Annotated in this window: 51 protein-coding genes and 1 pseudogene (1 of these 52 cut by a window edge); 31 read left to right on the top strand and 21 right to left on the bottom strand. The window is 73.3% G+C overall.

The features are described 5' to 3' along the window. The 4 genes and pseudogenes from IO33_RS43990 to IO33_RS0109470 form a co-directional block, all read left to right on the top strand. Window positions 1-265: alpha-glucosidase C-terminal domain-containing protein (locus tag IO33_RS43990; protein ID WP_037685168.1), on the top strand; the 265-nt coding region annotated here is incomplete at its 5' end. A gap of 28 nt (window positions 266-293) precedes the next feature. Further along, on the top strand, window positions 294-1664 hold the full coding sequence (locus IO33_RS0109460) for a maltokinase N-terminal cap-like domain-containing protein (RefSeq protein ID WP_031162469.1): 1371 nt from the start codon (window positions 294-296) through the stop codon (window positions 1662-1664). A gap of 4 nt (window positions 1665-1668) precedes the next feature. Next, a pseudogene (gene glgB, locus IO33_RS43995) lies at window positions 1669-3719 on the top strand (1,4-alpha-glucan branching enzyme). A 96-nt stretch (window positions 3720-3815) separates the two neighbouring features. Further along, complete coding sequence (locus IO33_RS0109470; protein WP_031162471.1) at window positions 3816-4904, top strand: glutamate--cysteine ligase 2; 1089 nt, start codon at window positions 3816-3818, stop codon at window positions 4902-4904. Window positions 4905-4919: 15 nt separating this feature from the next. Here IO33_RS0109470 and IO33_RS0109475 read toward each other — a convergent pair whose 3' ends face one another. Beyond that, the gene (locus tag IO33_RS0109475; protein WP_031162473.1) at window positions 4920-5153 is read right to left on the bottom strand and encodes a DUF6480 family protein; all 234 of its coding nucleotides are present in this window, start codon (window positions 5151-5153) and stop codon (window positions 4920-4922) included. Window positions 5154-5303: 150 nt separating this feature from the next. Here IO33_RS0109475 and IO33_RS0109480 point away from each other — a divergent pair, with 150 nt between their 5' ends. The 5 genes from IO33_RS0109480 (at window position 5304) to IO33_RS0109500 (ending at window position 12010) form a co-directional block, all read left to right on the top strand. Further along, the gene (locus tag IO33_RS0109480; protein ID WP_031162475.1) at window positions 5304-7202 is read left to right on the top strand and encodes an AMP-dependent synthetase/ligase; all 1899 of its coding nucleotides are present in this window, start codon (window positions 5304-5306) and stop codon (window positions 7200-7202) included. Window positions 7203-7372: 170 nt separating this feature from the next. Next, entirely contained in the window at window positions 7373-7807 is a 435-nt protein-coding gene (locus tag IO33_RS0109485) for an ATP-binding protein (RefSeq protein WP_031162477.1), read from the top strand. Between the two features lie 204 nt (window positions 7808-8011). Continuing rightward, a complete protein-coding gene (locus tag IO33_RS0109490; protein ID WP_031162480.1) occupies window positions 8012-9385 on the top strand; it encodes an NAD(P)/FAD-dependent oxidoreductase in 1374 nt (457 codons plus the stop codon). 96 nt (window positions 9386-9481) lie between these two features. Then, window positions 9482-9691, top strand: a complete 210-nt coding sequence (locus IO33_RS0109495) for a DUF4287 domain-containing protein (protein ID WP_031162482.1) — start codon at window positions 9482-9484, stop codon at window positions 9689-9691. A gap of 96 nt (window positions 9692-9787) precedes the next feature. Continuing rightward, window positions 9788-12010 carry an FUSC family protein gene (locus IO33_RS0109500; protein ID WP_031162485.1) on the top strand — a complete coding sequence of 741 codons (2223 nt, stop codon included), beginning with the start codon at window positions 9788-9790 and terminating at the stop codon, window positions 12008-12010. 19 nt (window positions 12011-12029) lie between these two features. Here the strand turns inward: IO33_RS0109500 and IO33_RS0109505 are convergent, their stop codons facing one another. Both IO33_RS0109505 and IO33_RS0109510 read right to left on the bottom strand, forming a co-directional pair. Beyond that, window positions 12030-12881: a SigB/SigF/SigG family RNA polymerase sigma factor gene (locus tag IO33_RS0109505; protein ID WP_031162487.1), complete on the bottom strand. Its 852-nt coding sequence runs from the start codon at window positions 12879-12881 to the stop codon at window positions 12030-12032. A 235-nt stretch (window positions 12882-13116) separates the two neighbouring features. Then, window positions 13117-13551 carry an ATP-binding protein gene (locus IO33_RS0109510; protein ID WP_031162489.1) on the bottom strand — a complete coding sequence of 145 codons (435 nt, stop codon included), beginning with the start codon at window positions 13549-13551 and terminating at the stop codon, window positions 13117-13119. A 120-nt stretch (window positions 13552-13671) separates the two neighbouring features. Here IO33_RS0109510 and IO33_RS0109515 point away from each other — a divergent pair, with 120 nt between their 5' ends. After that, window positions 13672-13914 (top strand): hypothetical protein, encoded by a 243-nt coding sequence (locus IO33_RS0109515; protein ID WP_031162491.1) that lies wholly within the window; start codon window positions 13672-13674, stop codon window positions 13912-13914. Between the two features lie 279 nt (window positions 13915-14193). Continuing rightward, entirely contained in the window at window positions 14194-14652 is a 459-nt protein-coding gene (locus IO33_RS0109520) for a cyclic nucleotide-binding domain-containing protein (protein ID WP_031162493.1), read from the top strand. Between the two features lies 1 nt (window position 14653). Here the strand turns inward: IO33_RS0109520 and IO33_RS0109525 are convergent, their stop codons facing one another. Beyond that, window positions 14654-15949, bottom strand: a complete 1296-nt coding sequence (locus IO33_RS0109525) for an MFS transporter (protein WP_031162495.1) — start codon at window positions 15947-15949, stop codon at window positions 14654-14656. Between the two features lie 102 nt (window positions 15950-16051). Beyond that, window positions 16052-16669 carry a LysE/ArgO family amino acid transporter gene (locus IO33_RS0109530; RefSeq protein WP_031162496.1) on the bottom strand — a complete coding sequence of 206 codons (618 nt, stop codon included), beginning with the start codon at window positions 16667-16669 and terminating at the stop codon, window positions 16052-16054. Window positions 16670-16735: 66 nt separating this feature from the next. Between IO33_RS0109530 and IO33_RS0109535 the strand changes: the two genes are divergently transcribed. Then, entirely contained in the window at window positions 16736-17623 is an 888-nt protein-coding gene (locus tag IO33_RS0109535) for a LysR family transcriptional regulator ArgP (protein WP_031162499.1), read from the top strand. Between the two features lie 351 nt (window positions 17624-17974). Beyond that, window positions 17975-18226, top strand: coding sequence for a WhiB family transcriptional regulator (locus tag IO33_RS0109540; protein WP_031162501.1), 252 nt, complete (start codon window positions 17975-17977; stop codon window positions 18224-18226). A 62-nt stretch (window positions 18227-18288) separates the two neighbouring features. On the opposite strand, the gene IO33_RS0109545 is transcribed toward IO33_RS0109540, so the two are convergent. The 5 genes from IO33_RS0109545 to IO33_RS0109565 all read right to left on the bottom strand — a co-directional run bounded on the left by IO33_RS0109545 (window position 18289) and on the right by IO33_RS0109565 (window position 23633). After that, window positions 18289-18738, bottom strand: a complete 450-nt coding sequence (locus IO33_RS0109545; RefSeq protein WP_031162503.1) for a DUF6098 family protein — start codon at window positions 18736-18738, stop codon at window positions 18289-18291. Between the two features lie 68 nt (window positions 18739-18806). Further along, window positions 18807-20642, bottom strand: coding sequence for a sensor histidine kinase (locus tag IO33_RS0109550; protein WP_031162506.1), 1836 nt, complete (start codon window positions 20640-20642; stop codon window positions 18807-18809). Between the two features lie 53 nt (window positions 20643-20695). Further along, entirely contained in the window at window positions 20696-21403 is a 708-nt protein-coding gene (locus tag IO33_RS0109555) for a response regulator transcription factor (protein WP_031162508.1), read from the bottom strand. 20 nt (window positions 21404-21423) lie between these two features. Beyond that, the gene (locus IO33_RS0109560) at window positions 21424-22164 is read right to left on the bottom strand and encodes a L,D-transpeptidase family protein (RefSeq protein WP_031162510.1); all 741 of its coding nucleotides are present in this window, start codon (window positions 22162-22164) and stop codon (window positions 21424-21426) included. A 41-nt stretch (window positions 22165-22205) separates the two neighbouring features. After that, window positions 22206-23633 carry a M1 family metallopeptidase gene (locus IO33_RS0109565; RefSeq protein ID WP_031162511.1) on the bottom strand — a complete coding sequence of 476 codons (1428 nt, stop codon included), beginning with the start codon at window positions 23631-23633 and terminating at the stop codon, window positions 22206-22208. Between the two features lie 170 nt (window positions 23634-23803). Here IO33_RS0109565 and IO33_RS0109570 point away from each other — a divergent pair, with 170 nt between their 5' ends. After that, a complete protein-coding gene (locus tag IO33_RS0109570; RefSeq protein ID WP_031162512.1) occupies window positions 23804-24151 on the top strand; it encodes a DUF488 domain-containing protein in 348 nt (115 codons plus the stop codon). A 3-nt stretch (window positions 24152-24154) separates the two neighbouring features. On the opposite strand, the gene IO33_RS0109575 is transcribed toward IO33_RS0109570, so the two are convergent. Both IO33_RS0109575 and IO33_RS0109580 read right to left on the bottom strand, forming a co-directional pair. Next, window positions 24155-25828, bottom strand: coding sequence for an FAD-binding dehydrogenase (locus IO33_RS0109575; protein WP_031162514.1), 1674 nt, complete (start codon window positions 25826-25828; stop codon window positions 24155-24157). Window positions 25829-25854: 26 nt separating this feature from the next. Next, the gene (locus IO33_RS0109580) at window positions 25855-26496 is read right to left on the bottom strand and encodes a TetR/AcrR family transcriptional regulator (protein WP_031162516.1); all 642 of its coding nucleotides are present in this window, start codon (window positions 26494-26496) and stop codon (window positions 25855-25857) included. 105 nt (window positions 26497-26601) lie between these two features. Here IO33_RS0109580 and IO33_RS0109585 point away from each other — a divergent pair, with 105 nt between their 5' ends. The 3 genes from IO33_RS0109585 to IO33_RS0109595 all read left to right on the top strand — a co-directional run bounded on the left by IO33_RS0109585 (window position 26602) and on the right by IO33_RS0109595 (window position 29350). Continuing rightward, window positions 26602-27231, top strand: a complete 630-nt coding sequence (locus tag IO33_RS0109585; RefSeq protein WP_031162518.1) for an alpha-ketoglutarate-dependent dioxygenase AlkB family protein — start codon at window positions 26602-26604, stop codon at window positions 27229-27231. Between the two features lie 85 nt (window positions 27232-27316). Next, window positions 27317-28063 carry an MBL fold metallo-hydrolase gene (locus tag IO33_RS0109590; RefSeq protein ID WP_031162520.1) on the top strand — a complete coding sequence of 249 codons (747 nt, stop codon included), beginning with the start codon at window positions 27317-27319 and terminating at the stop codon, window positions 28061-28063. 66 nt (window positions 28064-28129) lie between these two features. Continuing rightward, on the top strand, window positions 28130-29350 hold the full coding sequence (locus IO33_RS0109595; RefSeq protein ID WP_031162523.1) for a DUF4032 domain-containing protein: 1221 nt from the start codon (window positions 28130-28132) through the stop codon (window positions 29348-29350). Window position 29351: 1 nt separating this feature from the next. Here IO33_RS0109595 and IO33_RS0109600 read toward each other — a convergent pair whose 3' ends face one another. Then, a complete protein-coding gene (locus tag IO33_RS0109600) occupies window positions 29352-30218 on the bottom strand; it encodes a universal stress protein (RefSeq protein ID WP_031162525.1) in 867 nt (288 codons plus the stop codon). 302 nt (window positions 30219-30520) lie between these two features. Here IO33_RS0109600 and IO33_RS0109605 point away from each other — a divergent pair, with 302 nt between their 5' ends. From IO33_RS0109605 to IO33_RS0109620, 4 genes are read left to right on the top strand one after another with little or no spacing between them, the layout of a single operon-like run. After that, complete coding sequence (locus tag IO33_RS0109605) at window positions 30521-32197, top strand: NAD(P)/FAD-dependent oxidoreductase (protein WP_031162527.1); 1677 nt, start codon at window positions 30521-30523, stop codon at window positions 32195-32197. Window positions 32198-32210: 13 nt separating this feature from the next. Then, on the top strand, window positions 32211-33671 hold the full coding sequence (locus tag IO33_RS0109610) for an ATP-binding protein (RefSeq protein ID WP_031162529.1): 1461 nt from the start codon (window positions 32211-32213) through the stop codon (window positions 33669-33671). Beyond that, a complete protein-coding gene (locus tag IO33_RS0109615; protein WP_031162532.1) occupies window positions 33668-34021 on the top strand; it encodes a UBP-type zinc finger domain-containing protein in 354 nt (117 codons plus the stop codon). Before IO33_RS0109610 ends, IO33_RS0109615 begins: the two co-directional genes overlap by 4 nt. Before the next feature lie 46 nt (window positions 34022-34067). Continuing rightward, on the top strand, window positions 34068-37025 hold the full coding sequence (locus IO33_RS0109620) for a helix-turn-helix transcriptional regulator (RefSeq protein ID WP_031162534.1): 2958 nt from the start codon (window positions 34068-34070) through the stop codon (window positions 37023-37025). Window positions 37026-37041: 16 nt separating this feature from the next. Here IO33_RS0109620 and IO33_RS0109625 read toward each other — a convergent pair whose 3' ends face one another. Both IO33_RS0109625 and IO33_RS0109630 read right to left on the bottom strand, forming a co-directional pair. Continuing rightward, window positions 37042-38259, bottom strand: coding sequence for an SGNH/GDSL hydrolase family protein (locus IO33_RS0109625; RefSeq protein ID WP_031162536.1), 1218 nt, complete (start codon window positions 38257-38259; stop codon window positions 37042-37044). 537 nt (window positions 38260-38796) lie between these two features. Beyond that, on the bottom strand, window positions 38797-40581 hold the full coding sequence (locus IO33_RS0109630; RefSeq protein ID WP_031162538.1) for a M4 family metallopeptidase: 1785 nt from the start codon (window positions 40579-40581) through the stop codon (window positions 38797-38799). 319 nt (window positions 40582-40900) lie between these two features. Here IO33_RS0109630 and IO33_RS0109635 point away from each other — a divergent pair, with 319 nt between their 5' ends. The 10 genes from IO33_RS0109635 to IO33_RS0109680 all read left to right on the top strand — a co-directional run bounded on the left by IO33_RS0109635 (window position 40901) and on the right by IO33_RS0109680 (window position 51953). Next, window positions 40901-42067, top strand: a complete 1167-nt coding sequence (locus tag IO33_RS0109635; protein ID WP_031162540.1) for a serine hydrolase domain-containing protein — start codon at window positions 40901-40903, stop codon at window positions 42065-42067. Between the two features lie 105 nt (window positions 42068-42172). Further along, a complete protein-coding gene (locus tag IO33_RS0109640) occupies window positions 42173-43462 on the top strand; it encodes a CAP domain-containing protein (protein WP_051926605.1) in 1290 nt (429 codons plus the stop codon). A 56-nt stretch (window positions 43463-43518) separates the two neighbouring features. Further along, a complete protein-coding gene (locus tag IO33_RS0109645; protein ID WP_031162545.1) occupies window positions 43519-44196 on the top strand; it encodes an AIM24 family protein in 678 nt (225 codons plus the stop codon). A gap of 178 nt (window positions 44197-44374) precedes the next feature. Then, a complete protein-coding gene (locus tag IO33_RS0109650) occupies window positions 44375-45415 on the top strand; it encodes a tetratricopeptide repeat protein (RefSeq protein WP_031162548.1) in 1041 nt (346 codons plus the stop codon). After that, window positions 45412-46434: a polyprenyl synthetase family protein gene (locus IO33_RS0109655; RefSeq protein ID WP_031162550.1), complete on the top strand. Its 1023-nt coding sequence runs from the start codon at window positions 45412-45414 to the stop codon at window positions 46432-46434. Before IO33_RS0109650 ends, IO33_RS0109655 begins: the two co-directional genes overlap by 4 nt. A 103-nt stretch (window positions 46435-46537) precedes the next feature. After that, a complete protein-coding gene (locus tag IO33_RS0109660; protein WP_031162552.1) occupies window positions 46538-47506 on the top strand; it encodes a threonine/serine dehydratase family protein in 969 nt (322 codons plus the stop codon). A 197-nt stretch (window positions 47507-47703) separates the two neighbouring features. Continuing rightward, entirely contained in the window at window positions 47704-49272 is a 1569-nt protein-coding gene (locus IO33_RS0109665; protein ID WP_031162555.1) for a serine/threonine protein kinase, read from the top strand. 50 nt (window positions 49273-49322) lie between these two features. After that, window positions 49323-50294, top strand: coding sequence for an LLM class F420-dependent oxidoreductase (locus IO33_RS0109670; protein WP_031162557.1), 972 nt, complete (start codon window positions 49323-49325; stop codon window positions 50292-50294). A 121-nt stretch (window positions 50295-50415) separates the two neighbouring features. Beyond that, a complete protein-coding gene (locus IO33_RS0109675; protein ID WP_031162559.1) occupies window positions 50416-51465 on the top strand; it encodes a hypothetical protein in 1050 nt (349 codons plus the stop codon). A 62-nt stretch (window positions 51466-51527) separates the two neighbouring features. Next, the gene (locus IO33_RS0109680) at window positions 51528-51953 is read left to right on the top strand and encodes an SsgA family sporulation/cell division regulator (protein WP_031162561.1); all 426 of its coding nucleotides are present in this window, start codon (window positions 51528-51530) and stop codon (window positions 51951-51953) included. Between the two features lie 42 nt (window positions 51954-51995). Here IO33_RS0109680 and IO33_RS0109685 read toward each other — a convergent pair whose 3' ends face one another. The 6 genes from IO33_RS0109685 to IO33_RS0109710 form a co-directional block, all read right to left on the bottom strand. Then, window positions 51996-52541, bottom strand: a complete 546-nt coding sequence (locus IO33_RS0109685) for a DUF6328 family protein (RefSeq protein ID WP_051926606.1) — start codon at window positions 52539-52541, stop codon at window positions 51996-51998. A 52-nt stretch (window positions 52542-52593) separates the two neighbouring features. After that, complete coding sequence (locus IO33_RS0109690; RefSeq protein ID WP_031162565.1) at window positions 52594-53577, bottom strand: aldo/keto reductase; 984 nt, start codon at window positions 53575-53577, stop codon at window positions 52594-52596. A gap of 124 nt (window positions 53578-53701) precedes the next feature. Beyond that, entirely contained in the window at window positions 53702-54712 is a 1011-nt protein-coding gene (locus IO33_RS0109695; RefSeq protein WP_031162567.1) for an NADPH:quinone oxidoreductase family protein, read from the bottom strand. A gap of 46 nt (window positions 54713-54758) precedes the next feature. After that, window positions 54759-55124 (bottom strand): MerR family transcriptional regulator, encoded by a 366-nt coding sequence (locus IO33_RS0109700; RefSeq protein WP_031162569.1) that lies wholly within the window; start codon window positions 55122-55124, stop codon window positions 54759-54761. Between the two features lie 64 nt (window positions 55125-55188). Beyond that, window positions 55189-55779, bottom strand: a complete 591-nt coding sequence (locus tag IO33_RS0109705; protein ID WP_031162571.1) for a TetR/AcrR family transcriptional regulator — start codon at window positions 55777-55779, stop codon at window positions 55189-55191. A gap of 4 nt (window positions 55780-55783) precedes the next feature. Continuing rightward, window positions 55784-56698 carry the 3' portion of an MFS transporter gene (locus IO33_RS0109710; RefSeq protein ID WP_031162575.1) on the bottom strand. Its footprint extends 570 nt past the window's final position, so 915 of the gene's 1485 nt are visible here — the last part of the coding sequence; its start codon lies beyond the right edge, outside the window; it ends in the stop codon at window positions 55784-55786.

The following is a 56698-nucleotide window of genomic DNA, read 5'->3' on the forward strand; positions in this document are numbered from 1 at the left end:
ACTGCAGTCCTCCAACCCGGCGGTGCTCGCCTTCCTGCGCGAGTTCGAGGACGACCTGGTGCTGTGCGTCCACAACTTCTCCCGCTTCGCGCAGCCCACCGAACTCGACCTCAGGGCGTACGACGGGCGGCACCCGGTCGAGCTGATCGGCGGGGTCCGCTTCCCCGCCATCGGCGAACTCCCCTACCTGCTGACCCTGCAAGGCCACGGCTTCTACTGGTTCCGGCTCACCCGAGTCGCATCCCGCATCGGCCGCCGTCGCTGACCGCCCGGCGCCGAGGAAAGGACGCGTCATGCCGAAGACCATCACCGCACGGCCGAGAACCGCGGCCGGCCTCGAAGGGCAAGGGCCCCTGGTCTCGCTGGGCGGGCTGCTGCGCCACTGGCTGCCGCGGCAACGCTGGTTCGCCGGCAAGGACCGGCCCGTCACCGATCTGACGGTGTTGTCCCTGACCGAGCTGTTCCCCGGGTGTCTGCACCTGCTGGTGCACGCCTCGCACGCGCCCGTGCCCACGCCGGGCGGCACTCCCCCTCCGGGCGACTGCTACCAGTTGCTCCTCGGCCTGCGCGAACACCTCGCGCCCCGGCTGGAGCGGGCGTACATCGGGCGGGCCGAACAGGGTCCGTTCGCCGGGCTCGCGGTGTACGACGCGCTGCACGATCCGCGCTCGGCCCATCTGCTGCTGGAGCGGCTGCGGCAGCCCGGCGCGGCCGGTCCGCTGCGGTTCGACGCGGCCCCGGGCGCCGATCTGCCCGGGGGGCTGCCGCCGCGGCTGCTGGACGTCGAGCAGTCCAACTCCTCGATCGTGTACGGCGACGCGTACATCCTGAAGGTCTTCCGCCGGATCCAGCCGGGCGTCAACCCGGACCTGGAGGTGACGGCCGCGCTGGCCGCGCAGGGGTGCAGCCGGGTGCCCGCGCCGGTGGCCTGGTTCGGTACGACCGCGCCGCGGCCGGCGACGCTGGGCGTGCTGCAGCCGTTCCTGCCGGACGCGTCCGACGGCTGGACGCTGGCGCTGGGCGCGCTCGCCGCGGGCGACGACTTCACCGCCGAGGCCCATGAACTGGGCCGGGCCATGGCCGAGGTGCACCTGGCGCTGGCCGAGGCTTTCGGTCCGGCCGACCCGCGGGAGAACGGCCGTACGGCACAGGCGATGTGCGCACGGCTGGACGCGGCCGCACACGCCGTACCGGGGCTGCGGCCCTTCGTGCCGGGGCTGCGGGCCGCGTTCGGGGCCCTCGCCACCTGCGACACCGGGCCGCCCGCCCAGCGTATCCACGGCGACATGCACCTCGGTCAGGTGCTGCGGGCCGGCCGCGACTGGTTCGTCATCGACTTCGAGGGCGAGCCGTCCCGGCCGCTCGCCGAGCGGCGCGCCCCGCACTCCCCGGTACGGGACGTGGCGGGGATGCTGCGTTCCTTCGACTACGCGGCCCGGCAGCGCCGCCCCTGGCGACCCGAATGGGCGCGCCGCTGCCGCGAGGCGTTCTGCGCGGGCTACGCGGCCCGCGCCGGCTGGGATCCACGCAAGAAGCACGCGCTGCTGCGCGCGCACGAGACGGACAGGGCGGTGTACGAGGTGCTGTACGAGGCGAGACATCGGCCGGACTGGCTGCCGGTTCCGATGGCGGCGATCAAGCGGCTCGCCGTGTGGGGAGGCTGACGTCATGGCCCTGCGCGACCCCGCGCTTCCCGAGCCGGCCGGCGCCAGGCCGGCCACGGCCGTTCCCGCCCCGGGCGACCCCCCTCTCGCGGCGCTCGACCCCACCGAGCGCGCCCGGCTGCTCGGCGGCGCCCACCACGATCCGCACGCCCTGCTGGGCGCGCACCCGGTCCCGGGCGGCGTCCTGTTCCGGGCGCTGCGCCCGAACGCGCGCTCGGTGAGCGTCAGGGCCGACGGGGTGCGCCACGCCCTCCGGCCGGAAGGCGACGGTCTCTTCGCGGCCGTCCTGCCGTACCCGGAGATCCCGTCGTACACGCTGCTGGTGGCCTACGACGACGCCGAGCAGGAGGTGCACGACCCGTACCACTTCCTGCCCGCCCTCGGTGAGCTGGACCTGCATCTGATCCGGGAGGGCCGGCACGAGCAGCTGTGGCAGGCGCTCGGCGCCGAGCCGATGACCCACCAGGGCGTGCCGGGCACCCGCTTCACCGTGTGGGCGCCCAACGCCCAAGGGGTGCGGGTGGCCGGGGACTTCACCTACTGGGACGGCACGCAGTACCCGATGCGGTCGCTGGGCGCGTCCGGGGTGTGGGAGCTGTTCCTGCCCGGGATCGGCGAGGGCGACCGGTACAAGTTCGAGATCACCTCGCGGTACGGCCACCGGTTCCTGAAGGCCGACCCGATGGCGCGGCGCACGGAGGTGCCGCCCGACACGGCGTCGGTCGTCGCGGTGTCGCGGTACGAGTGGGGCGACGCGGAGTGGATGGCCCACCGGGGCGACACACCCGTGCACCAGGCGCCGTTCTCCGTGTACGAGGTGCATCTGCCGTCCTGGCGGCCGGGACTGACGTACCGCCGACTAGCGGAGGAACTGCCCGCCTACGTCAAGGAGATGGGCTTCACGCACGTGGAGCTGATGCCGGTCGCCGGGCATCCGTTCAGCGGCTCCTGGGGGTACCAGGTCACCTCCTACTACGCGCCGACGCCCCGCCTCGGCTCTCCGGACGACTTCAAGTACCTGGTGGACGCGCTGCACCGGGCCGGCCTCGGTGTGATCATGGACTGGGTGCCGGCGCACTTCCCCAAGGACGACTGGGCGCTGGCCCGGTTCGACGGGGACCCGCTCTACGAGCCCGGGAACGCCGCGCGCGCCGAGCACCCGGACTGGGGGACGTACGAGTTCGACTACGGCCGGACCGAGGTGCGCAACTTCCTGGTGGCCAACGCCGTGTACTGGTGCGAGGAGTTCCACATCGACGGGCTGCGTGTGGACGCCGTCGCCTCGATGCTCTACCTGGACTACTCGCGTGACAGCGGCCAGTGGGAGCCGAACGTCTTCGGCGGCCGGGAGGACCTGGACGCGGTCGCCTTCCTGCAGGAGATGAACGCCACCGTCTACCGGCGCTGCCCGGGCGTGGTCACCATCGCCGAGGAGTCCACCGCGTGGGACGGGGTGACCCGGCCGACGGACAGCGGGGGGCTCGGGTTCGGGCTGAAGTGGAACATGGGCTGGATGCACGACTCGCTGCAGTACATCCAGAAGGAGCCGGTGCACCGCAGGTACCACCACCACGAGATGACCTTCTCGATGAGTTCGCCCAGGGAGCGGAGTGGTCCGAGGCGCACGGCCCCGAGTGGTGGCTGCTCGACGACGACTACCACTCGGCCGGTGATCACCGGGGTGTGCGGGATCTCGTGCGGGAGCTGAACACCGTGTACCGGGCGACGCCGGCGTTGTGGCAGCGGGACACCGATCCGGGCGGCTTCCGGTGGGTGCTGTGCGACGCGGCGGACGACAACGTCTTCGCGTTCCTGCGCTTCGCCGCCGACGGCTCGCCGCTGCTGGCGCTGTCGCACTTCTCCCCGGTCGTCCGGCGGGACTACCGGCTGTGGGTCCCGGACGGGGTTCCCGCCTGGCAGGAGGTGCTGAACACCGACGACGTCCGCTTCGGCGGCAGCGGGGTGGGCACCGCGGAACCGCTGAAGCCCGAGGACGGTTCCCTGAGGCTCACCCTCCCTCCGCTCGCCACGGTCTGGCTGGCACCGCAGCGCTGAAAGCCGGAGGTGTCGGCGGCCTTCCCAGGGGCAGTCGGGGTCGTACAGACCCACGACTGCCCCTCGTGGCATGGACACGGAAGGGTGGCACCAACGTTGCGCACCGTCGGAGTGGAGGAGGAACTCCTTCTGGTCGACCCGGACACCGGCGACCCGAAGGCCCTGGCGGCGGCCGTCCTCGCCCGCGTCGCCCAGGACGATCCCGGCCAGGACGTGTTCGAGAAGGAGCTGTTCCGGCAGATGCTGGAGTTCGCCACCCATCCTCAGTCGGACATGGCGGCCCTCGCCGAGGAGATCGTGCGCTGGCGCAAGGAGGCGGCCCGGCACGCCGGCGGGATCGGCAGCGCGGTGGCCGCGCTGGCCACCTCTCCCCTGCCGGCCAGCCCCTCCCTCAGCGTGAACGAGCGCTACCAGTGGCTCGCCGAGCGGTACGGCATACCGACGTGGGAGCAGCTGGTATGCGGCTGTCATGTGCATGTTGCGGTGGAGTCCGACGAGGAGGGCATCGCGGTCCTCGACCGGATCCGCCCCTGGCTGCCGATCCTTCGCGCGATCAGCGCCAACTCGCCCTTCTGGCAGGGGCGGGACACCAGCTACGCGAGCTATCGCAGCCGGGTGTGGAACCGCTGGCCGTCGGCCGGGCCGACCGAGCTGTTCGGGTCGGCCGAGCGCTACCACCGGCGGGTGGCGGACATGGTGGCCACCGGCGCCCTGCTGGACGAGGGGATGGTCTACTTCGACGCACGGCTGTCCGCCCGCTATCCGACCGTGGAGATCCGGGTGGCCGACGTGTGCCTGAGCGCGGACACCGCCGCGCTGATCGCGACGCTCAGCCGCGCGCTCGTGGAGACGGCCGCACGGGAGTGGCGGGCCGGGCTGCCGGCACCCGGCCACAGCGTCAGCCTGCTGCGCCTCGCCGACTGGCAGGCCGCCCGGTTCGGCCTGGAGGAGGATCTGCTCCACCCGGCGACCATGCGGCCCGGGCCCGCCGCGCAGGTGCTGCGGTCGCTGCTGGAGCACACCGGGGACGCCCTCACCGGCTGCGGCGACGCGGAGCGCGCGGAGCAGGGCGTCGCGGATCTGCTGCGGCGCGGCAACGGGGCGCGCGAGCAGCGCCGGCTGCTGGAGCGGACCGGCAGCCTGCGGGACGTCGTCACCGAGTGCGTGCGGCACACCCAGGGCTGAGCGCTCCGCCCGGCATCAGAGGATGAGCGACAGCGCGTAGCCCAGGAAGCCCGCCGCGACCAGGACGACGAGGACGATGATCAGCGTCATCGGCGCCTTCGCCCAGCCTCTGCTTCGGGCGTGCGGCTCCCGGGGCCCGGCCTCGGGCAGGCTGCTCTCCGCGGGCGGGGTCTCGCCGGGCGGGACCGAGCCCCCGGGTTCCAGCCCGGTGGTGCGTTCTGGTTCCGGATCGGGGTTCACATGGCTCATGTCTGCCGAGTCCCCAGGACACGGCCACATCATCAGCCGATCACGACTTCTCCGTTCCTGGCACCGAACGCGGTCGGCTGGGCTACATTCGAGCACCGCCGACACAGAGCCGATCGGCGGTGTGACCCTCCGTACACCCAGGAGCAGCGCATGCGCGACGTCGCCTTCGCTCCCGCCGTTACCCCGCCGCTCACCGGCGGCCTCGCCGACAGCGTCTTCGACACCGCGGAGCGCGACCCGGCCCTGCCGGTGCTCGCGCACCGGGTGGATCCCGCCGCCACCGTGTGGCAGCAGGTGACGGCGGTCGAGCTGCGGGACGAGGTGGTCGACCTGGCCAAGGGGCTGGTCGCCGCCGGGATCTCGCCGGGCCACCGGGTGGCCGTGATGTCCCGCACCCGTTACGAGTGGACCGTGTTCGCCCACGCGCTGTGGGCCGTCGGCGCCGAGGTCGTACCGATCCATCCGGCCTCCGCGCGCGACCAGGTCGAGTGGATCCTGCGGGACGCCGGCTGTGTGGCCGTGGTCGTGGAGGACGAGCAGGGTGTCATGACCGTCGGGACGGTGTGTGCCGCGCTGCCCCGGCTGCGCCATGTGTGGCAGCTGGACGCGGGCGCGCTGCCCGACCTCGTGCGGCAGGGCGCGGTCGTGCCCTACACCACCGTGGAGTCGCTGCGCCGGATCGTGCTCCCGGACGCCACGGCCGCGGTCGTCTACACCTCCGGTACGACGGGCCGTCCGCAGGGCTGCGCGCTGAGCCACCGCGGCCTCGCCTATCCGTGCGACACCCTGCTGGCCGGCTGGGCGCACACCGCGGCCCCACCGGGTGAGCAGCCGTCCGTGCTGGCCTTCCTGCCCTTCTCGCACGTCTACGGCATCATGATCATGCTGACCTGTATGCGCGGCGGCGCCCTGATGGGGCACGAGCCGGAGCTGAGCGAGGCCGCGCTGGCGTCGGCGCTGCGCACGTTCCGGCCGACGTACCTGTACGGCGTGCCGTCGGTCTTCGAGAAGCTCTACAAGCGGGTCCTTCGGACCGCGCAGCAGGCGGGCCGGGGTGCCCTGTTCGAGCGGGCCGCGCAGACGGCCCAGGACTTCGCCGCGGCAGAGGAACGCCACCGGCTGGGCCGGGGCCCGGGTCCCGGACTGGAGCTCAGACTGCAACACGCCCTCTACGAGCGGACGGTGTACCGCAGACTGCGGGCGGCGCTCGGCGGGCGCGTGGTGCGCGGCACCTCCGGCGGCTCCTCGCTCAGCCGTGAACTCACCCTCTTCTACGCGGGCATCGGCGTGTTCGTCCACGACGGGTACGGCCTCACCGAGGCCTCCGGCGGGATCACCATGCAGCCGCTCGGCCGGGAGAAGTCCGGGACGGTGGGCCGGCCGTTGCCGGGCACCGAGGTCCAGGTGGCCGACGACGGCGAGATCCTGGTGCGCGGGCCGTCCGTGTTCCAGGGCTATGTCGGCGACGAGGCGGCGACGCGGAGCGCGCTGCGCGGCGGCTGGCTGGCCACCGGGGACATCGGGCGGCTGGACTCCGAAGGCTATCTGACGATCACCGGCCGCAAGAAGGACGTCATCGTCACCAGCGGCGGCAAGAGCGTCGCCCCGGCCCCGCTGGAGCAGCGGCTGCGTATGCACCCGCTCGTCCACCAGGCGGTCGTGATCGGCGACGACCGGCCCTGCGTCGGCGCCCTGATCACCCTGGACCCCGAGTTCCTCGCGCACTGGCGGGCCGCCCTGGCGCTGCAGGGGGACAGTCCGGGCCGGGAGACCCGCGAGGAGAACGCGCTGCGGGAGGAGATCGCGCGGGCCGTCGCCTCGGCGAACACCGCGGTGTCCCGCGCGGAGTCCATCAGGGTCTACCGTGTCCTGCAGGAGCCGTTCGCCGCGGACAACGGACTGCTCACGCCGTCGTTGAAGCTGCGCCGGGACGCGATCGTGCGGCGCTATGCCGCCGAGATCGACGCGATGTACCAGGCGCGGTCCCGGGCGGCGCGCGGTCCGCTGGAGGCGGCGGACTGGGACGAGCCGGACGACGTCTTCCGCTGAGGGGGTGCAGCGTGCCGAGGGGGCGCAGCGTGCGGGCCGCGGGCGGTGCGGACGGATAGGCCGGGCGGGGACGGGAACCCGCAAGCAAGGAATGGGACGGGCACCTACGACCGTCCCGGTCCAGGGGCCCCGCCACGGGTCCCTGACCTGCCGGGACCGGGGAATGCGAGATGGCGACGGAGCCGCGTTGGGACGACACACCGTCCGCGGAGGACAGGTACGAGCGCACCTTCTCCTTCGCGGGTGAGCTGCGCAACGTCACGGAGGCGCGGCTGGCCGCGGAGGGGTTCTTGGGCGCGCTCGCCGCGCAGTCACCGCCGGCCGCGCACGAGTACTGGGACGACATCCTGCTGGTGGTGACGGAACTGGCCGCCAACGTGATCCAGTACGCCCCCGGTCCGTTCGGGCTGCGGATGCGCCGCACGTTCGACGGCGTGCACGTGACGATGCGCGACACGAGCACGACCAAGCCGGAGCCGCGGCCCTTCCACCCGCGCACGGGTGGCGGCGGCATCGGCTGGCACCTGGTGCACACGCTGTGCACGCAGGTCAGCGTCGTCGTCCACGACGAGGGCAAGGACATCCACGTCTTCCTGCCCTGGTGACGGCGTCACGTGTACGACGTGTATATGTGCGACAACCGGTTACTCCACGCGTAGCGGGGGCATGCTGGTGCCCACGCGTTCGTCTGCCTGCCGCGTCCAGCTGGCGGAACGGCTCGGGCCACGGTGGGATCGAAGGTGCTGCGCACCGCCGATCCGGGGCATGCGAACGGCGTGGAGTCGAACCGCCTGGAGCCGCAGAAAGGGATGAACACCGTGACACGACCCAGGATCCTGGTGGTTGGCGCAGGCTTCGCCGGCGTCGCATGCGTCCGCCGCCTGGAACGGAAGCTCGCTCCGGCCGAGGCCGACGTCACCTTGGTGACGCCGTTCTCCTATCAGCTGTATCTGCCCCTGCTGCCCCAGGTGGCCTCCGGCGTGCTCACGCCACAGTCGATCGCCCTCAGCCTGCGCCGCAGCAGGAAGTACCGCACCCGGATCCTGCCGGGGGGTGCGATCGGGGTGGACCTGAAGGCGAAGGTCTGCGTCGTCCGCACCCTCACGGACAAGATCGTCAATGAGCCGTACGACTACATCGTGCTGGCGCCCGGCAGCGTGACCCGCACCTTCGACATCCCGGGGCTGACCGAGCACGCCTTCGGGATGAAGACCCTCGCCGAGGCCGCCTATGTCCGCGACCACGTCATCACGCAGCTCGACCTCGCGGACGCCAGCGACGACCCGGCCGAGCGGGCGGCGCGGCTGCAGTTCGTGGTGGTCGGCGGCGGATACGCCGGCACGGAGACCGCGGCCTGTCTGCAGCGGCTGACGCATGCCGCCGTCACACGCTACCCGCGGCTGGACCCCGGCCTGATCAAGTGGCATCTGATCGACATCGCGCCCAAGCTGATGCCGGAGCTGGGCGACAAGCTGGGCCGCAGCGCGCAGGAGATCCTCAAGCGGCGCGGCATCGACGTGTCACTGGGCGTGTCGATCGACAAGGCCGGGGCGGAGGAGGTCACCTTCACCGACGGTCGCGTGGTGCCGACGCACACGCTGATCTGGACGGCCGGTGTGGTCGCCAGCCCGCTGATGGCCACCCTCGGTGCGGAAACGGTCCGCGGCCGGCTGGCGGTCACCCCCGAGATGTGCCTGCCGGGCCACGACGGGGTGTTCGCGCTCGGCGACTCGGCCGCCGTGCCGGATCTGGCGAAGGGTGACGACGCGGTCTGCCCGCCCACCGCGCAGCACGCGATGCGCCAGGGCAAGCGGGTCGGCGACAACGTCATCGCGACGCTGCGGGGCCGGCCGATGCAGCCGTATGTGCACAAGGACCTGGGGCTCGTCGTCGACCTCGGCGGCAAGGACGCGGTCTCCAAGCCGCTCGGCATCGAGCTGCGCGGGGTGCTGGCCCAGGCGGTGGCCCGCGGCTACCACTGGTCGGCGCTGCGCACCAACGTCGCCAAGACCCGCGTGATGACCAACTGGCTGCTGAACTCGCTCGCGGGCGACGATTTCGTCCGCACCGGCTTCCAGGCCCGCAAGTCCGCCCGGCTGAAGGACTTCGAGTTCACCGACGCGTATCTGACACCGGAACAGGTACGGGCACGGGTGGAGGGCGCGGCGGTGGAGAACCCCTGATGTGACGCGGATCACCCAAGGCCGCCGATCGTTTTCCGGCGGACCGGCGGTCTTTACCGGTGATCAGTTCACGTCACGCGGATGGGACACACCACCATGGCCGAGAAGACCGTCAAGGGCCCGGCGAGCTACTTCCCCTCGATCGAGAAGAAGTACGGCCGGCCGATCGCCGAGTGGCAGGAGCTGATCCGTTCCTCGCCGCTGACCAAGCACATGGAACTGGTCGGCTGGCTCAAGTCCGAGCACGGTGTCGGGCACGGACACGCGAACGCCCTGGTGGCCGCCACTCTGGCGGAGGGCGTGTAGCGGGAGCCGCCGTGCGATGCTGGGCCGTAGATCGATGTCCGGCACGGGAGAGAGCGCGGCGGTGTGAGCACAGCGGGACGGTCGGGACGGGTACGGATGTGGGACCGGCTCGCGGCGTCCGATCCCGGGCTGCTCAGGCTCACCGCGGGACTGCGCACGGTCACCGCGATCGCACTCACCCTCGCCGTCCTGGCCGCCCTGCGGGTGCCGGTGCCCCAGTTGGTCGCCGGCGCCATGGCGGCGATGGTGTCGACCTTCGCGATCCGCGAGAAGCAGCGCAGCCCGCAGGCCGTCACGCTCGCGCTCGGGCTGCCGGTGGCGCTGGTCTCGGTGTCGCTGGGCGCGCTGCTGCACCAACGGGTCGTCGCCGGGGACCTGTTCTTCGTCGTGCTCATCTTCTGCGCGGTCTACGGCCGCCGCTTCGGCGACCGCGGCACCGCGCTGGGCCTGATCGGCTTCCAGATCTACTTCCTGTCCCTGTTCGTGCGCGCGACCGGTTCCGCGCTGCCCGCCTTGTACGGGGTCATCGGTGTGGCGTTCGCCTGCAGCGCCGCAGCGCGGTTCCTGCTGCTGCCGCAGACCCCGGCGGGCACCCTGGACCGGCTGCGGCGGGCCTTCCGGGCCCGGCTCGCGCAGCTGATCGCCGTCCAGGCCCAGTTGCTGGACGCCGGCCCCGACGACGTGGACAAGGTCCTGGAGGACCTGCGCACCGCCACCGCCCGGCTGCACGAGAGCGCGCTGATGATCCAGGGGCGGCTGGAGGACGGCACCTCCGACGCGGCGGGGGCCCGGCTGCTGCAGCGCCGTGTCGCCGACGCCGAGATCGCAGCCGAGCGGCTCGGCCTGCTGCTGCTCACCGCGCGCAGCGCGGAGCGGACCGACACCCTCACCCTGCATCTGCCGGGCGCCTCGCTGCCCTCCGGCGGGGAGCTGCCGGTGCGGGACGAGGCGACGGCGGCGCTGCGCCGGGACCTGCAGGCGCTGCGGCTGCTGATGCTGCGGCCGGTCGGTGAGGCGAGGGGCACCGCGCTCGCCCAGGTGCGCAACCGGCTGCTCGGCTACCGCGATGAGGACAACCTGCCCAAAGCCGCCCCGGCCGTGCAGGACGTCTTCCGCGGGCTCGGCGAGGCCGCCCGTGCCTCGCTGGGTCTGCGGCTGGCGCTGGACGGGCCGCAGGACGAGTCCGACGACAGCCCGGCGACGACCCGCTCGCGCGAGGAGCTGGACGCGGAGGACGCCGCGATCGAGGCGGGCGAGGAACGGGAGGCGGAGGAGCCGGAGCCGGCGGGGCTGCGGCGGCCCACGACACGGGCCGCGGTCCAGGTGGCCGTCGGCTCCGCGCTGGCCATCGCCGGTGGCGAGCTGTTGTCCGGTCAGCGCTGGTACTGGGCGGTGCTGACGTGCTGGATCGTGTTCCTCAACACCGCCTCGACCGGCGAGATCCTGGTGAAGGGCTACCGACGGCTGCTGGGCACGGTGCTCGGCGTGGTGGCCGGTATCGGGCTCGCCGGGCTGGTGGGGCACCACACGTGGACGGCCTTCGCGCTGGTGCTGGTGTTCATCTTCGCGATGTTCTACTCGGCGCCGCTGTCGTACACGTTGATGTCGTTCTTCGTGACGGCGATGCTGGGGCTGCTCTACACGCTGCTGAACACCTACAGCATGGCGGTGCTGGTGCTGCGTGTGGAGGAGACGGCGCTCGGCGCGGCCTGCGGGGTGATCGCCGCGGCGGTGGTGCTGCCGATCCACACCGACCGCCGTACCAACGAACTCCTCGTCACCGTCCTCGACCGGCTGGCCGGGGTCACGCGGGCCGCCGTCGACCAGTTGAGCGGCGGGGCGGGCGCCGGCCTGGTGGAGCAGGCGCGCGACCTGGACCAGGCGCTGGCCGATCTGCGCGCGGCCACCCAGCCGCTGACGCATCCGATCACTCCGCTGCGCTCACGCCGGGACACCGCCCGGTACGTCGTGGCGCTGCTGGAGACATGCGCCTACCACGGGCGTTCGCTGGCGGCCACGGCGGAGCTGCTGCCGACGCATCCGTCGATCGCGGCGGATCCCCGGCTGCGCGGGGCGTGCGGGCGGATCGTGCACAACATCGAGGCGATCGCCGCGCATGTGACCGACCCTCGGGCCGCGGCGGAGATCGAGACCGGCCCCAGCATCGCCTCGATGCTGGAGCCGGGGACCCTGCGCACCCCGCGCTACGGCCGTGTGACCGACCGGGTGTTGCGCCATCTGCAGCGGCTGGACGAGGCGGTCGCGGGACTGGCCCGGCCGCTGGGCCTGGCCACCGAGGCGGCCCGGCCCACGGGGTGACGCCCCGTCCCCCGCGCGCTCATACGGGGCCGGCCCCGCCGGCGCGGTGGCCCAGGGCCTCGTCACGGACGCGGGCGCAGCTGCGGCTGATCAGCCGGGAGACGTGCATCTGGGAGATGCCCAGCTGGTCGGCGATGCGGCTCTGCGTCATGTCCTCGAAGAAGCGCATGTAGAGGATGGCCCGCTCCCGCTCGGGCAGCCGGCGCAGCCCTTCCCTGGCGGCCTCGCGGTCCACCACCACATCGTACGAGGCGTCGGCCGCGCCCAGGGTGTCGGCGAGGCTGTAGCCGTCCTCACCGGTGGACAGTTCGGCGTCCAGGGACAGGGTGCTGAAGCTCTCCAGCGCCTCCATGCCCGCGGTGACGTCCTCCTGGCTGAGGCCGGTGTGAGCGGCGATCGCGGCCACGGTGGGCTCGGGGCTGCCGGGGTTCTGGGTGAGTTCCCGGCGGGCGACCCGCACCCGGTTGCGCAGTTCCTGCACCCGGCGGGGCACCCGGAGGGCCCACATCCGGTCCCGGAAATGCCGCTTGACCTCGCCGGTGATGGTCGGCACCGCGTAACTCTCGAAGGCTCCCCGGGAGGGGTCGAAGCGGTCGATCGCCTTCACCAGCCCGAGCGCGGCCACCTGCCGCAGATCCTCGACGGACTCGCCCCGGTCGCGGAAGCGGCCGGCGATCCGGTGGGCCATGGGCAGCCAGGCGGTGACCAGTTCGTCGCGTGCGGCGTCCCGCTCCGGGCCGTCGCCCAGTTCCGCCAGCCGGGCGAACAGCTCCGCGGTGTCAGGGGCGTCGTCATGAGGCCGCCGCGCGGGTGCCGCGGCGGCGGTCGTGGTGGGCGTGCCGGAACGGCTTGTCGACATGTCGGTCAGCATGCGGAATCGCTCCTGAACGTGGTTTCAGGGCACACAGCCGGAACGAGGTTCCGTGGCCTGGCCCGAACGGTGGTGTCAGGGTTCGCCGCGAGTCAGCGGCCTGGTCCGCCGGGGAGGGGGGACCCAGGCAGTCGTACTGATCCCGCTGGGCGCGCGCCTCCGGTCCGAAGCACGAGATTCCGCCTGCCCCCGCCCACCCGCAGCAAACACCGTGCGGGCAGAACTTCCGCACGGATCAGCGCAGCGGCACGACGGCCGTGATGCGCTTGCCCCCGCAGGGCAGCTCCGCCACCCGCACGTCCCGGGCGAGCCGGCACACGATGGGCCAGCCGCGGCCGCCGGGCCGGGCGTGGCCGCGTGCGTCGACGGGCCCGGCGGCCACGGGCAGCTCGTCGCTGCGGTCGCTGACGGACACCCGTACTCCACCGGAGTCGACGTCCACGTCGAAGCCGGTGATGCCGCCGCCGTGCAGGATGGCGTTGGTGGTGAGTTCCGAGGCGACCAGCAGGGCGTCCTCCATGGCCTCGGTTCCGCAGCACAGGGCACAGGCCCGGCAGCGCTCGGCCACCACTCGCTGCACCGTTCTGCGGGCGTCGGCCGGCCGGCACGGCAGCCGGCGGCACGGTTCCCGCAGGGTCGCGGAGGAGTTGGTCCGGTGCTTGTCGAGCATCCCTTCCTCCCTGAACGGTGCCCGGATTGCTTGGCTCTCCCTTTCCGGCTGACCCCTGTCGGCGCCGTCAAACACGCTCGGCGGTGCCATCAACGCGGATCGGACGGGTACCCGGCCGGTATGACCGATGTCGTGGACGCGGACGAGTTGTTGCGGCGCATCCGGCGCGGCCGGGAGCGGGCGGCCGCGGAGGAGCGGAGCTGGCGGGAGCGCGCGCAGCAGCTGACGGCGACGGACCCGGACGGCGCGCGGGAGGCGGCGGTCCGGGCGCGGGCGTTCGAGGCCGTGCAGCGGGTGCTGGAGGAGATCATCAGTCCGGGCAGGCCGCCGATGACGGCGGACGGCGTGAAACAGGTCACCTGACCTGCTTCCCGTTGTCCGAACAGCAACCAGATGGTTTATCGTTCATGCATACGTGATGCCGGAGCGGACCGGAACCGTCCTTCCTCCCTCCCCGCGTCACCGCATACGGCCCTGGCTGGCTTCCCCCGTCCAGCCAGGGCTTCTTACTGCCCGGAAACGGGCGGCCACCGGGAAGACCGCGAGAAAGCCGCGTCCGTCGAGGTGCCCGGGACGGCGGCAGCGGCTGAAATGGGCTTAGGGAAAGCATCCGAACCGCCTCCGTGCGAGGAGCCCCGCGCCATGACCAAAGCGATAAAACTGCTGACCGCACTGCCCCAGGCGCAGCGCGAGCGCCTGATGGAACTGGCCAAGGAGATCTCGTTCCCGGAGGACACCCGCATCTTCGAGGCGGGCGGCACCGCCGACCGGTTCTGGGTGATCCGGTCGGGCGCTGTCCACCTGGACCAGCAGGTGACCTCCCGGCAGCGGGTCACGGTCGCCACGCTCGGCGCGGGCGACATGCTGGGCTGGTCCTGGCTGTTCCCGCCGTACCAGTGGGACTTCGGCGCGGTGGCCTTCAGCAACGTACGTGCCTACGAGTTCGACGGGCCCTCGGTGCTCGCACTGTCCGTGGAGGATCCGCTGCTCGGGCTCTCCCTGGTGCGGACGGTGGCCGAGATCCTCGCCCACCGGCTGGAGACGACCCGCGGCAAGCTGATGGACCAGTACGCCATCCGGCGCCGCACCGGCCTGATGTAGCTCAGATCCGGTACCGGCGCAGCGCCGGGACGGCCGCGGCCAGGGCCAGCATCACCACGACGACCAGGCCCCCGCCGCCGGCCACGGCGGCACGCGGGCCGAACGCCGAGCCGGCCGTGCCGTGCAGCACGTCGGCCAGCCGCGGCCCGCCCGCGACGACCACCGTGAACACGCCCTGCATCCGGCCGCGCATCTCGTCGGTCGCCGCCGACAGCAGGATCGCGCCGCGGAACACCATCGAGACCATGTCGGCGACACCGGCCGCGGCGAGGAAGGCCATCGCCACCCAGAGGTTGCCGCTCAGCCCGAACCCGGCGACGGCCACACCCCAGCCGACGACCGCCCCGATGACCATCCAGCCGTGCCACCGGGCCCGCGAGAACACCCCGGAGAACAGGCCGCCGAGGACCGCGCCGACCGGGATGCCGGCGAACAGCACGCCGAGCGCGAGTCCCTCGCCGTAGGAGTGGTACGTCTGCGCGGCCAGCTGCGGGAACAGGGCCCGGGGCATGCCGAACACCATGGCGACGATGTCGGCGAGGAAGGACAGCAGCAGCACCTTGTGCCGGGACATGTACTGGAACCCGGCGGCTATCTCGCGCACCCCGGCCCGGCGGGCGGCGGCCTCGCCCAGCGGTGCGAGCGCGGGCAGCCGGAAGACGGCCCACACGGTGACGCACAGCGCCAGCGCGTCGATCAGGTACAGCTCGGGCAGCCCGATCACCGGGATGAGCACACCCGCGAGCAGCGGACCCGCCACCAGGCCGGTCTGCATCACCGTGGTACCGAGCGCGCCCGCGGCCGGCAGCTGCTCGGCCGGGACCAGCCGGGCGATGGAGGCGTTGCGGGCGGGCGCGTTGATCCCGAAGAACGCCTGCTGGAGAGCGAGCAGCACCATCAGTACGACGACCGAGTCCAGCCCGGTGACGGCCTGCGCCCAGAACAGCAGCGAGGTCACCGCGATGCCGGTGTTGGTGACCAGCAGCAGCTTGCGGCGGTCCACGGTGTCGGCGACCGCCCCGCCCCACAGCGCGAAGGCCACCATGGGCACGAGGCCGGCGAGACTCGCGTAGCCGACCCAGGCCGAGGAGTGGGTGATGTCGTAGATCTGCTTGGGCACCGCGACGGCGGTGAGCTGGCTGCCGACGGCGGTGACGATGGTCGACGACCACAGGCGCCGGTAGGCGGGGATGCGCAGCGGACGGGTGTCCATCGCCCAGCGGCGCCAGCCGCGCCGGGGCGGGGCCGCCGCGTCCGGCACGGAGTCGGGTTCGGTGGTGCTCTCGCTCGTGTCCACGGGTGTCCTGTTGGGTGTCCTGGTGCCGACGGAGGTTGCTCGTTACATCTTTTCGCTTCGAGAGCCTAACTATCTCGGCGGCACCTGTGCACGCGGGTTTGTTCAGGATCCGGCCATGAGCATGGCCCCCAGCGCCAGCATGGTGACGGCGACCAGGCCGTCCAGGATCCGCCAGGCCGCCGGCCGGGCCAGGAAGCGGCCGAGCAGCCGGGCGCCGAAGCCGAGCGCGGCGAACCAGCACAGGCTGGCGAGCGCCGCGCCGAGCCCGAAGGTCCAGCGCAGCGCGCCCCGGTCGGCGGCGAGGGAGCCCAGCAGGAACACGGTGTCCAGGTAGACGTGCGGGTTGAGCCAGGTCATCGCCAGGCAGGTGAGCACCGCCCGGCGCCGGGAACCGGCTGCCGCCCCCTCGGTGCTCAGCCCGGCCGTGCCCGGCCCGAGCACCCGGCGGGCGGCGAGGACGCCGTAGCAGAGCAGGAAGGCACCGCCGACCAGCCCGACCGCACGGACCGCCCCCGGCCACGCCGCCACGACCGCCCCGACCCCGCCGACGCCGAGCGCGATCAGGAGCGCGTCGGACAGGGCGCAGATGCCCACCACGGCGAGGACGGCGTCCCGGCGCACCCCCTGCCGCAGGACGAAGGCGTTCTGGGCGCCGATGGCGACGATCAGGGAGAGGCCGGTGCCGAATCCGGCGGCCGCGGCGGTCAGGGCGTGGTTCATGAGCTCGAACCTAGGTAGCCGATTGGCGCAAACCCAGCTAAAGATTCTTACGTAACCTTAGCGATCGTGATGACCGAACTTCCCCTGGACCAGGTACGGACGCTGCTCGCCGTGGTGGACGAGGGCACCTTCGACGCCGCCGCGGCGGCCCTGCACGTGACGCCGTCGGCGGTCAGTCAGCGGGTGAAGGCACTGGAACAGCGCACCGGCCGGGTCCTGCTGCGGCGCACCAAACCGGTGCGGCCCACGGAGTCGGGCGCGGTGCTGGTGCGCTACGCGCGCCAGCTCGCCCGGCTGGAACGGGACGCCTGGGGCGAGCTGGGGCTGAGCGGTGCCGGAGAACCGGCGCGGGTGTCGGTGGCGGTGAACGCGGACTCGCTGGCGACCTGGTTCCTGCCGGCGCTGCCCCGGGCGGCGGGGCTCTGCTTCGAACTGCACCGGGAGGACGAGGACCACACGGCCGCCCTGCTGCGCGAGGGCTTGGTGATGGCGGCGGTGACCACCGCCCCCGATCCGGTGCCGGGCTGCGCCGTGCGGCCGCTCGGCCGGATGCGCTATCTGCCGGTCGCCGCACCGGAGTTGAGCCACACCCTGCTCACCGGTCCGCCGCTCGCCGACGCCCTGCCCGCGGCGCCCGTCGTGGTCTTCGACCGCAAGGACGACTTCCAGGACGCCTTCGTACGCCGGCTGGGCCGTGGGTCGGCGAGCCGGCTGCGGCACCATGTGCCCACCTCCGAGGGTTTCCTGGACGCCGTCGCGGCGGGGCTCGGCTGGGGCATGGTGCCGGAGGTCCAGGCGGAACCACTGCTGGCCGACGGGCGGTTGGCCCTGCTCGCGCCCGGCGCCTGGATGGACGTCACGCTGTACTGGCAGCAGTGGAAGCTCGACTCCCCCGCGCTGGCGGCCCTGGCCGAGGCGGTGACGGCGACGGCGGCCGGGGCGCTGCGCCGCTGACCGGTGCGTCACGATTCAGCCGTTCCGCACCGTCACGGGCATCCCGCCCCGTACGGTGGTCGCGCGTCGGCGCACTCGGCAGGCGGCCGGTACGGTCCTCGCCGCTGAACTCCTCGCCGGCACTGCTCGGTCGGGCCCGGCGTCCGCGGACCGGGGTGTCCCCACCACGGCCGCTGCCCGACCTGTCGAGCGCGTACGGCTCCCGCCGGGCCGCGCGCGCCGTGGCCGGACGCGCTCCCTCGCCCGATTCGGCCGCCGGTCCCCCGTTTCACACCGTCCCGACCGGTCACCCGAGTCCGACGTACGCATTCGACAGGCACGGACGACTTCGATCCGATCCAGGAGACTTCCATGGACAACTGGCGCGACCATGCCGCGTGCCGTCACAAGGACCCCGACCTGTTCTTCCCCATCGGCACCACCGGGCCGGCGCAGGTGCAGACACAGCGGGCCAAGGCGGTCTGCGAGCACTGCCCCGTCCGGGAGCACTGCCTGGACTGGGCGCTGGGGACGGGGCAGAGCATCGGCATCTGGGGTGGGACGACCGAACTGGAGCGCCGGGCACTGCGCCGCCGCGCCCGTTCCCGTCCGCGCTCCGGCTGACCGGGCGACCCCGCGGACCGCCGTGCCCCCTCCGGCCGGCCGGGACAACCGCGGGCCCTGCCTCAGCGGCCGTCGCGGCGCAGGGTCCCCCACTCCCGCTCCTGCCGGCTCACCTCGGCCTTCGCCGCGTCGATGACCTGGTCGGCGATCCAGCACAGCGGCTCGGCATCGGCCACGAGGGGCTCGTTGTCCGGGCCCCGGCCCGTCTCCCGGCCCCGCAGGACCCAGGGCCGGACGCCGGGGCCCTTGTCGTGCGGCAGGTGCGCGTAGTCGTACAGCCGGCGCGCCACCCACAGCTCCAGTGAGCGGTCCTCCCACCAGTCCTCCACGCCGAGCGGATTGGCGGACAGCCCGGGCATGGGAACGCCGGTGAGGTCGTCGGTGCTGGAGACGTCGGCGAGGTCGGTACCGGGCCCTCGGGACCAGCGCACGTACAGCCCTCGGTGCTCGTCCACCAGGCGGGCCACCTCGGCGAGCGTGCACACCACCGGCAGATCCTGGGTTGCGCTCATGGGCCCACCTCCTCGACAGCACTGCGCGACCGGAGTACCCCCTGGGGCGCGCGGGGAATCCGAAGCGATCACGTGTCGTCGGCGGGCGGGCCGGCCACGGGCAGCCGCAGCGCGAAGACGGCGCCCTCGCCGGGCTCGCTCGCCGCCTCGGCCGTACCGCCGTGCGCGGCGACCAGGTGCCGGACGATCGGCAGGCCGAGGCCGCTGCCTCCGGTGCGGCGGCTGCGGGACTTCTCCGGGCGCCAGAACCGGTCGAAGACGTGTGGCAGGTCCTCGGGCGCGATGCCCGTGCCGGTGTCGGTGACGGTGAGGACGGCATCGGGGCCGTCCCGGCGGGCGGCGAGGGTGACCGTGCCGTCGGCCGGGGTGTGCCGCAGCGCGTTGGAGACCAGGTTGCCGAGCGCCTGCCGCATCCGTACCGGGTCCGCGTCCAGCCAGGCGGAGTCGTCGGCCTCGGTGCGCAGGGCGACCCCGGCGGCGTCGGCTGCGACCCGGTGGGCGGCGGCGACCTGGTCGAGCAGGTCCCCGGCGCGCAGCGGCTCGCGGTGCACCCGCAGTGTGCCGGCGTCGGCGGCGGCGAGGTCCTGCAGGTCGTCGATGATCCGCTGCAGCACGAGCGCCTCCTCGTGCAGCGAGTCCAGCAGGGGCGGGTCCGGCTCGACGACCCCGTCGCGGACGACCTCCAGCCAGCCGCGGATGTTGGTCAGCGGGCTGCGCAGCTCGTGCGCGATGTCGCTGACCATCGCCTTGCGCTGGGCCTCCAGGCGTTGGCGGCGCTCGGCCAGGTCGTTGAACGCCTCGGCGAGGATGCCCGTCTCGTCGCGGGTGGTCACCGGCACCCGTGCGTGCAGCTCGGGCGGCTGCTGCGCGGCCTCGGTCAGCGCCCGCAGCGGCCGTACCAGGCGGATCGCGACGACGGCGGTCACGGCGACGGTGACGGCGAGGACCAGTCCGGCCGCGCCGATCACCTTGGCCTTGTTGGCCGGCGACATGTCGAACCGCGAGGGGTTCTGGTCGCCGATGCCGAGGAACAGCTCGGCCACCGGGGCCACGTAGGGCTCCAGTTGGGTGCGCCGGGCGGTCAGGATGCAGCGCCGGGCGGCCCGCGCCGTGGCCTTGTCGCCCGCCCGGGCGTACTTGGCGATGAGGTAGCCGCCGGCGAAGGGGTCCTTCCCGCTGGGGTCGAAGGTGAGGAACAGCGGCCCGCTGAGGTCCAGCCCGGCCCGGTCCAGGCAGGGCCGCGCGAGGTCCGACAGGTCGTCCAGGGCCTTCTGCTCGGTCGGCGTGGGGGTGTTCAGCCGGCCGTCCTCGCACACCGTCGCGCCGTAGCCGGCGGTCTCGGTCCCGTCCGGGGCGTCGACCACCGGCCGCCCGCTCGCGGTCCTCACGAGAGTGGACTGCAGGCCGTAGCGCTCGTAGCACTGCTTGCGCCGGGCGGCCAGCGTGTCCAGGCGTGCGCGTTCCTTCGCCGGCAGCCGGTAGGGGCCGACCACGCGCGGGTCGATGCCGCTGAGCTGGGCGCCGGTCTCGCTGTAGGTGTCGGTGCGCAGCGGGTCGACGCTGGCGGCGGGCCGGGGCGGCAGCGGGGTGCCGTGGGGTGCGGAGTCGGCGACGAGGGTGCGGTCGGTGGTGGTGAGGGCGATCCGCCGTCCGGTCTCGGCGGCCAGCTCCCGCACGGTGCGCCGGACGTCCGTCCAGTCGGAGTGGGTGGCGGCGTACCCACTGAGCCGGGCCAGGATGCTGTTGTCGGCCGCGAGGTCCTGGCCCTGCTCCTCCTTCAGGGCGCTGGTGGTGGTGGTCACCGCGAGCCAGGCGGTGGCGGCCACCGAGCAGACGGCGATCAGCGCGGAGACGGACAGCAGCCGGACGAGCAGCCGTTTGCGCAGCGGGATCCGGCGCCTCAGGGCCACCGGTCTTCCGTCCCCGGGCTCCCGGCCGGCCGCGGGCTCGGGGCGCTTCACGCCCGGGCACCGCTCAGCTTGTAGCCGACGCCGAACACGGTCAGCAGCCGCGTCGGCCGCCGCGGGTCGGCCTCGATCTTGCGGCGCAGGTTCATGATGTGCACGTCGACGGCCCGCTCGGTGGAGGCCCGGTCGAAACCGCGGGTGCACTGCAGCAACTGCCGCCGGGTGAACACCCGTTCCGGCTCCCCCGCCATGGCCAGCAGGATCTGGAACTCGGCGGGCGTGCACTCCACCGGTACGCCGTCGCAGCGCACCTCGTGCCGTACGGGGTCGACGCTGATCCCGGCGGCCCGTACGGACGGATCGTCGTCCCGGGCGCCGACGCCCCGTCCGCTGCGTCTGAGGACCGTGCGGATGCGGGCCATCAGCTCGCGCGGGCTGTACGGCTTGGTCATGTAGTCGTCGGCGCCGAGTTCGAGGCCGAGCAGGACGTCGTCCTCGGCGGAGCGGGCGGTGAGCATGACCACGGGGACCTCCGGGTCCCTCACGCCGCGGCGCAGCGCCCGGCACACGCCGAAGCCGTCGATGACCGGGAGCATCAGGTCCAGGACGACGAGGTCCGGTCCGAGCCGGCGAGCGGCGTCGAGCGCCGCCGCGCCGTCGTGCACCACCGTGGCGGTGTGTCCCTCGGCCAGCAGGGAGCGGCGGATCAGTTCGGCCTGCTTCTCGTCGTCCTCGGCGACCAGCACATGTGCGCACACGAGTTCGGATCCTAGGCGGTTCAGCCGGCCAGCCAGTCGGCGTACCCCATGACGACGACCGGGTGCCGGGCCGGGTCGAGGGTGCGCAGCAGGTCCTTCATATGGGCCTTGGCCACGCTGACGCAGCCGTGCGTGGGCCCGCCGTGGTCGACGTGCAGCCACACTCCCCCGCCCCGGCTCGGGCCGAGGGGCCGGGTCCAGTCCAGGGGTGAGGTGCCGGGCTCGCGGTTGTAGTCGACGGCGATGACGTAGTCGAAGGCCCCGTCGAGGGGTTCGCCCTCGAAGCCGGTGCCGGGCGAGTGGAAACCGCGGGACCGGTGGTAGGGGAGCTTGCTGCCGGGGTCCGGGAGCAGGCCCCCGGCGTCGGAGAGGGTGTAGACGCCGAGCGGGGAGCGCAGGTCGCCGCCCATGTGGTGGGGGCTCCAGCCGCGCAGCGCGTTGTGGGCGGGCCAGGCGGGGCCCGCCTGCCAGCCGGTGGCGGTGCGTCGGTACAGGACGACCGAGGAGAGCGGGGAGTCCTTCCCGCGCCCGGTGACGACGACGGCCTGTCCGCATCGCCCGGGTATCGCCGCCGACCGGCTGGGGCCGAGACCGGGTATGCCCCGGGGTGCCTGCTCCGCCTGCACCTCGGGGCTGGGGGCGGCGGTCCGGGACGCACGGGTGGGAGGTGTCCGGCGCTCGGTCGCCTCGGCTCCGCCGCCGCAGCCGGTGAGCAGCAGCGGGGAGGCGAGGAGCGCGACGGCGGTTCTGCGACGGATCATGGTGTCGACCCTGGCCGACAGTTGTTTGGAACCGGTCAGGTTCAGGCGCGGTTCGGCTTGCCCTCGGTGTACAGCCAGGTGTGGAAGAGACCGTCGAGTCGCTTGCCCGACGTCCGCTCGGCCAGCCGAACGAACTGTGCCGTCGTTCCGTGGCCGCCGCGGTGTCCGGCCGCCCAGGCGCGCAGGATGCGCAAGAAGTCCCGGTCGCCGACGGTCTTGCGCAGTTCGTGGAGGGTCATGGCGCCGCGGGCGTAGACGGGCGTGTCGAAGATGTTCTCGCCGCTGCCCGGATCGCCGGGCGGGAAGGCCCACAGGTGGTCGTTCGCGGGGCGGGCGTAGAGGGCGTCGAACGCCTCCTGGGCGCTGTCGCCGCCGTGCTGCTCGTCGTACAGCCACTCGGCGTAGGTGGCGAACCCCTCGTTGAGCCAGATGTCCTTCCAGGCGGTCAGCGAGACGGAGTCGCCGAACCACTGGTGGGCGTTCTCGTGGACGAGGGTGCTGATGTCGGGCGCGGAGTCGTAGAGCGGCCGGGTCTGGGTCTCCAGGGCGTAGCCGATGCCCGGGGCGTGGTCGACGATCGATCCGGCGGAGCGGAACGGGTACGGCCCGAACAGCTTGCTCTCCCATTCCAGGACGGACGGCAGCTTCTTCAGCACCGGCGCCGCCCTGGCCGCCTCGCGTGGGTCGACGGCGTTGTACACGTGGATGCCGTCGTGCGTGGTGTACTGCTCGACCTTGAACGTTCCGACGGTGGCGGTGGCCAGGTAGGCGGCCATGGGCTGGGTCTCGCGCCAGTGGAAGGCCGTCTGTCCGTGCGCGCTGCGCTGCCCGACCAGGGCGCCGTTGGCGACGGCCGTGCGGCCCTGCGGGACGGTGATCGTGATGTCGTACGACGACTTGTCCCGGGGGTGTGCGTTCGCCGGGAACCAGGTCATCGCGCCCTGCGGCTCGCCCGCGACGAAGGCGCCGTCGTCGGTGGCGATCCAGCCGTCGGCGGAGCCGTCGGGGTCGGTGACCGGCTTCGGCGTGCCGTGGTAGGTGACCGTGACGCGGAAGCCCCGGCCCGCGCGCAGGCTGTGGCGCGGGGTGACGACGAGTTCCTGGCCCTCGCGCCGGAAGGCCGCCGGCGTGCGGTCCACGGTGACGCCGGTGACCTTCAGGCCGGTGAGGTCGAGGTCGAAGCGGCTGAGATCGCGGGTGGCGCGGGCGGTGAGGACGGCCTTGCCGTCGAGGTGGCGGGATGCGGTGTCGTAACGGAGCGTCAGACCGTAGTGCCGGACGTGGTAGCCGCCGTTGCCGCTGAGCGGGAAGTAGGGGTCGCCCGCGCCGGGCGCGCCGGCGCTGCCCGCCGCGGGCCCGGTGGCGCCGATGAGTGCCGCCACGGCTACGGGGACGGTGGCGAGGACCGTCCTGCGGCGCGGGACGGCGGTACGGCGCCGGGCGGGCTGTCTGGGGGGCTGGGGCGTCACGGGCGCTCCTCGGGAGGTGGCTGGTGATCGGCTGGCGGACAGACTAGGCGCGCCGGTGCCGGGGACTCGCTCTCCTTCCGGTCAAGTCTCGTCGCGTCGCCGCCCGGCGGACCGGTGGCCGCCGGGTTACGCTCGCGTCACCGTCCGCCGTCCCGAGGGGAGTGAGACCCGTGAGCGTCCGCGTGCGCCGGATCTACGAACCGCCCGAGCCCGACGACGGCCTGCGTGTGCTGGTCGACCGGTTGTGGCCGCGCGGCCTCGCCAAGGACGAGGCACACGTCGACGAGTGGCCCAAGGTGCTCACCCCCTCCACCGAGCTGCGCAAGTGGTACCACGGCGGCGGCTCGTACGAGGAGTTCCGCCGCCGCTACGAGGCGGAACTCGACGCCCCCGAGGCCGCCGAACTGGTCGACGCCCTGCGTACGGCGGCCCGCGGGAAGCGCGTGACCCTGCTGACCGCGTCCAAGGCGCCGGAGCAGAGCCACGCGCAGGTGCTGCTGGAGCTGCTGAAGGGCTGAGCCTCAGCCCGTGTGCCGGGCGGCGTGCCGGCCCGCGGCCCGCCCCGAGAACAGGCAGCCGCCGAGGAACGTGCCCTCCAGCGCGTTGTAGCCGTGCACCCCGCCGCCGCCGAAGCCGGCCACCTCGCCGGCCGCGTACAGGCCCTCGACCGGGCTTCCGTCGGCGCCGAGGGCGCGGGAGTCGAGGTCGGTCTGGATGCCGCCGAGGGTCTTGCGGGTCAGGATGTGCATCCGGACACCGATGAGGGGGCCCGCGGCCGGGTCGAGGATGCGGTGCGGCGCGGCCACCCGGCCGAGCCGGTCGCCGATGTAGCGGCGGGCGTTGTGGATGCCCTGGACCTGGGAGTCCTTGCTGTAGGGGTGGGCGATCTGCAGGTCGCGGGCCTCGATCTGGCGGCGTACCCCGGCCGCGTCCAGGAGCGGCTTGCCGGTGAGGGCGTTCATCTTGCCGACCAGCTGTTCCAGGTTGCCGGCGGTCACGAAGTCCGCGCCCTTGTCGAGGAAGGCCTGTACCGGTGCGGGCGCGCCCTTGCCGAGCAGCCGGTCGCGCAGCACGGCCCCCCGGTCCTTGGCGGTGATGTCGGGGTTCTGCTCGGAGCCGGAGAGCGCGAACTCCTTCTCGATGATCTTCCGGGTGAGGATGAACCAGGAGTGGTCGTACCCGGCGATGTCCTCGGTGGTGCGCAGGTGCCGGAGCGTGTTGAGGGTGTCGTAGCCGGGCAGGCAGGGGTCGGGCAGCCGGCGGCCGAGGGCGTCCAGCCAGATGGAGGACGGGCCGGGGAGGATGCGGATGCCGTGGCCGGGCCAGATCGGGTCCCAGTTCTGCAGGCCCTCGGTGTAGTGCCACATGCGGTCCCGGTTGACCAGCCGGACGCCGGCTTCGGCGCTGATGTCGAGCATGCGGCCGTCGACGTAGGCGGGGACGCCGGTGACCATCTCGGCCGGCGGGGTGCCGAGCCGGGCGGGCCAGTAGCGGCGGACGATGTCGTGGTTGGCGCCGATGCCGCCGGTGGTGACGACGACGGCCTGGGCGGTGAGCTCGAAGTCACCCACGCGGTCGCGGTTGGAGGCGACTCCGCGGGCCGAGCGGTCCTCGGCCAGGACGGTGCCGCGCACTCCGCGTGCCGTGCCGTCCTCGATGACCAGCTCGTCGACCTGGTGGCGGTGGTGGAAGGTGAGCAGTCCGTCCCGCGCGGCCTGGCGGGCGTACCGGACGAACGGTTCGACCACGCCGGTGCCGGTGCCCCAGGCGATGTGGAAGCGGGGTACGGAGTTGCCGTGCCCGCCGGCCCTGAGGTCGCCGCGCTCGGCCCAGCCGACGGTCGGCAGCAGCTCGATGCCGTGACCCCGCAGCCAGGAGCGCTTCTCGCCGGCCGCGAACTCGACGTAGGCGCGGGCCCAGCGCACCGCCCAGGAGTCCTCGTCGTCGAGCCGGTCGAACCCCGCGCTGCCCTGCCAGTCGTTCCAGGCGAGGTCGAAGGAGTCCTTGATGCCGAGGCGGCGCTGCTCCGGGGAGCCGACGAGGAAGAGCCCGCCGAAGGACCAGAAGGCCTGTCCGCCGAGGTTGGCGGCGTTCTCCTGGTCGACCAGGGCGACCCGGCGGCCCAGGCTCGTGATCTCGTGCGCCGCGACCAGGCCGGCGAGGCCCGCTCCGACGACGATGACGTCCGCGTCCATCGTGACTGTGTCCTTCCTGAGGGTCCTCATGCGGGGTCGTGCGCGGGTCGGTCGGGGGTACGGCCGCCGTCCGTGAGGAGGGCGGTGAGCAGCTGTTTGAGCCAGGCCCGGGCGGCCTCGACGTCCTTGTCCAGCAGCAGCTGGACGGTGACGCCGTCGTACGCGGCGACCACCGCGTGCGCGGCGCCGTCCACGTCGCCCAGCACGGCGGGCAGTCCGGTGTGGCCGCGGGCGCGGAAGAGCCGGTCGGCGATCGCCTCGCGGAGCCGGGCGCGGTGGTCGAGCAGGGCCCGGGCGACCTCGGGGTCGCGGGCGGCGTGCACCAGGAAGTCGGTCTTGACCAGCAGCCAGTCCACGTCGAGCAGCAGCACCTCGGTGACCCGGTCCACGGCGGCCGGCACGTCGAGTCCGGTCCCGTCCTGGGCGAGCGCCTCGGCCACCTGGGCGGCGATGAGCTCGGCGCGCTCCTGGTAGAGCGCGAAGAACAGGGCGTCCAGCGTGGCGAAGTTCGAGTAGAAGGCGCCGCGGCTGAAGCCGGCGGCTTCGCAGAGCTCCTCGATGGACACGTGCCCGAAGCCCTTGGCCGCGAAGACCTGGAACGCGGCGTCGAGCAGCCTGGCCCGGGTGGCGACCCGGCGCCGGGTGACGCGTCTGGGGCTGTCCTGCACCGCGGCACCTCCTTCGGATACGAAACCGTATCCGATACATCAATGTATCGAAACCCTTGCGGGCCAAAAGGAACACATTTTCGATTACCGGAGTACGCTGGCCCCATGTCCACGCATCTCCAGGGCTCCTTGTTCGACCAGACCGACGAGCTGCGGCTCGGACCCCTCGGCGGGCTGCACCGGACGGAGCTGGGCGCCGGCGCCTGGATCGACGTACTGCCGGGCTGGCTGAGCGGGGCCGCCGCCCTGTTCGAGAGGCTGGCGGCGGATGTCCCGTGGCGCGCCGAACGCTGGAAGATGTACGACAACATGGTCGCCGTACCGCGCCTGCTGGCCCACTACCAGGCGCAGGACCCGCTCCCCCACCCGGTGCTCGACGAGGCGCGCGAGGCGCTGTCCCGGCACTACGCCGGGGAGCTCGGCGAGCCCTTCACCACCGCCGGGCTGTGCTACTACCGCGACGGCCGGGACAGCGTGGCCTGGCACGGTGACCGCGGCGGGCGGGCCGCCCGCGAGGACACGATGGTCGCGATCCTCTCCGTCGGCGCACCCCGTGACCTGCTGCTGCGCCCGGTCGCCGGAGGAGGCGCCACGGTTCGGCGCCCGCTCGGGCACGGCGACCTGATCGTGATGGGCGGGTCGTGCCAGCGCACCTGGGAGCACTGCGTACCGAAGACCGCCCGGGCCACGGGGCCGCGCATCAGCATCCAGTTCCGGCCGCACGGCGTGCGCTGACGCGTCCGGCCGCCCCCTTGCGCGGGGCGGTACCCGATCTGGTTGGCTGTGCGCGACGAGCAGCAGCGCAGGCCTTGGGGAGATCATGCGGGCACAGGTACACCAGGTCGCCGACGGCACCTATCTGGTGCACGGCAACAACGTCAACTGGGTCATCCTCAAGGACGGGGACGCCGTCACGCTGGTGGACACCGGGTACCCCGGGGACCGGCAGGGGCTGCTGGAGTCGCTCGCCCAGGTGGGCAGTTCACCGGAGGCCGTCGCCGCCGTACTGATCACCCACGCGCACAACGACCACCTGGGCTCGGCCGAGTACCTGCGCGCCACCCACGGCACCCCGGTCTATCTGCACCCCGCCGAAGTCCCGCACGCCCGCCGGGACTTCCTGCAGCAGGCCACCATCGCCGACGTGGTGCGCAACGCCTGGCGGCCGGGTGTCCTGCCCTGGGCGGTGCACGTGATCCGCGCGGGCGGAACCGACCACAACCCCGTCACCGCGCCGGAGCCGTTCCCGCACGAGGGCCCGCTGGACCTGCCCGGCCGCCCCGTGCCGGTGCACACGCCCGGCCACACCGACGGCCACTGCGTCTACCACCTGCCCGGGGCGGGGATCGTCATCTCCGGGGACGCGCTGGTCAGCGGGCACGCGACCTCGCGGGTCAAGGGCCCGCAGATCCTGCCCGACTTCTTCCACCACGAGCGCCCCGGGGTGGTCGCCTCCCTGGAGCTGATCGGCGCGCTCGACGGCGACACCCTGCTTCCGGGACACGGGCCGGTGCACCGGGGCTCGGTGCGCGCGGCGGCCGAGCTGGCACGGGACCGGGCCTCGTAGAGCGCCCGGCCCCGACCGCACACCGGGCCTCCTGGAACCGCCGCGCGGGGCCTTAGGGTTCGTGCCATGGCCCTGCAGATCAACGCCACGAACCCGGAGCACCCCGCGCTGCTGCTCGCCCTGCCGTGGGACGTGCCCCTGGAGGAGTGGCCCGAGGAGTACCTCGTGCCGCTGCCGCGGGGCATCTCCCGGCACGTGGTGCGCTACGCGCACGCCGGGGACGAGGTGATCGCCGTCAAGGAGCTGGCCGAGCGGCCCGCGCTGCGCGAGTACGGGCTGCTGCGCGACCTCGACCGGCTCGGCATCCCCGCCGTCGACCCCCTCGCGGTGGTCACCGGCCGCACCGATCGCGCCGGTCGCCCGCTGGAGCCGGTCCTGATCACCCGGCATCTGCGCGGCTCGATGCCGTACCGCTCGATGTTCGAGACGACCATGCGCCCGGCGACCATGCACCGCCTGATGGACGCCCTCGCCGCGCTGCTGGTCCGGCTGCACCTGACCGGTTTCGCCTGGGGGGACTGCTCGCTGTCCAACACCCTGTTCCGGCGCGACGCGGGCGCCTACGCCGCCTACCTGGTCGACGCCGAGACCGGCGAGCTGCACCCCCGGCTGAGCCCCGGGCAGCGGGAGTACGACCTGGATCTGGCCCGGGTGAACATCAGCGGCGAGCTGCTCGACCTGGAGGCGTCCGGGGCGCTGCACCCGTCCGTCGACCCGGTGGAGTTCGGGCACGAGATCTGCACCCGGTACCAGGGGCTGTGGCAGGAGCTGACCCGCACCTCGGTGTATCCGGCCGGTGAGTACCACTACATCGAACGCCGGATCCGCCGTCTGAACGACCTCGGCTTCGACGTGGCCGAGATGCAGATCGAGCACTCCGCGGGCGGGGACACGGTCACCTTCGTGCCGAAGGTCGTCGACGCCGGCCACCACCAGCGCCAGCTGCTGCGGCTCACCGGCCTGGACACCGAGGAGAACCAGGCGCGGCGGCTGCTCAGCGACCTGGAGGGCTGGATGGCCACCCAGGACGACCACGCGCCCGGCGACCCCCTGGCCGCACGCCCGGAGGTGCTCGCCCACCGCTGGGTGCGGGACGTGTTCCGGCCCACCGTGCGGGCCGTGCCGCCGGAGCTGCGCGGCTCCATGGACCCGGCCGAGATCTACCACGAACTCGTCGAACACCGCTGGTACCTGTCCGAGCACGCCCAGCACGACATAGGCCTCGACACCGCCGTCGAGGACTACCTGGAGAACGTCCTGCCGAAGGCACGGGCCGCCCTGGAGTAGCTCAGCCGTGCGGGACGACGGCCACCGGGCAGTCGGCGTGGTGCAGCATCCCGTGCGCGACCGAGCCGATCCGGGCGCCCACCGCCGTACGGTGCGACCGGCGTCCGACGACCATCAGCTGGGCCCGGCCGGCCACCGACAGCAGCACCTGGCCGGCGCTGCCCATCTCGACGTGCTCGGCCACGGGGACGTCGGGGAACCGCTCCCGCCAGGGCCGGAGCGCCTCGGCCAGGGCCTGCTTCTCGTAGGGTTCGAGACCGCCCGTGTCGTCGAGGAGCTTGAGCGAGCCGGGACTGTAGGCGAAGACCGGGGGCAGGGTCCAGGCCCGTACGGCGCGTACGGTCGCGCCCCGGGCGGCCGCCGTCTCGAAGGCGAACCGCAGCGTGGCCGCGCTGTCCTCGGGGTCGCCGTGCTGGCCGACCACGACGTCCCGCCCGGCGGCCTCCGCCGCGGGCTGGTCCGCCGCGCGGACGAGGACCACCGGCCGGGTCGCCTCGGCGATCACCTGCTGGCCCACCGAGCCCAGCAGGAACCCGATGACGGGGCCGTGCCCGCGCGAGCCCAGCACCAGCATCTCGGCCTCCTCGGCCACCCGGGCCAGCGCGGGCGCGGGCTCGCCCTCGACGACGTCCACGCTCACCTCCAGCTTCGGATGCCGCTCGGAGACGGCGCGCACGGCGTCCGTCACGCCCTCCGAGGCCCACCCGTGCTGGGTGTCCCGGTCGGCGGTGGCGAGGCTCTCGGCGTAGCGCCAGGCGTGCACGACGCGCAGGGGCAGCCCGCGGCGTACGGCCTCCCGGCCGGCCCAGTCCAGCGCGGCCAGGCTCTCCTCCGTACCGTCCACCCCTGCCGTGATCGGGCGCGTCATGTATGCCTCCTCGTCCTCGCCGCTGTCTCGTGGTGCTGCTGCCCGCTGTGGGGCACCGTCGCACACGGCACGATGATCTCTTCCGCAACCCGTCGGCCGCACCGCGCGGGGGCCGGGGCGGCCGGTGCTCCCGGACGCCTGGGGCGGCGAGTTCCGCGGCCTCGGGGAGCCCCGCCCGGGCTGATCGCGCGACCTGCCGTATCCCGGGGCGGACCGGGGCGATCGAACATACGATGGCGGGGAACCGGTGCGGTGGTCTCCACGACACCGGCCCGTGGAACAACGCTCGGGGTGGGAGACGCATGGCACAGGCCGCCGACGCAGCGCGGACCGTCATCCTGACCGTGGACGACGACCCGGGAGTCTCCCGTGCCGTCGCCCGCGATCTGCGGCGGCGTTACGGCGAGTCGTACCGGATCGTGCGCGCGGAGTCCGGGGAGTCCGCGCTCGGGGCCCTGCGCGAGCTGAAGCTGCGCGGCGACCTGGTCGCCGTGATCCTGGCCGACTACCGCATGCCGCAGATGAACGGCATCGAGTTCCTGGAGCAGGCGCTCGATGTCTATCCGGGCGCGCGCCGGGTGCTGCTGACCGCGTACGCCGACACCAACGCGGCGATCGACGCGATCAACGTCGTCGATCTCGACCACTATCTGCTCAAGCCCTGGGACCCGCCGGAGGAGAAGCTCTACCCGGTCCTGGACGACCTGCTTCAGGCCTGGCGCTCCAGCGCCTACAAGCCGGTGCCCAGCACCAAGGTCGTCGGGCACCGCTGGTCGGCGCGGTCCTCGGACGTGCGCGAGTTCCTGGCCCGCAACCAGGTGCCGTACCGCTGGTACTCGGTGGAGGAGCCCGAGGGCCGGCGGCTGCTGACGGCCGCCGGGCAGGACGGGCAGCGGCTGCCGCTGGTCATCACCCCGGACGGCACCGCGCTGGTCGAGCCAGAGGCGCCCGAGCTGGCGGCGCGGGTCGGCCTGGCGACGACCCCGACGGCCGACTTCTACGACCTCATCGTCATCGGCGGCGGACCGGCCGGGCTCGGCGCGGCCGTCTACGGGGCGTCCGAGGGCCTTCGGACCGTCCTGGTGGAGCGGTCGGCGACCGGCGGCCAGGCCGGGCAGAGCTCCCGGATCGAGAACTACCTGGGCTTCCCCGACGGGGTCTCCGGCGCCCAGCTCACCGACCGGGCGCGGCGCCAGGCGGCCAAGTTCGGCGCCGAGATGCTGACCGCCCGCGAGGTGACGGGACTGGAGGTGAACGGTGCCGCCCGGATCGTCCGGTTCGCGGACGGCTCGGCGATCGCCGCGCACAGTGTGATCCTCGCGACCGGCGTGCAGTACCGGCAGCTGGAGGCCCGCGGCTGCACCGACCTGACCGGGTGCGGGGTGTTCTACGGGTCGGCGCTGACCGAGGCGGCCTCCTGCCAGGGGCAGGACATCTACATCGTCGGCGGCGCCAACTCGGCGGGCCAGGCGGCGATGTACCTGTCCCGGGGCGCGAAGTCGGTGACGCTGCTGGTGCGCGGCCCCGACCTGTCGGCCTCGATGTCGCACTACCTGATCCAGCAGATCAACGAGGCACCGAACATCTCCGTCCGCCCGCACACGGTCGTGGACGCGGCGCACGGCTCGGACCACCTGGAGCAGCTGACGCTGCGTCACACCGTGACCGGAGAGAGCGAACGGGTCGACGCGCAGTGGGTGTTCGTGTTCATCGGCGCCGCACCGCTGACCGACTGGCTGGGTGACGCGGTGCTGCGCGACGAGCGCGGCTTCATCCTGGCCGGTCCCGATCTGACCGCCGACGGGCGGGCGCCGGCGGGCTGGGAGCTGGACCGGCCGCCGTACCACCTGGAGACCAGCGTCCCCGGCGTGTTCGTGGCCGGTGACGCGCGTGCCGAGTCCGCCAAGCGTGTGGCGTCCGCCGTAGGAGAGGGAGCCATGGCCGTGATGCTCGTCCACCGGTATCTGGAGCAGTCATGAGGGGGGAGCGGTCATGAGCGGCCGGATCATGCCGTGCAGCCCCCAGGAGATCAGGTCGCTCTTCCTCTTCGAGAAGCTGGCTCCGGAGCAGCTGGGGCGGCTGTGCAGCGAAGGGCGGGTGGAGCTGTTCGAACCGGGCCCGGTGTACACCGAGGGCGACCCGGCCACCTGTTTCTTCGTGATGATCGAGGGCACGGTGGTGCTCTCCCGCCGGGTCGCCGGCGACGACGTGGAGGTCACCCGCACCTCGCAGCGCGGCGTGTACGCGGGCGCGATGCAGGCCTACATCGGCGACCGGGTGCGGCAGGTCTACAACAACTCGATGCGGGTGACGGAGCCGACGCGGTTCTTCGTGCTGCCGGCGGACATCTTCGCGGACGTCATGACCGAGTGGTTCCCGATGGCCGTGCATCTGCTGGAGGGCCTGTTCTTCGGGTCGAAGAACACCCAGGCGGCGATCGGCCAGCGGGAACGGCTGCTGGCGCTCGGCTCGTTGTCGGCGGGGCTCACGCACGAGCTGAACAACCCGGCGGCGGCAGCGGTCCGGGCCACCGCCACCCTGCGCGAGCGGGTCGCGAAGATGCGCCACAAGCTCGCCGTGATCGCCGAAGCGCCCTTCTCCCGTGAGACGTTGGCGAGCCTGATCGAGATCCAGGAGCGCACCGCGGAGCGGGTGGCGAAGGCGCCGGTGCTCAGCCCGCTGGAGGCCAGCGACCGGGAGGACACGCTCACCGACTGGCTGGAGGACCACGGCATCGACTACGGCTGGCAGGTGGCGCCCACCTTCGTGCAGGCCGGGCTCGACGTCGACTGGCTGGAGCAGGTCGCGGCGGCGGTGGAGGCGGAGATCCTGCCGGGCGCGGTGGGCTGGCTCAACTACACCGTCGAGACCGAGCTGCTGATGAGCGAGATCGAGGACTCCACCACCCGGATCTCGCACCTCGTCGACGCGGCGAAGCAGTACTCGCAGCTGGACCGGGCGCCGTACCGGGTGGTGGACGTGCACGAACTCCTCGACAGCACCCTGCTGATGCTGTCCGGCAAGAGGGGCCCCGGCATCAGGGTCGTCAAGGAGTACGACCGCACGGTCCCGCCGGTGCCCGCCTTCCCGGCGGAGCTGAACCAGGTGTGGACCAACCTCATCGACAACGCCGTCTCGGCCATCAACGGCGCGGGCGGCGAGGGCACGCTGACCGTGCGGACCGGGCTCGACCACGAGCGGCTGCTGGTGGAGTTCCGGGACACCGGGCCCGGCATCCCGCCCGAGATCAAGGACCGGATCTTCGACCCGTTCTTCACCACGAAACCGGTCGGCGAGGGCACCGGGCTCGGCCTGGACATCTCCTGGCGGATCGTCGTCAACAAGCACCACGGGACCCTGCGCGTGGAGTCGGTGCCCGGTGACACCCGCTTCCAGGTGCTGCTCCCCCTGACCGCCGAGACGACGGCGGAGGAAGTGGAGGAAACGGTATGAACGCTGTCGACGGAGTCGACCCGGGCGTCCCGCCCAGCGGCACGGGATGCGTCGAGTGCGAGGAGGCCGGCGGCTGGTGGTTCCATCTGCGCCGGTGCGCGCAGTGCGGGCACATCGGCTGCTGCGACGACTCCCCCGCGAAGCACGCCACCGCGCACTATCACGCGACAGGGCATCCGGTGATCCGGAGTTTCGAGCCGGGTGAGGAGTGGTTCTGGAACTTCGCCACGGACGAGTTGTACGCCGAGGGGCCCGAACTCGCCCCGCCGGCCAGCCATCCCGCCGAGCAGCCGGTGCCGGGCCCCGCGGGACGGGTGCCGGTGAACTGGGCGGAGGCGTTGCGGGGGTAGTGACCACGGGACGGGGTCCGGGGGTTCTCCGTGTCAGGATGGGGGCGTGTCACAGATCGCCTTCAGTGCGCCGCCGTTGATCGGGCGGGACGAGGAAACGGCCCGGCTCATGGGCGTGCTGGAGCGTGCCCGTGGTGGTGTGGCGCGGGCGGTGCTGGTCGCCGGGGACGCGGGCGTGGGCAAGACGCGGCTGCTGGACGAGGTCGCCGGGCGGGCGACGCGGGCGGGGACGACCGTGGTCACCGGGCACTGTGTGGACCTCGGCGACGTCGGCCTGCCGTACCTGCCCTTCACCGAGATCCTCGGCGCGCTCGCCGCCGACGGGCGCTTCACGGCGGTGCTGGCCGCGCATCCGGCGGCGGACCGGCTGCTGGGCGCGGGCCCGGACCTGGCGGGCGGGCCGGACGGACGACTGCGGCTGTTCGAGGACGTCGCCGGGCTGCTGGCCGAACTGGCCGCCGTGGCACCGCTGCTGCTGGTCCTGGAGGACCTGCACTGGGCCGACCAGTCCTCGCGGGACCTGTTGCGCTTCCTGCTCAGCCGGGGCGTGCTGCAGCGCCCGGGCGGCGGCGCCGACCGGCGCCTGGCGATCCTCGCGTCGTACCGCGCGGACGATCTGCACCGCCGCCACCCCTTGCGCCCCCTGCTCGCCGAGCTGGTGCGGCTGCCGGCCGTGGAGCGGCTGGAGCTGCGGCCGCTGCCGGACGGGGAGGTGGCGCGGCTGGTGCGGGCCCTGGAGGACCGCCCGCTGCCCGAGGCCGTCGTACGGGGCATCGTGGCCCGTGCGGAGGGTAACGCGTTCTACGCGCAGGAACTGTTCGCGGCGGCCGGCGTGGACGCCGACGGGATGCCCAGCGGGCTCGCGGACCTGCTGCTCATCCGGGTCGAGCAGCTCGCCGAGACCGCCCAGCAGGTGCTGCGGACCGCCGCCGTGGCCGGTCGCCGCGTGGAACACGAGCTGTTGCGCGAGGCGGCCGGGCTGCCCGAGGACGAGCTGGAGGCGGCGCTGCGCGAGGCCGTCGGACGGCAGTTGCTCGTCCCCGGGGACCGCGACACCTACGCCTTCCGGCACGCCCTCACCCGCGAGGCGGTCTACGCCGACCTGCTGCCCGGTGAGCGGTCCCGGCTGCACGGCGCGTACGCCCGGCTGCTGGCCGCCCGCGGCCACCTCCCGGAGACGGCCGCCGAACGCGCCCACCACAGCCGGGAGAGCCACGACCTGCCCGGGGCGCTGGCCGCCTGTCTGGAGGCGGCCGACCACGCCCGGCGGCTGGGTGCCCCGGCCGAGGAGCTGCGGCACCTGGAGACCGCGCTGGACCTGTGGCCGAACGTGCCGCCCGGGGCACGGCCGAGCGCCGACGGGATCGCCCCCGTCACACTGACGCTGCGCGCCTCCGCCGCGGCCGCGCGGGCCGGGGACTCCCATCGGGCGGTCTCCCTCAGCCGGGCCGCGCTCGCCGACGTCGGCCAGGACGCCGACTCCGCGCTCGCCGCCCGGATCCGCTACACGCTCGCCGGCAACCTGCTCAGCGTGGACCGGCTGCGGGCCGCCTTCCGGTACAGCAGCGAGGCGCTGGCCCTGATCCCCGCCGAACCCCCGTCGCGGACCTGGGTGTGGGCGGTGGCCACCCACGTCATGGCGGCCCGTCACCTCGGCGCCGACGACACCGTCCTGGACGTCGCCCACCGCGCCCTGCGCGTCGCGCAGGAGCTGGGCCTGCCCGACGCCGAGGCCGATCTGCTGATCTCCCTGGCCAATCTGGAAGGCGGCGGCCGGCGCTCCGCCGAGGGTCAGGAGAAGCTGCGGCGCGCCCGGGAGCTGGCGCGGTCGGCCGGGCACGGGCCGGTGGAGATGCGCGCGTTGTTCAACGAGGCCATCAGCCGTCTGGAAGCGGGCGACCTCGACGTCTGTCTGCCCCTGCTCGCCGAGGCGCTGGAGCGGGCCCGCCGAACCGGGCTGCTGTCCTCGCCGTATCCGCTGGAGATGCGGTATCTGCAGCTGCTGGCGCTGTACACGCTCGGCCGGTGGGACGAGTGCCTGCGCGCGGCGTCCGAGGCCGCGGCCGTCCTGCCCGCGACGGGCGGCTTCGCGGCGGGGCCCGCGTTGTACGTGGCGGTGGCGCGGGGCGACTCCGGGGCCGCCGAGCGGGCCGAAGCCCTGCTGCAGGGCCCGTTCAACTGGATGGGCACGCTGGTCGCCGGCATCGTCCGCACCGACGCCGCCGCGCAGCGCGGCGAGCCGGAGGCGGCCGTGGAGCGGATGCGCGACGCACTCACCGCGCTGGCCGACGACTCCGGGCGGCGGCCCGACGTCACCGTCCGGCTCGCCGCGCTCTGTCTCACCGCGGTGGCCGACCGGACCGTGGAGCTGCGGCGTGCCGGGGACGAACCGGCCCTGCGCCGCTGGGTGGACACCGCCGCCGAGCTGGTGGAACAGGCCCGGGCCTCGACCGCGGGGGACGAGCAGGGCCGCCCGCAGGGACCGGAGGGCCAGGCCTGGCTGGCCCGCGCCGAGGCGGAGTGGGCGACGGCCGGGTCCGGCCCGGATCCGGCCGCCTGGGAGAAGGCGGTCGCCGCGTTCTCGTACGGCGATGTGTACGAGCAGGCCCGCTGCCGGCTGCGGTACGCGGAGGCGCTGCTGGCCGTGGAGCGGCGCGCGGAGGCAGCCGAGCAGGCACGTGCGGCGAGGGCCACAGCGGCCGCGCTGGGCGCGGCACCGCTGCTGGAGCGGATCGACGCGCTCACCCGCCGGGGCCGCCTCACCCCCGCCGCGGCCGGCGCCGCGGCGGCGTCGCTGACCGCCCGGGAGCAGGACGTGCTGCGGCTCCTCGCGCGGGGCCGCAGTAACCGGCAGATCGGCGAGGAGCTGTTCATCAGCGGCAAGACGGCGAGCGTGCACGTGTCGAACATCCTGGCCAAGCTGGGCGCCGCGAGCCGTACGGAGGCGGTGGCGCTCGCCTACCGGCGCGGGATGATCACCCCGGAGCCGACCGGGTCGGGGTGACCGGGCCGGAACCCGGTCAGCGGTCGCAGCGGAGGCTCCGCAGGTCGACGGCGTCGGCCAGCGCCCGCATGCCCTTGTCGTCGGGGTGGAGGTGGTCGCCGCTGTCGAGGAACGGCAGCAGCCGCGCGGGGTCGTGGGGGCTGCGCAGGACGCGGTCGAAGTCGGTGACCGCGTCGAAGTCCCCGCCGGTGCGGATGTACCGGTTCACCTCCCGGCGCACGGCGTCGGCGGCGGGGTCCCATTCGGGCCAGCCCTCGAACGGGCCGATCGTGGCGGCGACCACGCACTTGCCCGCCGCGTGCACCCGGTGGGCGATCCGCCGGTACCCGGCGACCAGGTCCTGCGCGGTGACGCCGGTGTGCGCCTTGACGTCGTTCACCCCCTCGAAGAGGAAGACGGTACGGACCCCGGGCAGGGACAGCACGTCGCGGTCCAGCCGGTTCAGGGCGCTCGGCCCGGCGCCGTCCGCGAGCACCTGGTTGCCCGAGACGCCCTCGTCGGCCACGCCCTGGACGGCTGCGTGGGCGGTGTTCAGGCGCCGGGCGAGGTAGTCGGGCCAGCGGCGGTCGCGGTCGCCGGTGGAGGCCCAGCCGTCGGTGATGGAGTCGCCGAGCGCGGCGACGGCTCCGGTGGCCGCGCGGGACGGCCGTACGGACACGGCGTCCAGGTACCACCAGGAGCCGGTGGTCGCGCCCCAGTTGGCGGCGCCCTCCTCGGCGGTGTGGTCGCCCGGGCCGGTGTACGACGTCTGCATCGCCATCCAGTGGCCGGTCGCCGGACCGGCCGCGTCCGGGGTGTGCAGGCTGACGGCCAGGTCGCGGCCGGCCGGCCAGCTGCCGGTGAGCGGGTCGCTCCAGGCGACGGCGCCCGCGGGGACGGTGACCGTGGGGGCGCCGCCGAAGGTGAGCCGCCGGTTGCTGCCGGGGCGCAGGGCCGCGCCCCGGCCGCGCAGGCCGGCGTAGGCGCTGTCCAGGGTCAGCGGCCGGTCGCCGAAGGCGTTGGTGACGCGGACGCGCAGGCCGGTGCCGCCGACGCTGGTGTGCACGATCAGCCGGTAGCCCTGCCCGGCGGTGCCCGCGCCCATGCGGTCGGCGCTCGACGCCCAGGTGACGACCCCGGACGCCCGCTCGGCGGACGGGGGCGGGGCGGCCGCCCGGGCGGGCGGGGCCTGGCAGGCGACGGCCGAGAGCAGCACGGCGGCGACGCGGCAGCCGCGTCCGAGCCGGCCGGTCATCGGACGAGGTCCCGGAGTGTGACGGATCCGCCGGGTCGCCTGCGGACCGTCCGGGACGTGCCTGCGTGTCCCACGGAGGTCATGGTGCCGCCGACGCCGCGATCGCGCACCTCGGTGGGTCTTCCGTCCCGACGAGCGGCGAGAGGGGGCGGTGGGTGCTCTCGCCGAGGTTGTCCGGGGACATCCGCTCCTCCAGCCGGCCGGTCTTGGGTGCCGAGTTCCGCGGCCGCCGTGCGGTGGTTGCCGAACAGCGCCCACACCGGTTTCTGAGCATAGGTGATGCGTCCCTCGGGTCACCGGCGCGGGGACGTCGACATCCGGTCGATGTCGGGTGCGTCGCCGGGGCCGCTGTCGCAGGTGACGGTGTCGTCTCCTTGCCGCCGGAGCAGCTGGAGCAGTCGGCGACGGACGCGTTGCCGCTCAGCGTGCCCGGCGGCGGAGCCGAACGCGCGCGTGCACCTCTCGCGGCCCGGACATGCGGGCCCGGACATGCGGATGCCCCGCGCGGGGCGGGGCATCCGGTGGTGCGGCCGTCCGTCAGTGGGCGGCCGGCGTGTTGGCGGCGGTGACGTTGACCGCGGCCCACGCCTTGTCCACCGTCTTGTACTCGGTGCTGCTCGCACCGTACAGGTCCTTGGCCGCCTTCAGCGTCGCGATGCGCGCGTCGTGGAAGTCGGTCGTGGAGACCATGTAGCGGGTGAGCGCCCGGTAGAAGATGGCGGTGGCCTTGGTGCGGCCGATGCCCTTGACCGTGGAGTGGTCGTAGGTGGGCGAGTCGTAGTTGACGCCGTTGATCGTCTTCTTGCCGCTGCCCTCCGCGAGGAGGTAGTACGCGTGCGAGGAGACACCGGAGCCGGCGTGCACCTCGGCGCCGTACACGGACGGCGACCAGTAGTCGATCGTGCCCTCGAGCTTGTCCAGCGACGGGTGGTCGAGGCGGCGCAGGAACTTCTGGGCGAGGCCCAGCTTCTCGCCGATCAGGTAGTCCGGCGTGTCCTTGGCGTTCTTGGCGTAGAACTCGACGTTGGAGCCGAAGATGTCCGCGAGGGACTCGTTCAGCGCGCCGGGCTCACCGAACTGGTTGCCGTCCCGGTCGACGTGGGTCGGCTCCAGTTTGGCGGTGGCGTCCACCACGCCGTGGGTCAGCTCGTGACCGGTGACGTCCAGGACGACGAGCGGCTTCTTGAACATCTGGCCGTCGCCGTCGCCGTAGAGCATGCAGTTGCAGGTCGGGTCCCAGAAGGCGTTGGCGACCTTCTTGCCCCAGTGGACCATGCCCTGGGCGGCCTTGCTGTTGTTGGCTATGCCCTTGCGCCCGAAGGTGCTCTTGTAGAAGTCCAGCGTCTTGGTGATGCCGTACTGGGCGTCCGCGGCGGCGCTGGCACGGTTGGCGGTCGTGCCGTTGCCCCACACGTTGGTCGTGCTGGTGAACTTCGTGCCCGAGCTGAACTTCTCGGTGTACGAGCCCTTGGCGTCGCGCGTCTCGGTGCCGTACCGGCTCGGGTCCTTGAGCTGGTAGTGGCCGCGCGAGGTCGCCGTGGTGGTCAGGCCGACGCTGCCCACGAAGAGGGTCTTGCCGGTGCCCTGGGCGCTCGACGGGTAGCGCGTGGCACCGGAGGCGCCGGAGCCGAGCAGGCCGGCCGCGCCGGAGGCGGAGCCGATGCCCGTGGCCGGGTCGATCGTCTCGCCGTGCTGGCGCAGGCTGTCGAGCAGCTTCGGCGACAGGAACTCGTCGCTGTCGGGCGTGTTGCTGCGCACCTTGCCGGTGACGGCGTCGACGACGACGGTGTTGGAGCCGCCCTCGTCGGTCACGGTCACCTGGTAGGCGAGCGCGGAGGCGCCGTCGCGCGCGTCGACGACGAGCTGGGCGGTGCCCGCGTCGCCCTTGGCGGCCTGGGCGGCCTTGGCGGCGGCCTGGTCCGCGGTCAGCTTGGCCTGCGTGGTGGCCGGCTTGACGGCGTGTCCGGCCGCGCGGGTCACACCGGCGAAGGCCAGCTTGTGGTCGAGGTGGACGATGAGGTCACCGCCGAGCACGGGCATGCCGTCGTGCGTGCGGACGAACCGGACGTGCCGGGCGCCCTCGGGGTCGAGCATGACGTCCTGGGCGTGCAGTTCATCGCCCTGGGAGACGCCGGTCGCCGAGGCGTGGGCGAAGGCCGCGGTGCGCGCCGCCTCCACCACCGCGGTGGCGTTCGTGGTGGCGGCGGCCGTGGACCGCTCCGCACCCGTGGAGGGACCCGCGAAGGCCGTACCGGCCAGGCCCGTGGCGGCGGTGGTCACCGCGATGGCGACGGCGACGCCGCGTATGTGCGGTCTACGCACTGATCAGGGTTCCTTCGTTCGAAGGCAGCCGGGATCACCAACCGCCTTGCGGCGTGACGCGATTGGGCGTCACGGGGGCTGGTCGGGCCCCGTACCGCCACCCTTGCGGATCAGTCATGTGCACGTAAAGGTGGAATGATCGATTTCACGACCTTCTAGGGCAATCCTTTACAAATGCGCGCCACAGAGTGATCAGGAGCTGACCAACTGTGTGTCGGCTGTGGAGACGTCGTCTCCATCCCCTAGGTTCCAGGGCCGGAATGTGACCGAAGTCGCATCAAGGACCGTATGGATGCGCATCGCTGAAAGAGAGTCCCGGATGGTCTCAGCAACGGTGGCACGGGGTGTGGTCCTCGGGGCGGTCGCGCTGTCGCTCCTGGCGGTCCCGGCGCGGGCGGCGACCGCCCGGCCGGACGCGCCGGGGGCAGCGGCGTCGCTCCCGGCTCCCGACACCGTGGGCCTCGACGCGGCACTGAGCTCCGCGGTGGACCAGGGCGCGCCGGGCGCGCTGGCCCGCATGGACGACCACGGCCGGACGTACACGGCGGCGCGCGGAGTCGCCGACCGGAGCACCCGGCGGGCCCTCACCCCGGACGACCGGTTCCGCGTCGGCAGCGTCACCAAGACCTTCTCGGCCGTCGTCCTGCTGCAGCTCGCCGACGAAGACCGGCTGGCGCTCGACGCGCCGGTCAACCGCTACCTGCCCGGCCTGCTGCCGGACGACCGGATCACGGTCCGCGACGTGCTGAGCCACCGCAGCGGCCTCTACGACTACACCAACGACATGTTCGCCGACAGCGTGTCCGGCTTCGAGGCGGTGCGGAACAAGGTCTTCACCTACCGTCAGCTGGTCGGCCTCTCCCTGCAGAAGCCCCTCACCCACGAGCCCGGCACCGCGTACTCCTACTCCAACACCAATTTCGTGGTGGCGGGGATGCTCATCGAGAAGCTCACCGGGCACGCCGTGCGGACCGAGTACGAGAACCGCATCTTCAGGCCGCTGAAGCTGCGGGACACGTTCTACGTCCATCCCTCGACGGTCATTCCGGGCCGGTACGTCCGTGGGTACCTCACCCCGGACCAGAGCGGTGAGCCGTTGGTCGACGCCACCGAGCAGACGGTGTCGTGGGCGCAGAGCGCGGGGGCGATCATCTCCAGCGCGCGGGATCTCGACACGTTCTACGGCGCGCTGCTCGGCGGCAAGCTGCTGTCCGCCGCGCGGCTCGCCGAGATGGAGCGGTTCACGCCGGTCGACGGTACGACGGCGTACGGGCTCGGGCTGCGGCGGCGCGATCTGTCGTGCGGGGTGTCCGTGTACGGGCACACGGGGGTGGTGCAGGGGTACTCCACGTACGCCTTCGCCACGAAGGACGGTGCGCAACGGCTCACGGCTGTCGCCAGCACGTCCAACAACAAGAAGGTGTCGGACGCGTTGGCGGGGGCCCTGGAGGCGGGGTTCTGCGGGAACTGGGCCGCCAAGAGGTAGGAGGGCGCCCGTGGAACCTTCCGGCACGTGCCGGGCGTTGCCCCGGGTGTGACGAGCGAGCTGGTACCCGGGGGCAATCTGGCCCTGCCCCTCGGCGTGGTGCGGATGCGGGTGGCCGGGAGCTTCGATGTGTCCGCTCTGGTCACCGGGTCGGACGGCAGGGTCGCGTCCGACGCCGACTTCGTGTTCTACAACCAGCCTCAGGCGCCGGGAATCCGGCTGCTCGGTGACACCCTGACCGTCGAGCCGGGCCGGCTGCGCGGCGGTGCGTGCCGGGTCACGGTCGTGGTGAGCGCGGCCGAGCCCGGTACGCCGCTCGGTCGGCTGCCCGCTCCCCGGCTCGACGTCACCGACGGATCCGGGCGTCCGGTGGCCCGGTTCGCACCGCCGCGTCCCGGTCCGGAGACCGTGCTGCTGCTCGCCGAGCTGTATGTGCGGCCCGGCACCGGCTGGAAGGTGCGGGCGATCGGGCAGGGGTACGCGGACGGGCTGGCCGGGCTCGCGCGTGACTTCGGGGTGCAGGTCACGGACGACGGCGCACCGCCGGCCACCGCCGTGCCGGGTGCGCGCGGCCACGCGGCAGGGCCCACGGTGACCGAGGTCCGCGCGCCGCACCTCGGCGAAGGCGCCCCGGACGACTTCCTCCGTATGGTCAACTCGGCCCGTGCGCAGGCCGGTTGCCCGGCCGTCACCCTCGACCCGCGCCTCGGTGCCGCCGCGCGGGCCCACGCCCGGGCCATGGCGGACGCCGGACGGCTCGGCGGCGAGGGGCCGGACGGTGTCTCGGTGCACCAGCGCATCACCGGCGCCGGATACGCGTACGTCGCCGTCGGCGAGCACCTCGTCTCCGGTCCGCGCACCCCGGCCCGGTTCGTGGACTACTGCCTGCGGTCGCCGGGACCCCGGCGCACCCTGCTCGACCCGGCCTTCCGGCACGCCGCCCTGGCCCACGCCGACGGCGGCGACCGGTACTGGACGGCGCTCTGGGCCGCTCCCCTGACCCCGGACGCGCTGTCACGCACGGCCGCCGAGGTCGTCGCGCTCACCAACGCCGAGCGCGGCCGGGCCGGCCTGCCCCCACTGGCGGTCGACCCGCTGCTCACGGCCGCCGCCCAGGCGCACTGCGCGGACATGGTGGCCCGCGACTTCTACGACCACGTCTGCCCCGACGGCTCCCAGCCCTGGGACCGGGCCCGCGCCGCCGGATCCTCCAGGCGCACGATCGGCGAGAACATCGCCTGCGGCCAGCGCTCCCCCGCCGAGGTCGTGGACGGCTGGATGAACAGCCCCGGTCACCGCGCCAACATCCTCAAGCGGGACTTCGGCCACCTGGGCGTCGGCTTCGCGGGCGGCGGCCGGGCGGGCACCTACTGGGCCCAGCTCTTCGGTGGCTGACCGGTCACGTTCCGCGATCTTGGCGGAATGGAATCCTCCGGGACACCATGCCCCGCATGAAGGGTGATCTCTTTTCCAGTGAGCACATGGTGCAGCCGGCCGTCGAGCCGGGCATGTCCGTCGAGAACGCCAAGTGCGTCAAGTACGCCGTGAACGGCGAGATGTACGCCCGCCAGGGCGCGATGGTCGCCTATCGGGGGGACCTGAAGTTCGAGCGCAAGGGGCAGGGCGTCGGCGGCATGCTCAAGCGCGCGGTCACCGGCGAGGGCCTGCCCCTCATGGCGGTGCGCGGGCAGGGCGAGGCCTGGTTCGCGCACGAGGCGCAGAACTGTTTCATCGTCGAGGTCGAGGCCGGCGACCAGTTCACGGTCAACGGCCGCAACGTGCTGTGTTTCGACGCCTCGTTGTCGTACGAGATCAAGACGGTCAAGGGCTCGGGCATCGCCGGCGGCGGCCTGTTCAACAGCGTGTTCACCGGCCAGGGCCGGCTCGGCCTGGTCTGCGAGGGCAATCCGCTGGTCATACCGGTCTCCGCGCAGTTCCCGGTGTACGTCGACACGGACGCGGTGGTCGGCTGGACGGCGCAGCTGCAGACCTCGCTGCACCGCTCCCAGTCCATCGGCTCCATGCTGCGCGGCGGTTCCGGCGAGGCCGTCCAGCTGATGTTCCAGGGCGAGGGCTTCGTCGTGGTGCGCCCGAGCGAACTGACCCCGCAGAAGGCACAGCAACACTGAACCTTCACAGGGCACCCGGTGGAACCTTCACAGGGTGACCCGTAGCCCGGGGGCAACCCCCGTCGACGTGCCTGCGTCTTGATCGACAACAGACCGACACGCCCCGGTCTTCCGGCCGGGGCATATTCCGAGATACCTATACACGCGATGTATACACAGCGTGTATAGAAAGGTACGCATGTACGGCAAGGCTTTCGCCCCGGAGTACCAGGGCGCACTGACCACCCTGTCCGTGAACTCCTCGCTGGTCGACGTGCTGGCGGAGGGCACCGAGAAGCTGCGCGAGGCCGAACGGTCCGGGCGGCCCGCCGAGGCGGCCCGCTGCGGGCTCGCCGTCGCCGAGGCGCACCGGCGGCTCGGTCACGTACAGGACGCGGACCGCGCCTGGAAGGCGAGTTACCGCGCCGCCCGGGACGCCGGCGACACCGCCGCGATGGCCTGGGCGCTGTGGAGCGGCGGCACCCTCGCCCGGCAGCGCGGCGCCTTCCCGCTGGCCTGGCGGCTGCTCGGGCTCGCGGCGGAACTCGGGGAGCGCGGCGGCGACATCGTCTGCCGGGGCTACTCGCTGGCCGGCCTCGCCGAGACGGGCCGGATCCAGGGCGACTACGCGGCGGTCGGCCGGCTGCACGAGCAGCTGCTGGCCGAGGCACGCCGGCGCGGCGAGGCCCGGCACACGGTGTGGGCGCTGGAGGGCATCGCGCAGATGCACCGCAACACCGGCGACCACGACCGCGCCTACGCGCTGTTCGAGGAGGCGGCGGAGATAGCCGAGCGGGCCGAGGACCGGCGCGGGCACGCCTGGGCTCTGCGCGGACTCGCCGACATCCTCTCCGTCCGCGACAAGGACACCGAAGGGGCGCTGGAGCTGCTGTCCCGCGCGGAGGCGGGCTGCCGGGCGATGAACCTGTCCAGCGCCCTCGCCTACAACCACAAGATGCGCGGCAACGTCCTGTACCGGGCGGAACGTTTCACCGAGGCGCGGGAACTCTACGAGCTGGCGCTGGAGGAGTTCCGGGCGATGAGCGAGCCGCGGGGCGAGGCGCTGGCCCGGCTGGGGCTGGCCAAGTCGCTGGCCCAGCTGGGCCGTGACCGCGCCGAGACGGCCGCCGAACTCGCCGACCTCGCCCGGACGCTGGAGCGCAGCGGGCTGAAGCACGCCCGGGAGATGGTGGCCCGGGCCCAGGAGGAGTTCGGCCTCGGCGCGGAGGTCGCCCGGTGACCGCCGTACAGGCTCCGCCGTCCGCTCCCGAAGTCCTCGCCCGCTGCCGGGACCTGGTGCAGCCGGCACTGCGGGAGGCGGTGGGGCGGCTGCATCCGTGGGTCGCCGAGATGGCGGCGTACTCCTTCGGCTGGTGCGAGGTCGGCGGGGCCCCCGCCGCCGCCCCGGGCGGCAAGGGCGTGCGGCAGGCGCTGGCGGTGCTCGGCGCCGAGGCGGCGGGCGCCGACGGGCGGGCCGGAATCCCGGCCGCGGTCGCGGTGGAGCTGGTGCACGGCTTCTCGCTGCTGCACGACGACATCATGGACGGCGACGCGACGCGGCGCCGCCGCCCCGCCGTGTGGAAGGCGTACGGCACCGGTCCCGCGGTGCTCGCCGGGGACGCCCTGTTCGCGCTGGCGGTGGAGACCCTCTCCGTCGCGCCGCGGGGCGCCGGCGCCGTGCGGCTGCTCTCCGCGGCCCTCGCCGACCTGGTGCGCGGGCAGGCCGACGACCTCCTGTTCGCCACCCGCCCCTGCACCGGCCCGGAGCGCGTGACGCCCGAGGAGTACGGGGTGATGGCGGAGGGCAAGACCGGTGCGCTGCTGGGCTGCGCGGCCGCGCTGGGGGCGGCGCTCGGCGGGGCGCCCGAGGCCGCGGTGGACGCGCTGGACCGTGCCGGACGGCATCTCGGCGTCGCCTTCCAGCTGGTCGACGACGTGCTCGGGATCTGGGGCGACCCGGCCGTCACGGGCAAGCCCGTGGGCGGCGACCTGCGGGAGCGCAAGAAGACCTATCCGGTGCTGGCCGCGCTCGGCTCCCCGGCGGCGGCCTGCGGTCTCCCCGAGCTGCTCGGCGCGCCGGAGCGGGCCGAGGAGGCCGCCGCGCTGATCGAGGCGGCGGGCGGCCGTACGGCGACACTGTCCGAGGCCCGGGCGCACACGGCCGCCGCCCGGACGCTGCTCACGGGGGCCCCGCTGGCCACCGAAGCCGCCGGGGACCTGTTCCGGCTGCTGGACCACCTGGTCCACCGCGAGCTGTGACCGTCCGCGCGCCCGGGGTGAAACCGTGTTGACCTCCACGGTCCCGGCGCGTCAGGGTGCGAGGGGCGCGGTCCACACCCCCGCGCCGGAAGGGTGGAGCACCTTGATCGGCATCACGGAGATCGAAGCCGCGGCGGAGCGGATCGCCGGGCATGTCGTACGGACGCCGACCGTCGCGAGCCCGGGTCTGACCGCGCTGCTCGACGTCCCGGTCACGGCCAAGCTCGAACTGCTCCAGCGCACCGGCTCGTTCAAGGCGCGCGGGGCGACGGCGAAGCTGCTGTCGCTGAGCGAGGCCGAACGGGCGGCGGGTGTGGTCGCGGTCAGCGGGGGCAACCACGGGATCGCCCTCGCGGTGATGGCCGCGGCCCTCGATGTGAAGGCGACCGTGGTGATGCCCCGTACCGCGCCTGCGCGTTCCGTCGAGATCGTGCGGGAGGCCGGGGCGTCGGTACGGCTGACCGACGGCATGGACAGCGCCTTCGAGCTGGTGACGCGGCTGCGGGACGAGGGGCTGACCCTGGTCCACCCGTTCGACGACCCGGTGGTGATCGCCGGACAGGGCACGGTCGGGCTGGAACTGGCCGAAGACGTCGCGGACGCCGACGAACCGACGGACGTCGTGGTCAGCATCGGCGGCGGCGGGCTGATCGCCGGGATCGCGGCCGCGCTCGCGGCCCGACGCCCCGGGGTGCGGGTATGGGGCGTGGAGACCGAGGGCGCGCAGGCCATGTCCGCGGCGCTGAAGGCGGGCGGACCGGTGCCGGTGCCCCTGTCGTCCCTGGTCACCACGCTCAGCGCGCCCGCCGTGTCGCAGCTGACGTACGACCATGTCTCCGCGCTGGTCGAGGAGGTGCTGGTGGTCTCCGACCGGGAGGCCGTGCAGGGCTCGCTGGACCTGGCCGACCACGGCAAGGTGTGGGCCGAGCCGGCCGCGGGGTGTCTGCTGCCGGCGGCCCGCGAGGTGGTGGCACGGGTCGGCGACGGTGCCCGGATCGGCCTCGTGGTGTGCGGGGGCAACACGACACCGCGCGAGCTCACGGGCTGGGCTGAGCGGTTCGCACTGCTGTGAGGCCGGGCCGCACCGGGGCCTTACCGTCGGTTACCCACAGGTCGGACGACCACCGGGTGCGGCCATCCCAAACTCGCAAGCCCTTTCGAAGAGTTGAATAAAAGGCAGGAACGCGGCCCGGGTCACGGTTTCTTTGAACGCATCCCGGCGCACCCCGCGTACCTCTGTGAGACACACAACAGGGGTTCCAGCGAGGGATGACCATGGTCAAGGCGCACGTCTCCGCACACGAGTGGGTCGCCGGACGCTACCGGCTCCTCGAGGTCTTCGCCCGCGAGACGAACCGGCTGTGGTGGTACGCCGAGGACGTGGCGGCGGAGCAGCCCCGGCTGGTGGCTCAGACCGCCCTGCCGGAGGGGTCCGCCGAGGACACCGTGCGCCGGGTCACGGCCCGCCTCATCCGCACCTCCGAGACCATGCGGCTGCTGTGCCCCGGCCAGGTCGCCACGGTCGTCGACGCGGTGGTGGAGAACGGCACCCTGTGGACGGTCACCGAGTGGATCGACGGCACGCCGTTGTGCGAACTCCTCGACCGCGAGGGTGCGTTCCACCCGGTGCGGGCGGCCCGGACCGGCCTGGAGCTGCTCGACGTGCTCCAGGCCGCGCACGACGAGGGCATCACGCACGGTGAGCTGAGCCCGGGCCAGGTCTTCGTACGGGACAGCGGCCCGGTCGTCGTCACCGGCTTCGGACTCGCCGGCGCGACCCTCGTGCCGCGCCTCGCGGCGCCGTCGTACGCCTCACCCGAGCAGGCCCGCGACGAGCGCATCGGGCCGGCCGCCGACCTGTGGGCGCTGGGTGCGCTCCTGTACACGATGGTGGAGGGCCGGCCGCCGTTCCGGGACCGCGGCCGGCCCGACACCACCCTGAAGGCCGTGGACCGGCTGCCGCTGCGCACCCCGCTGCGCGCGGGCCCGCTCACCCAGTCCGTGCAGGGGCTGCTGCGGAAGAACTCGCGGGAGCGGCTGACCCGCCCGGTCGTCCGGGCGGCCCTGCTCCGGGCCCTCGACGAGGACGCGGACGCCGACCGGCAGCCGGCCCCCGCACCCCGGCTGCGCGACGCGTACGCGGGCGTGCGCCTCGCCGGACGGGAGCACGGCAGACGAGCTCTGGCAGCGGGTACCGCGCTGGCCGCGCTCACCGTCACCGCCGCCGTCCTGGCCGCGACCCACCAACTGCCGGGCACCGGAACCGCGCAGGCACCGGACCGCCCCTCCGCCACGGTCACCCCCACCGGCAGGCACACCGGCGGCGGGGGCGGGACGCCGTCCGCGAGCCCCACCCCGAGCAGCCCGCCCGCCCTGCCGGCCGGCTACCACCCCTACACCGCCCCGGAGGGCTTCTCCGTGGCCCTGCCCGACGGCTGGCGGCGGCTGACCACCTCCCGCGTCAGTGGGGCCTACCGCGTCACCTTCGGCCGGGACGCGGCCTCCCCCACGCTGGCCGTCACCCACAGCGAGCACGTGGGCCCCGACCCGGTCGCCGTCTGGCGGGACGACGTCGAACCGGATCTGCGGAGGCTCCCCGGTTACGGCCGCGTCGGCACCGTCCGGGCCGCCACCTACCAGGGGCACCGGGCCGCCGACCTGGAGTGGCTGGCCGGCTCGGGGGACGCGCGGGTGCACACCTTCGGGCGCGGTTTCCTGACGGGCGGCGGCGACGGCTTCTCCCTGCGCTTCACGACTCCGGCCGCGACCTGGGACGACGCCGGCAACCGGCTGGCACTGAAGACGTTCCTGCAGACGTTCCGCACGCCGGCGCACTGACCGGCGTCCGTGGTTCGTTTTCGAACCGCCGACCCGGGGACTCGCCCCTTATGGTGCGAATCGGATACACGATGATGACCGAGCAGGCCGGCCCCCGGGACCTGGTGGACCACGTGGTGCGGGCCGAGGAGACCGGCTTCGACTTCTCGGTGATCTCCGACCACTACTTTCCGTGGCTGCGCTCGCAGGGCCACTCCTCGTACGCGTGGAGCGTGCTGGGCGCCGCCGCCCAGGCCACCTCGCGGATTCCGCTGATGACCTACGTCACCTGCCCCCTCCTCCGCTACCACCCCGCGATCGTGGCGCAGAAGGCGGCCACGGTGCAGCTGCTGTCCGAGGGCCGGTTCCGGCTCGGGCTGGGCGCCGGCGAGAACCTGAACGAGCATGTGGTGGGCGGCGGCTGGCCCCCGGTGGACGTGCGCCATGAGATGCTCGAAGAGGCCGTCGGAGTCATCCGGGCGCTGTTCGAGGGCGGCCACGTCACCCACCACGGACCGCACTACGACGTGGAGTCGGCCCGGCTGTGGGACCTGCCGGACCAGCCGCCGCCGATCGGCATCGCCGTCTCCGGCGAGCAGTCCTGCAAGCTCGCCGGGCACCTCGCCGACCTGGTCATCGCGACCGAACCGAAGCCCGGGCTGCTGGAGGCCTTCGACCGGCACGGGGGCAGCGGCAAGCCACGGGTCGGACAGCTGCCGGTGTGCTACGACCCCGACCGGGACACGGCGGTCAAGCGCGCCCACGCCCAGTTCCGCTGGTTCGGGCTCGGCTGGAAGGTGAACGCCGAACTGCCGCACCCCGATTCCTTCGAGGCCGCGACGCAGTTCGTGACCGAGGACGACGTCGCCTCCTCGATCCCGTGCGGCGACGACCCGGACGCCTTCGTGGAGGCCGTACGGCCCTACGCCGAGGCCGGGTTCGGGGAGATCGCGCTCGTGCAGATCGGCGGCGACGCACAGCCGGAGTTCCTCAACTGGTCGGCGAAGACCCTGCTGCCCGCGCTGCGGGAGGCCCTCGGCTGACCACGTGGACCCAGGGGCACAGCACGACGCGGGACACCACCGCCTCGCGTCCCTATAGGCTTTCCTGTCCGCATCCGCACCGGGGTGCGGTCCCTTGAGCATCCTCGCAGGAGAGTCATCCGTGGCCCTGGTCATCGACCCGTCCGAGACGTCCGCCCCGGCCGCGCCGCCCCTGTCCGACCTGGTGGCGCGCGACGCCCGGGAGTTCGGCGGCTACGCGCGCACCGGCGGCTGGGCCTTCGCCCTGATGGTGGCCCGCAGTGTGCGCCCGGGCGGACAGCCGGCCGGTGCGACGCCGAAGGTGTCCGCGAAGGAGTTCGCGCAGCTGGCGGGCTGCTCCCCGGAGCGGGTCATGCGCTACTACAAGGCCTGGGACCGGGCCGCCGACGACGGGCTCGTCCCACACTTCGAGACCCTTGAGCCGGGTCAGGAGGTGGACCTGCCGGACGCGGACGTGTGGCTCGGCTACTACGCCTCCCGCAACAGCGCGACCTCCGAGCGCGGCACCGCGATCGCCGAGGCCGCCGAGGCCGAGGGCATCCGCCCCACCAAGGCGCTGGAGGTCGCCGAGAACCCGACCGCGCTGCGCGCCGCGATCCTCGCCGACCCTTCCACCGCCCGCGCGGCCCGCTCCGCCCTGCTGGACCGGCTGCGGGAGGACCCCGGGCTGCAGGCGGAGCTGGCGCGTGACGTCGTACGGACCGACGACCTGAAGAAGGCCGTCGCGACCGAGAGCCGGGCCGCCGACCGGATCGGCTACGTCCGGCAGATCGCCGAGTCCGGGCAGATCCGGACCCCGGCCGGGCAGACCGTCGAGGCCCCGGCCGAGCTGCGCGAGGAGGCCGAACGTCATCTCTCGCTGATCGACGAGCTGGAGGACGGCGAGGACACGGGCGAGTGGGCCACCGAGGCCTACGACACCATGAAGTCGCTCGTCGTCGAGGCGGTCGAGGCGGACCCCGAACTGCGCGTCCAGGAGCGCCGGACCAAGTTCTACAGCAGCCTGCAGAAGGCGACCAGGGCCTTCGAGGAGCTGACCTTCGACGACGCGCGGGACTTCTACGAGGACGACATGGTCCGGCGTCTGGAGGAGCTCCAGCAGGCCATCGGCAGCTGTCTGACCGCGCTGCGCGGCTCCGGCGGGAACGCGGGGAATCAGTCGCACGGGTGAGCATCCCGGGCGCCACGGGGGTACTAGAGGACTCTACGCCGATTGTTGCCGGAGGCCCTCGCATGACCTCGTTCGTGCACATGACCCTGGTGGTACAGCTGCGCGCGGAAGGCACCGGCCGGTGCCCCGTGCTGGCCCATCTCAGCTACGACGCCGACGACCCGTTCGCCGTGACCGCCGTGTTCGGCCACGACGGCCGGGTGCTGGCCTGCTGGCGGCTGGACCGGGAGATGCTCTGCGACGGTCTGGTGCGGCCGGTCGGGGCCGGGGACGTGCGGTTGCGGCCCGCCGCGACCGCCGCGTGGCACGAGCTGCGCATGGAGTTCCTCGGGGACGCCCGGCCGGACGGCACCCGGCACCGCGCGGTGGTGTTCGCCTGGGCGCCCGCGGTCGCCGCGTTCCTGCGGGAGACCCATCGGATCGTCCCGCCGGGGCGTGAACGCGTCCCGGTCGACGAGCTGCTGGCCGATATCCTCTCCGCGGGCTGAGCGGCCGCCCCGCTCCCGCGTCCGGCCCCGACCGCTCCGCTCCTACGTCCGGTCCCGGTCGGGGGCGCCGCCGGCCGGCCCCGCGCCCGCGGCGCCGTCGGGCGAGCGGGTCGTGTGCCGGTGCCGGGCCCACAGCGGCAGGCCGTACCAGCAGACCAGGTACCAGACGACGACAGGCACCACCAGATACGGCACATAGCCGTTGTGGGTGGCCACCCGCAGGATCAACAGCAGGGAGGACGCCATCGTCACCAGGAGCATGACCAGCCCGACGAACGTCATCCGGGACGCCAGCCGCACCGCCTGCGGCTTCACGCGGCGGCCGGACACCAGACGGTGCAGGGACACCGGTCCGATGAGGGCACCGGTCGCACAGGCGCCGAGGACGACGGTCACGATGTAGATGACCTGGTCGGTGGGGGCGAGCTGGGCGTACTTGGGCTGGAAGACGACGGTCAGCAGGAAGCCGAACAGGATCTGCACGCCCGTCTGGGCGACGCGGACCTCCTGGATGAGTTCGACCCACATCCGGTCGGCCCGCTCCTCCTCGGTCTCGTTGCGCCCCCTGCGCCGTCCTTCCTCCGTCATGCGGTGCGTGTAACCGCGCGGCCGTTCGTTCAAACGGCGCGTGCTTCCCCGGCTACCAGCGGTGCTCGACCTGGTCCTTGATCCGCCGCTCGTAGAGTTCACGGATCGCGGTGAACGTCTCCTCGGGCAGCGGCGGCAGCTTGGCGGCGGCCGCGTTGGCACGGGCCTGCTCGGGGTTTCGGGCGCCGGGGATCACCGTGGTCACGCCGTCCTGCTCCACGATCCAGCGCAGCGCGAGCTGGGCCGGGCTGTAGCCCTCGGGGGCGAGCGCGGCGAACTCGGCGGCGGCCTCGACACCGGTCCCGTAGTCGACACCGGAGAAGGTCTCGCCCTGGTCGAAGGCCTCCCCGTGCCGATTGAAGGTGCGGTGGTCGTTGGCGGCGAAGACCGTGTCCTTGGTGTACTTGCCGGACAGCAGGCCGGAGGCGAGCGGCACGCGCGCGATGACGCCGACGCCGGCTTCGCGGGCCGCGGGGAGCACCTCGTACAGGGGCTTCATACGGAAGGGGTTGAGGATGATCTGCACGCTCGCCACGTTCGGCCGGGCGATCGCGGTCAGCGCTTCCGCGCAGGTCTCCACGCTGACGCCGTAGGCCGCGATGCGCTCCTCCTCGACCAGGGTGTCGAGGGCGTCGAACACCGCGTCGGAGGAGTAGACGGGCGTCGGCGGGCAGTGCAGCTGGACCAGGTCGACGCGGTCGACGCCGAGGTTGCGGCGCGAACGGTCGTTCCAGGCGCGGAAGTTGTCCAGGACGTAGTTCTCGGGGATCTGCTCGACCCGGCGGCCCATCTTGGTCGCCACCAGCACGTGCAGGTCGGGCCGGCCGTGCAGGAACGAGGCGATGGTCTCCTCGCTGCGTCCGTCGCCGTAGACGTCGGCCGTGTCGAAGAAGGTGACCCCGGCCTCGGCCGCCGCCTCCAGGACGGCCAGGGCCTCCTTGTCGTCCACGTCACCCCAGTCGGCGCCCAGCTGCCATGTGCCGAGACCGACCACCGATGCCCACTGACCCGACCTGCGGATTGCGCGTTCGTCCATGCCGCCAGTCTGACATCCGGCACCCGAGCGGGCGGAAGCGGCCGCTCCGGTGGGCGAGCCGTTCACCGGACACGGCGTCGTGCGCGCCATCGCCGTGCCCGGCAGGAGACTTGGGCCGGCTGCCTCACAGGTGTTCCCGGCGCCAGGGATCAAGGGCGTGCTTGCCTCGGGTCCGGCCTGCTTCGAGCTGCCGCAGCACCGCCGGCCCCTCGGCCAGGGGATGCACCTCGGGGGTGCCGGGCGGGTACACGCCCTGGGCGATGAGGGCCTCCAGCTCGACGACCAACGACTGGTGGAGGGACGGTGCCTTCGCCGCCAGCGCACCGATGTGCAGGCCCTTGACCTGGACCTGGTGGGTGAAGACCAGGTCGTGCGTGGTCAGCGTGGCGTCGCCGGAAGCGGCACCGAACACGACCACGCGCCCGGTGAAGGGCTTGGTGACCGACAGGCTGACGTCGAACGTGGCCTGTCCCACCGATTCCAGGACCAGGTCGACCCCGCCGGTCAGGCGGGTGATCTCCTCGGCCAGATCGGGGCGTGCGCTGTCCAGGACCGCGTCCGCGCCGAGCGCCTGGACGGTGCCGTGCTTGGCCGGGGACGCCGTGGCGATCACGCGGGCGCCGTAGTGGCGGGCGAGACGGACGGCGGCCTGCCCCACCCCTCCGGCCGCGGCATGGACGAGCACCGCCTCACCGGTCCTGAGATCGCCCAGCGGCTTCAGTGCGGCCAGGGCGGTGGCCCAGTTCAGCACCAGACCGAGGGCTGCGGCGTCGCTCCAGCCGGAAGGCACGGGGAGTACACCCGTCGCCGGCATCGTCATGTACTGCGCGAAGGCGCCCGGGCCGGCTCCGACGACGTGGGTGCCGAGCCGGAGCGGGCTCTCGATGCCCGGGCCTGCGCCCACGATCTCGCCGGCGGCTTCGAAGCCCGCCGTATAGGGCGCCCGCGGGCCTCCCCCGTAGGTTCCGCGGCTCTGCATGACGTCGGCGAAGTTGACCCCGGCGGCGCCCACGCGGATCAGGTACTCACCGGGGCCCGGGACGGGACGCCGCCGGTCGGTCGTGAGGGTCAGGTCCTTCGGTCCCTGATGTGAGCGCTGGACCAGTGCGCGCATCGTCTGCTCGTCGGTGTTCATGCGCCGACCGTAGGAGTCTCACACTTGCGTCAAGGTCAAGTGGCCGTCACGGACCGGGGCGGCGGGCCTCCTGCAGGTAGGCGTCGAGCGCCGCCTGCTGGTCGCTGAGAACGGCGATGCGCGCGGCGAGCCGGTCGCGGAAGCCCTGCACTTCGTCCAGGAACCGGGCGCACACCGCGTCGGTGTCCCCGTCGGATCCGTCGGTGAGGCCGGGCAGCGCGTCCCTGATCAACCGCACGGGGAGCCCGGAGTCCAGCAGCGAGCGGATGACGAGCACCCGGTCGACGGTGGACTGGCAGTAGTCGCGGAACCCGTTGCCGCACCGGCCGGGGACGATCAGTCCCTCGTCCTCGTAGTGCCGCAGCGATCGTGCGCTGACGCCGCTGAGCCGGGAAGCCTCACTGATCTTCATACCCGGAGGCAACGCCCGGGCGCACCGCGGTCTTCCAGCGCTCGGCGCCGGACAGCGGACCGTGTCAGGTTCCGGGGGTCAACTGGGCCTGTACGAGCGGTCCGTAGCGGTCGGCGATGGCGTCGATGTCGCTCTCGCGTAGGTGCGGGCCGCGTGCGATGCCGTACATCACGCCGAGGCCGACGAGCGCGGCGACGGCGAGTTCCGCGCGCAGCCCCGGGTCGGGGCCGGTGAGCCGGGCGGCGAGCCGTTCGGTCACCTGGGCGCGGAAGTTGGCGCGCAGGATGTCGCCGTGGTCGCCGTGCAGCGGGGCGAAGGCGATGCGCAGCAGCGGGTCGGCGCCGCGTTCGCGCTGGCTGGACAGGACGTGCCGGGCCATGTGCCGGCCGAGGCCGGGCAGCGGGGCGTCCAGCAGCGCGTCGGCGTCGGTGGCGAAGGACATCACGCGGGCGAACAGGGCGTCCCGGTTGCCGAAGTACTTCACGATCAGCGGCGGGCTGACGCCGGCCCGTTCGGCGACGGCCTTGAGCGTGATGTCGGCGTGCGCGTGCCGGGCCAGAAGGTAGCGGGCGGCCTTGAGGATGGCGGCCTTGGTGTCCTCGGCGTCCCGGCGTGCGGGTGCGGTCGGGTCGGTGGCGTCGGTCCGGGTGTTCACGTCCTCATGCTCCCTCCATCGCCTCGTCGCGGGCGCCCCGGGTGGCGCCCTCGGCGCGGCGGGTGCCGTCCGAGGGACCGTCGCCGGGTATGGAGAGGGCGGCCGCGCAGGCGGCGAGGGCGACGGCGCCCGCCATCGCGAAGGCGAGCAGGTAGCCGTGCAGGGTGGGCACCTGGGCACCGGCCACGGGGCTGCTGTGGTGGACGAGGACGACGGCGACGGCGGCACTGGAGGCGGCCTGGCCGATGGTGCGCATCAGGACGTTGACGCCGTTGGCGGAGGCGGTCTGCGCGGCCGGCACGGCCCGCAGGATGAGGGTCGGCAGCGCCGAGTAGGCGAGCGTGGTCCCGGTCGCCACGACGGTGGCACCCACGATGATCATCCACAGCTGCCGGCTGTCGGCGACGCGGACGGCGTACCCGCAGGCGATGACGGCGGCGCCCAGCGCGAGGGTGATCCGGGGGCCGCGCGCGGCCGAGATACGGGCCGACAGAGGCGAGAACAGCAGCATGGTCACGCCGCCGGGCAGCAGGCACAGGCCGGTGGCGACGATCGACAGGCCGAGGCCGTAGCCGCTGGCCTTCGGCGCCTGTACCAGCTGGGCGGTGACCAGGGAGTTGGCGTAGAAGGCGAACCCGGTCAGCAGGGCGGCCACATGCGACAGGCCCACCCGTGGCCGGCTGACCAGCCGCAGGTCGACCAGCGGTCGTTCGGCGCGCAGCTGCTGCCACCACCACAGGGCGAGGACGAGTGCGGCCCCGAGGAACAGCCCGAGGACCCGGGGGCTCCCCCAGCCCCAGGTGCCGCCCTGGGAGACGCCCAGGAGCAGGCAGGCCAGGCCGGTGGCGAGCCCCAGCGCGCCCAGCACGTCGAACCGGCCGGGCTCGCGTACGGGCGACTCCTTGACCGCCCACCAGGT

The organism is Streptomyces durhamensis (assembly GCF_000725475.1).
Taxonomy (GTDB): domain Bacteria; phylum Actinomycetota; class Actinomycetes; order Streptomycetales; family Streptomycetaceae; genus Streptomyces; species Streptomyces filipinensis.

What these genes read in the sequence shown, in the direction of transcription:
- IO33_RS0109545 (WP_031162503.1), bottom strand. Translation starts at nt 18,738, where the DNA reads ATGAGCGCAACCCAGGATCTGCCGGTGGTGTGCACGCTCGCCGAGGTG.
- IO33_RS0109650 (WP_031162548.1), top strand. Translation starts at nt 44,375, where the DNA reads ATGTACGGCAAGGCTTTCGCCCCGGAGTACCAGGGCGCACTGACCACC.
- IO33_RS0109635 (WP_031162540.1), top strand. Translation starts at nt 40,901, where the DNA reads ATGGTCTCAGCAACGGTGGCACGGGGTGTGGTCCTCGGGGCGGTCGCG.
- IO33_RS0109575 (WP_031162514.1), bottom strand. Translation starts at nt 25,828, where the DNA reads ATGGACGCGGACGTCATCGTCGTCGGAGCGGGCCTCGCCGGCCTGGTC.
- IO33_RS0109485 (WP_031162477.1), top strand. Translation starts at nt 7,373, where the DNA reads ATGGCGACGGAGCCGCGTTGGGACGACACACCGTCCGCGGAGGACAGG.
- IO33_RS0109475 (WP_031162473.1), bottom strand. Translation starts at nt 5,153, where the DNA reads ATGAGCCATGTGAACCCCGATCCGGAACCAGAACGCACCACCGGGCTG.
- IO33_RS0109610 (WP_031162529.1), top strand. Translation starts at nt 32,211, where the DNA reads ATGAGCGGCCGGATCATGCCGTGCAGCCCCCAGGAGATCAGGTCGCTC.
- IO33_RS0109595 (WP_031162523.1), top strand. Translation starts at nt 28,130, where the DNA reads ATGGCCCTGCAGATCAACGCCACGAACCCGGAGCACCCCGCGCTGCTG.
- IO33_RS0109690 (WP_031162565.1), bottom strand. Translation starts at nt 53,577, where the DNA reads ATGGACGAACGCGCAATCCGCAGGTCGGGTCAGTGGGCATCGGTGGTC.
- IO33_RS0109495 (WP_031162482.1), top strand. Translation starts at nt 9,482, where the DNA reads ATGGCCGAGAAGACCGTCAAGGGCCCGGCGAGCTACTTCCCCTCGATC.
- IO33_RS0109605 (WP_031162527.1), top strand. Translation starts at nt 30,521, where the DNA reads ATGGCACAGGCCGCCGACGCAGCGCGGACCGTCATCCTGACCGTGGAC.
- IO33_RS0109520 (WP_031162493.1), top strand. Translation starts at nt 14,194, where the DNA reads ATGACCAAAGCGATAAAACTGCTGACCGCACTGCCCCAGGCGCAGCGC.
- IO33_RS0109490 (WP_031162480.1), top strand. Translation starts at nt 8,012, where the DNA reads ATGAACACCGTGACACGACCCAGGATCCTGGTGGTTGGCGCAGGCTTC.
- IO33_RS0109670 (WP_031162557.1), top strand. Translation starts at nt 49,323, where the DNA reads ATGGTGCGAATCGGATACACGATGATGACCGAGCAGGCCGGCCCCCGG.
- IO33_RS0109625 (WP_031162536.1), bottom strand. Translation starts at nt 38,259, where the DNA reads ATGACCGGCCGGCTCGGACGCGGCTGCCGCGTCGCCGCCGTGCTGCTC.
- IO33_RS0109585 (WP_031162518.1), top strand. Translation starts at nt 26,602, where the DNA reads ATGTCCACGCATCTCCAGGGCTCCTTGTTCGACCAGACCGACGAGCTG.
- IO33_RS0109700 (WP_031162569.1), bottom strand. Translation starts at nt 55,124, where the DNA reads ATGAAGATCAGTGAGGCTTCCCGGCTCAGCGGCGTCAGCGCACGATCG.
- IO33_RS0109680 (WP_031162561.1), top strand. Translation starts at nt 51,528, where the DNA reads ATGACCTCGTTCGTGCACATGACCCTGGTGGTACAGCTGCGCGCGGAA.
- IO33_RS0109510 (WP_031162489.1), bottom strand. Translation starts at nt 13,551, where the DNA reads ATGCTCGACAAGCACCGGACCAACTCCTCCGCGACCCTGCGGGAACCG.
- IO33_RS0109600 (WP_031162525.1), bottom strand. Translation starts at nt 30,218, where the DNA reads ATGACGCGCCCGATCACGGCAGGGGTGGACGGTACGGAGGAGAGCCTG.
- IO33_RS0109615 (WP_031162532.1), top strand. Translation starts at nt 33,668, where the DNA reads ATGAACGCTGTCGACGGAGTCGACCCGGGCGTCCCGCCCAGCGGCACG.
- IO33_RS0109560 (WP_031162510.1), bottom strand. Translation starts at nt 22,164, where the DNA reads ATGATCCGTCGCAGAACCGCCGTCGCGCTCCTCGCCTCCCCGCTGCTG.
- IO33_RS0109515 (WP_031162491.1), top strand. Translation starts at nt 13,672, where the DNA reads ATGACCGATGTCGTGGACGCGGACGAGTTGTTGCGGCGCATCCGGCGC.
- IO33_RS0109685 (WP_051926606.1), bottom strand. Translation starts at nt 52,541, where the DNA reads ATGACGGAGGAAGGACGGCGCAGGGGGCGCAACGAGACCGAGGAGGAG.
- IO33_RS0109665 (WP_031162555.1), top strand. Translation starts at nt 47,704, where the DNA reads ATGACCATGGTCAAGGCGCACGTCTCCGCACACGAGTGGGTCGCCGGA.
- IO33_RS0109695 (WP_031162567.1), bottom strand. Translation starts at nt 54,712, where the DNA reads ATGAACACCGACGAGCAGACGATGCGCGCACTGGTCCAGCGCTCACAT.
- IO33_RS0109480 (WP_031162475.1), top strand. Translation starts at nt 5,304, where the DNA reads ATGCGCGACGTCGCCTTCGCTCCCGCCGTTACCCCGCCGCTCACCGGC.
- IO33_RS0109540 (WP_031162501.1), top strand. Translation starts at nt 17,975, where the DNA reads ATGGACAACTGGCGCGACCATGCCGCGTGCCGTCACAAGGACCCCGAC.
- IO33_RS0109500 (WP_031162485.1), top strand. Translation starts at nt 9,788, where the DNA reads ATGTGGGACCGGCTCGCGGCGTCCGATCCCGGGCTGCTCAGGCTCACC.
- IO33_RS0109590 (WP_031162520.1), top strand. Translation starts at nt 27,317, where the DNA reads ATGCGGGCACAGGTACACCAGGTCGCCGACGGCACCTATCTGGTGCAC.
- IO33_RS0109645 (WP_031162545.1), top strand. Translation starts at nt 43,519, where the DNA reads ATGAAGGGTGATCTCTTTTCCAGTGAGCACATGGTGCAGCCGGCCGTC.
- IO33_RS0109505 (WP_031162487.1), bottom strand. Translation starts at nt 12,881, where the DNA reads ATGCTGACCGACATGTCGACAAGCCGTTCCGGCACGCCCACCACGACC.
- IO33_RS0109640 (WP_051926605.1), top strand. Translation starts at nt 42,173, where the DNA reads ATGCGGGTGGCCGGGAGCTTCGATGTGTCCGCTCTGGTCACCGGGTCG.
- IO33_RS0109460 (WP_031162469.1), top strand. Translation starts at nt 294, where the DNA reads ATGCCGAAGACCATCACCGCACGGCCGAGAACCGCGGCCGGCCTCGAA.
- IO33_RS0109530 (WP_031162496.1), bottom strand. Translation starts at nt 16,669, where the DNA reads ATGAACCACGCCCTGACCGCCGCGGCCGCCGGATTCGGCACCGGCCTC.